The organism is Pedobacter suwonensis (assembly GCF_007833675.1).
Classification (GTDB): Bacteria; Bacteroidota; Bacteroidia; order Sphingobacteriales; family Sphingobacteriaceae; genus Pedobacter; species Pedobacter suwonensis.
Genome location: NZ_CP031708.1, coordinates 2,537,311 through 2,594,981 on the forward strand (window position 1 = coordinate 2,537,311; position 57,671 = coordinate 2,594,981).

The window sequence follows — 57,671 nt, forward strand, 5'->3', positions numbered from 1 at the left end:
GCGATCGGATTGCATTTTTGAGGATCTGCTCCGGTAAATTTGAACGCAATAAATTCTATTACCATACCCGTCAGGATAAAAAACTAAAATTCTCTAACCCGATGGATTTTATGGCCAACGAGAAGAGCATTGTAGAAGAAGCCTGGCCAGGTGATGTAGTGGGTTTGTATGATAGCGGAAACTTTAAAATTGGCGATACTTTAACTGAAGGTGAAAAACTACAGTTTAAAGGAATTCCAAGTTTCTCTCCTTCTATTTTTAAAGAGGTAGAGAATATGGATCCGATGCGCACCAAACAGCTGGAAAAAGGAATTGAACAATTAACTGACGAAGGGGTAGCACAATTATTTGTGATGCAGCCCGGAAACCGGAAAGTAATTGGCGCAGTAGGTGAACTTCAGTTTGAGGTAATCAACTTCCGTTTAGAGCATGAATACGGGGCTAAATGCCGTTTCCGTACGTTAAGTTATACCCGTTCGAGCTGGGTAACTTCTACCGATAGAAAGAAATTGGATGAGTTTGTAAAACGCAAGCAACAGCACATCGGCTTTGATAAAGAAGCCAATCCTGTTTATCTGGCAGATAGTGAATATATGATTAATTTAACCAAACAGGATTATCCGGATATCGAATTTCATAAAACAAGTGAATTTAAATCTTAAAGTCGGAAGTCTATAAAGGCAAAAAACCTTTTCTAAGTTTTTAGAAAAGGTTTTTATGTATAATATACTTCCGTCATTGCGAGAAGGCTTTTTCAGCCGACGAAGCAATCGTTATGGGAACAATCGTTAGCTTGAAAGATTGCTTCGTCGTTCCTCCTTATAATGACGATTTCAACTATTTCTTACTCAAATCCCATATTTTTAAACTACTCAGCGCACTTTTTCCATCTTTTGAAAATGCTGTAATTCCAGTAGCCTTTTCATCCGGGAAAATCATGGTAGAAATAACCTTTTCACCACCATTTCCAAAAACTTCGAGTGATGATTTATCAATCAGGATCTGAATTTTCACTTTACCATTAATAGGATTTATTTTAGCTGTTTGAATGATATTTTTATCGTTTTTAATACCTTTTTCTGAACGCGAACAATCTACATAAAGCTCATTTTTGTCAGCCCGATAACCTACTTCAATTTCTTTAATCACTTTCCCTTGTCCATCTTTTAACTGGGCCAGCTTAAAACCTGAATTTTTAGCATTACTCAAATCAAATTCTGCTTCAATCCAGTTTGCATTAATAATTTCACCCAGTTTCAATTCGCCGCTAACAACCAGATTTTGTTTGGAAATAACCCGGTTTTGAGCCAGTTTTCTAAGATTGTTTGCAATAACCGAACTCGGCTGCTGAAACAATCTTACGCCATCGGGCATAGTTTTTAAAGTTAAATCCCTCGGAATAGACATCTGCCCTTTCCATGGAAAGGTTTCCTTACCTCCCGGTTGCAACCAACCCAATAAGATGCGTTTATCATTTGGTGCATTGTTCCAGGGAATAGCTGCATAAAATGAATCGCCATCATCCACCAGTAGCGTTAACTGACCGTCATTATCATTTTTAAAGATTTTGCCATCAAAATCGCCCACAAAATATTGCATGGTAGGTCCTTTTGGACCAAACAACGAGATCATGAGTACCCACTTTGTATTGTTCTTATTTCCATCTACCGCCAGCGGAACAATAAAAGGACATTCCCATCCGCTGCCCTGATTACCTTGTTTACCAAAATCGCTCAGTATGGCCCAGTCTTTCAGGTTTTTTGAGCCATAAAACCTAACCTGGTGCTCATCAACCATCGCAACCGTCATGATCCATTGCTTAGAAGCGTCGTGCCACCATACATTCGGATCGCGAAAATCTTTTTTATTTAAATCGATAATTGGATTTTTTGTATAATCGGTAAACGTTAAACCGTCATCGTTGCTATAGGCCATATACTGCGATTCGTTATGCTGTTTAGGTAAATCAGCCGTATAAAAGGCCAGAATAGGTGCTTTATCCTTGCCTAAACCACTCACATTTTGTTTATCCAGAACCGCCGAACCAGAAAAAATCATGGTGGTGGTGTCTTTGGTTATTTTTTCTGGAATTGCAACGGGCAGGTGTTCCCAATTAACCAGGTCTTTGCTTTTTGCATGCCCCCAACTCATATGCCCCCATTTATTTTCGAAGGGATTATACTGGTAATACAAATGGTATTCGCCATTGAGATAAATTAATCCATTAGGATCATTAAGCCAATTAGTTGGTGCGGTAAAATGATAATTGGGTCGCCATTGAGGAGTAGCTTGCTGTGCGGATATGCTCAAAGAACAAGCCATCAAGATAGATAAGATATATTTGGTTCTGCTCATATTTGGTTATTCAGCCCTTAAAATACAGATAAAAACCCAATCACTAAAACGTTTAACTAAATTACAATACTCAAGTCTTCGATTCTTTTTTTTCTTCTGCTATTTCATATTGTTTGTAGGTCTGTTCTAAACGACGCTTAATTTTAGCAATCAGCAGCCTTGGTGAACGCACTTTAACGCATTCCCCAAAACCCAATATTTCGCGCTCCAGTTCATAATTCAGCACCACATCAATCCTGAAAACAGTAGTTTTATCATTTTTGTTCAATACCACCTGCGAGGTATGCAAAGGTTTGGTAATGACATAGGGTGCATGATCGTTCGTAAATTCCAGAATCACTTTTTGTGGCCGGTCTCTCTCACTTTTGGTTACCCCGATTAAATCGTCATAATAACGGTCAAAATCCACTCCTTCATAAGCAATAAACGGTTCGTTTGGTAATTCCTGAAATTCAACTATCCTATCGAGTGCTAAATTTAATATTCCGGGCCGCTTTTTCGCCTTGCAAATCAAAAACCAGCGGTTACGGTACTCTTTTAACAGGTAGGGGAAATAAATGCCTTGCTGTGCCTGTTGCGCTTTGAACGATTTATATTCAATCAGCAATGACCGTTTATTTAGAACCGCCTGATAAAGCGGCGGAATACATTCCAGACCTTTCACCAGCTTATTGCTTTCCAGCTGAATGTTGTTTCCGCTCTGTTTGGTCGATTTATAAAGGTTATTCTCCAAACGGGCAATCATATCGCTCATTTCATCGAAATAATTAAAAGCATTAAACTGCTTCAGCACCCCCACAATTTCTTTCATTTTATCAACATCAGCATGGTTGATCGGTGCTTTTGTAATACTAAAACCGGGGTCTTCGTAAGCATAAAACCGTCTGTCTTTTACCACAATAGGTGCGTTATAACCTAGTTTATCACTCCTCATCAACTGGATATCGGCCTGTATAGTGCGCTTACTTACCCCACTGGTTATGCCTTCCAGTTCGTAAAGGGTTTCGGCAACCTTTTCAATCAGATCATCTAGGGTCCACTTGCGAAAGCGGTTTCTCAGACAATCGTCGATAGTTTTGTAACGAATAAGGGCTAATTTATTGATGGCCATTTTGAGGTAATTAGCGTGTAGGTTAAAAAATCTGGTATTTATGCTTCGGTTAAATATAACTAAGTTACCGATAACTGCGCAATAGAATTACGCAATTGGACACTTAAAACATGAAACTTATTAAAAAGTAAATTTTAAAACACTGATAAACAAAACTTTGATTAAAGATCATTAAAATTTTATTTACTACGCAATTCCTCCGCGCAGGACTGGTGGCATCTTTGTCATGTCGCCAGTCGATAATGAAGTTCTTTGAAAAAAATCAAAAATAATAACTGATTTACAAGAAATTAAACTGCTTTAAAATACGCGCTCTCACGGCGCTGCTCGTTTTCTGAGTAGCGCTTTATTCCGAAGCCCCCTGTTCCGGATCTGCGGAACAGGGTTAAAGGCAGCAATAAATAGTTTAAGTAAATCATTACCTATAAAGAAATTCCGGTGAATAACCGGGATGGCAATACTACATAACACTGATCGCAGTTGAGGGTTTCTACATAGCCCCAAAGTATTCGTGCGATAGCATGGAATATACTGGTCAGGATTGTGCTGGTTTTTGTCTTAACACGTTGTGTGTCGTGGGTTCGAATCCCACTTCCGGAGCAATCCGGAATAACTCAGGGGTTAGAGTAACAACCAAATATGCAGGTTCGAATCCTGCTTCCAAGGTGTTGGAATAGCTAATTGGTAAGCGTTTAGGGCTCAAAATCCAAAACAAAAAAAGAAGGGTAACTTTTCAAATTACTCAAAAAACTACCTTGTAAAACCACATTCTGCTTAATGGTTCTTTTATGTTCCTGAAAGGCAAATTTGCTTTTGCTTTGAAAATAAAACGATAAACGAACTGATTTAAAAGTCAGGTTATTTTAAACGTTAGAATCAATCTCAGGATCTCAGCTAACTGAAAAAATAATTTCACTCTTAAACACATCAGGATTCAATTTATTTCCGCAAAAACCAGATGAATGTGCTTTTACAAGGCTTTGTAAGCAAAACAATTAAATAATTATAAATCTTAACATCAAAAAACATGAAAAGAGTAACCATTAACACCAATGATGTTGGATTGGTGTTTAAAAGAGGAAAATTAAAAAACGTATTAACTGCAGGAACCTACTGGTTAGGTTTTGGAGAAGATATCACTTTGTTTGATATGGGGAAAGAGTATTTTTTCACTCTTGCAGAACTAGAAGTGCTGTTAACAAACACTGATTTTACTAACCTGGTCCATGTAGTAGATGTAGCCGATAATGAGTTGGCACTGGTTTACAGAAATGGAAATTTCAAAAGTGTTTTAACTGCGGGCAAGCATGCCATCTGGAAAGGTTTGTCTGCCTATCACTTTGTCAAAATTGATATTAGTAACATCAACATTGATGAGACGGTTGATAAAAATATGTTAGAGAAAGCACCTTTATTAAATTATATCAGGGCTTTCAAAGTGGAGTCTTTCGAAAAAGCCCTGTTATTTGTTGATGGCAAATTTGAAAGGGTAATGGAAGCCGGAAACTATGTTTACTGGAAAAATGCCACTACGATTCAAGTTTTAAAAACCGATATGAGGCAATTGAATATGGAGATTATCGGACAAGAGATCTTAACTAAGGATAAAGCACAATTGAGGGTAAACTTCAGCATTCAATATCAAGTTGATGACATTATCAAAGCCTTATTAGCAAACAAAGATTTTGATAAGCAATTGTATATTACGATGCAATTGGCCTTACGGGAATCAGTTGGCTTAATGACCTTTGATGAGTTGATGGAAGGCAAAGAGAGAATTGCCGTACAAGTAATGGATTTAACTTTAGCTAAAGCAACCGATTTGGGTGTAAAATTAATTAACTGCGGTGTTAAAGATATTATTTTGCCAGGCGATGTGAAGGAGATTATGAACCAGGTTTTAATTGCCGAGAAAAGAGCGCAAGCCAATATCATTACCAGGAGAGAAGAAACGGCTTCAACCAGAAGTTTGCTAAATACAGCCAAATTAATGGAAGAAAATTCGATGTTGTATAAATTGAAAGAGATGGAATATGTGGAGAAAATCGCAGAAAAGATCAATAACATCAGCTTATCGGGTAGCGGCCAAATTGTGGATCAATTGAAGCAAATCTTCGTGAAATAAATTAAATTTAGAAACCCCTCGGTTAGGTGAATGTTACCTGCCGGGGATTAATAAAGAATAAAATGAAAAACAACATAACAGGAAAAGACCTGATTGAAATAGGTTATTCCGAAGGGAAAATACTAGGCCTGGCCTTGGAGATTTTGAAAGCAAATTTCACAGATACAGAAGAAAAAGAATTGCTGGCTTTATTTAAAAAAGTTAAAGATTACCCGGAAAGTTTTTTGGATGATCCGGTTTTAAAACCATTGGCCACAGCGATGATTAAGGAGGCCAATATACCAAAAGACGAAACCATTGAACTGGTAGACCATGTCAGACCCTACGCGGTATTTGGTTCTGATTATATTGAAGAAGGTGCCAGAAACCAAATGGATATTGCCATGAAATTACCGGTATCGGTAGCAGGTGCTTTAATGCCCGATGCACATCAAGGTTATGGTTTGCCTATAGGTGGTGTACTGGCTACAAAAAATACCATTATTCCTTATGGTGTGGGTGTTGATATTGGCTGCCGAATGGCCCTGAGCATTTTTGATATTCCGGAAAAACATTATTTCGGTAAAGATGCCATGTACAAACGGGAACTGATTGCTTTTACTAAATTCGGAGCAGGCAGAGAGTTTAGGGGTTTGGAAAGAGCCGAACACGAAGTATTGGATCACGACGCTTTCAACTCCACCACTTTTCTGAAAAATTTACATGGGAAAGCCTGGGCACAATTGGGTACATCGGGCGGGGGTAACCATTTTGTAGAATGGGGGATTATTGATTTTGCTGACCGCGACGAAGTTTTAAATATTGATAAAGGTCGTTATGTAGCTTTATTAACCCACTCAGGTTCACGTGGTTTAGGCGCTACCATTGCCGGTCATTACACCAAACTGGCAAAAGAGATCTGTAAATTGCCTAAAGAGGCTGCAAACCTGGCTTATTTAGACCTGAATACTGCTGAAGGCCAGGAGTATTGGATGGCCATGAACTTAGCTGGCGATTATGCTTCGGCTTGTCATGAGGTAATTCATAAAAGGTTAACCAAAGCCATTGGTGCAAAGGTTTTAGCCAAGGTAGAAAACCACCATAATTTTGCATGGAAAGAGTTGATTAACGGTGAAGAAGTGATTGTTCACCGTAAAGGTGCTACTCCGGCCGGTAAGGGCGTGATGGGGATTATACCGGGAAGTATGACCGCTCCAGGATTTCTGGTTAGAGGTAAAGGTGAAACCAGCGCAATCAATTCGGCATCACATGGTGCCGGCAGACAAATGAGCAGGACGAAAGCGATCCAATCGATTACCAAATCGGACATGAAAGCCATTTTGAAAGACCACAACGTGACCTTAATTGGAGCAGGACTTGACGAAGCCCCAATGGCTTATAAAGACATCCATAAAGTAATGGCGGCCCAAACCGAACTGGTTGATGTAGTGGCCAAATTCGAGCCTAAAATGGTAAGAATGGCGGATGATGGAAGCAGGGAGGATTAGTTTTGAGTTGGGAGTTCTTAGTCTAAAATCTAATTTAACCTCGCTGGTTCAAACCTGCGAGGTTTTTTAGGTCTTTTCCAACAAAAGAAATCTGATTTTAAATTTGAAATGGGATTTTCTAATAAACCAGAGCTCGATTAACACATACATGCTATGTTTAATCGTGGTACTATTCAGAACCTAAACGTCATGCTGAATTTATTTCAGCATCCTTTATCCGCGGCATATACCCTGAAATAAATTACCTTCGGTGAGTTCACTAAGGCTCGGTTCAGGGTAACGACAGCTTCTTGAATATATCTTCTGAATTCTTTTAAGTTCACTCTATTAATTGAGTGTGCATGATCAAAAAGTTCAGAATTTTTTAATTAAATGTTAGCGTTCTCGAGAGGATAAAATTTCAGTATGCTTTTTAGTTTTTTATCTTTCGCCTTTCCTGTAGGGTTTGATACATTTATCACGCTGATGTACTTGGTTGGATCGCCGGTGGATTCAAAAATCAGTACTTCGGAATAATCAGTTGCATTTATTAATGAAGGCTGATCCTGTAAAACCGTAAAATTTCGCCGCTTTAATGCTTCTACAATTGTTTCTTTATTTTCTACCAGTGGAATGCGATGGGTAATTTTTCGCCTTTTCATCCAGTTATCATTAATTTCAGAGTAGGGATGGATGACCTGACCATTCAAAACACCAAATATTGCACCCCCAAGAATAACGATAAATTCACCCGCCCAAATCACCCACAATAATAAGCCGCTAATGATACCTATGCTTTCGATGCGGAATGTACCTATTTCATTCATATTAGTAATTTCCTGAAATAAAATATGGGGATGCGTAAAAAGGAAAAAGAAGTCTTGAGCTAAAAACTTCAAATCATTGCCATTCAGGTTAAAAGTAAAACCTTTCCTACTATAGGCTAAAGTATCAAACAACACCCATTGAATATAAAAGGCAAATAACCCGCAAAAGATAGCAATAATGGTAACGATTTTTTTATTCCTGAGTTTTCCGATCTTAACCCCAAGATCAATAAAAAACCCTAAACCCAGACCTAAAAGAAAAGCAATAATGGCAATGAACCAAATATTGGGAATAAGCCTTCCGAGGATAATGTAGAAAACCGGAAGAATGAGTGATGCCAATATACCAATGGCAAGTGTAGTAAGAATAGCTGAGGTAGAAGCGTAACCCTGAGGCGTGTATTTTGGTTCCATATAAGCGCGAAATGAGATTTTTATCTGAACACTCCATCATTCAATTTGTTTGATGGAGTGTTCAGATTCTCTATTTCAATTTGCTTAATGCCAGTTTTATTCTAGGCAGCATGTCTTTTATATCCTGTAAAGTACAAGCCCCTACTGATGCCCGGAACCAAGGCATACTATGCTCATTTCCGAATGCAGAGAACGGCACCAAAGCAGCTCCGGCTTCTTTAATTAAATAAAAATTAACATCTGCACTATCTTTTAAAAGCTGACCATCTTCGGTTGTTTTACCAATATAATCTATTTTAATGGTCAGATAAATGGCCCCCATAGGTTCTACTGCATCTACATTAAAACCTTCAGCCTTTAAATCATTAAAACCATTGTAGAGTGCATTTAAACTATCCTGGATTTGTGCTTTGAAGCTGGTTAAAAAGGCATCAACCTGAGGCTTATTGTTAAAATAGTTAGACATTGCAACCTGCTCTGCTTTTGGCGCCCAGGCACCCATATGGCCTACAAGCGCTTTCATCCTATTTACAATATCTTCCGGGCCAAATCCCCAACCTACGCGTACACCTGTGGCAGCAAGGCATTTAGAACTACCATCAACAAAAATGGTAAACGGTTTCATTTCCGGGCGTAGCGAAACCGGATTTACATGTTCTTTATCAAAAGTTAAAAGAGAATAAATCTGATCGTACATCAGGTAAAGCGGCTTTTCGTCCGTTCCCCTTGTTGCATTTTCCTCTAAAACAGCATCACAAATCTCAGCCAGGGCATTAGCATCAAACATGGTACCCGTTGGGTTTAAAGGCGAACAAAGGGCCAATAATGTTGCGCCTTTTAAATGCGGTTTTAACTGTGCCGCAGTTGGCATAAAGTTATGCGCTGCGTCGGTTTCAACTGCAATGGCATTTGCCGATGTTAAATGGCAGTAGTGGTTATTGTTCCATGATGGTGCAGGAAACACTACAGTATCACCCGGATCAATCAATGCCAGAAAAGTAGCATAAATTAAAGGCCGCGAACCGCCTGAAACTAAAATGCTATTGGCATTATACGCTAATCCAAATCTGTCTTTTAATAATTCAGAAACGGTTTCTCGTAATTGCAAAACACCATCTGCAGGTGGATAATTAGTTTGGTTGGCATTATACGCTTCCACAATTCCCGCTTTTAACTCAGCTGGGATTGGATAAATATTTGAATCAAAATCGCCAATGGTCAGGTTAGCGATAGATGCACCTTTGCGCTTCATTTCGTTAACTTCGTTACCAATTTTTATAATTTCTGATCCAATTAATGAATTGGCTATTACTGAAACTTTCATATTATGCTATTAAATCTGCTATTGCTTTATTCACTTTTTCAAAACCAAATTGAGACAGAACCTCCTGCATTGCTGCCGAAATCTGCTCATTGCAAAGGTTACCGATGCTTCCTTCGTGTGTATGATGTATGTGGCTAGATGGGGCAAATGTACCACTTTCAATTTGCTCGCCAACTATTTTATAAGCTTCTCTAAATGGCACGCCTTTTAACGCAAGGTCATTAACCACTTCAACACTAAACAGGTAATCGTATTTTTTATCTTTTAAAATATCATCCTTTATGGTAATGTTCTGAAACATAAAGGTGGCGATTTCCAGACACTCATTAAGCGAAGTAATGGCAGGGAAAAGATTTTCTTTTAATAGTTGTAAATCGCGGTGATAGCCTGATGGCAGATTGGTAATCATCATCGCAATTTCATTTGGCAAAGCCTGAATTTTATTACAGCGCGAACGGATCAGCTCAAAAACATCAGGATTCTTTTTATGTGGCATAATGCTCGAACCTGTTGTCAATTCAGGAGGAAAACTAATAAAGCCGAAATTCTGATTAATGAAGAGGCAAACATCCATAGCCATTTTTGCAAGCGTTGCGGCAACAGCGCTCATGGCCTGCGCCAGGATTCTCTCGGTTTTACCACGCCCCATTTGTGCATAAACCACATTATAGTTCAGGCTTTCAAAACCCAACAATTGGGTAGTCAATGTTCTGTTTAACGGGAATGATGAGCCGTAACCTGCTGCAGAGCCTAATGGATTTTTATTGGTGATTTTCCAGGCAGCCAGCATCAGTTCCATATCATCGGCAAGGCTTTCGGCATAAGCACCAAACCATAAGCCAAATGAGGAAGGCATAGCAATCTGTAAATGCGTATAACCTGGCAATAATTTATCTTTATGGGTATTGCTCAGCTCGATTAACTGATTAAACAAAGTAGCCGTCTGGTTAACCATATCTTCAATACAGGCACGGAAAAACAGTTTTAAATCGACCAAAACCTGATCATTACGTGAACGGCCACTATGGATTTTTTTACCTGCTTCGCCTATGCGTTGTGTGAGCAACCATTCTACCTGCGAGTGTACATCTTCCACCGTATCTTCAATCGTAAAGTTACCCGCTTCAATCTCAGCGTAAATATTTTTCAATTCCTGCTGAACGGTTTTTAACTCTTCTGCGGTAAGCAAATTTATCGTTTCCAACATTTCAGTATGCGCCAGTGAACCCAGTACATCAAATTTTGCCATTTGCAGATCAAGCTCACGGTCTTTACCTACAGTGAAACGTTCTACAAACTGATTTACATCAATATTTTTTTGCCAAATTTTCATTTTAATTTATTTAACCGCAAAGAGCGCTAAGGCTTTTCGCAAAGCATGCTGAGTTTTATTGAATTTCTAAACAAGAAAATTCTGCTTGTTTTATAAATTCTATTATTAATTCTTTTTTTGTTAGAAGTATCTGTGATATCGATAGCGTTGTGTTGTTGCCCGTTCTGAGCCAAATTATTTTCGGAGGGTGCCCATACAAATTAGAAAACTCATAGAAATCGGCATCAAAAGTAACAATCGTAAAACCATTTTGGCCAGCAAATGCCCAGATCTCCTTATCCGATTTATTTTCCAGATTTAATTTCCTAATCTGTTCACTCTGCGGGAAAGCTAACTGAATAAGCTTAATAATTCGGAAAGAAATATTCTGATCAAATAGTAATTTCACTAGGCAACGCGTATTTTATGTTCCCGATCGGCAGCATAGGCCAAACAGGCTAAAACCTGCGCTTCGGTCAATTCATCAAAATCTTCCAAAATCTGTTCGAGGGTCATTCCGCTCGCAAACCAGTTTAAAACATCATAAACAGCAATTCTAGTCCCGATTATACATGGCCTACCAAACCGTTTATCTGCATTAATTTCGATAAAATTAGCATAGGTGTTCATATCCCAAATATAAACATTATTTAAAGCATTTTCATTCAACCACAAAGGGTGCTAAGTTGTTCGCAAAGCACACAAAGCAACAGTCATTTTACTACAGCGTACACCGAGTTTTCGCCAGAGAACATAAGGCATTCGATATTTAAGTTAAGTATCAAGCCTTACACCTTAAAACCCTCTACCCTCAACCTTGAACAACTGGTTTTAACATATTTATATATCCCTCTACCCCTTCTGCAACTTCTCTAACATACAAAAATTCATCGGCCATGTGCGAGCGGCCCGAAAAACCAGGGCCACATTTTACCGATGGAATATCCAATAAAGCCTGATCGGAAGTAGTAGGTGAGCCATAAGTGGTTCTGCCCAATGCTACCCCAGCCTGCACAACAGGATGGTTTTTATCAATTGATGAAGGCTTTAAACGGATAGACCGTGGAGTGACATCACAATCTACATTTGCACGGATAATTTCCAACACCTCTTCATTGGTATATGCATCGGTTACGCGTACGTCAACTGTAAAAGTACAATTGGCCGGCACCACATTATGCTGTGAACCCGCGTTAATAATTGTCACAGTCATTTTCAGCGGGCCAAAAACTTCCGACACTTTAGGAAACTGGTAATTTCTGAACCATTCGATATCTTTTAATGCCTTATAAATGGCATTCTCCCCTTCTTCCCGCGCTGCATGTCCGGCCTTTCCGTGCGACACACAATCCAACACCAGCAAACCGCGCTCAGCGATAGCTAAATTCATTTCTGTTGGTTCGCCTACAATACCAAATTCAAGTTCACCCAAATCAGGCAGTACCAGTTCCAGGCCGTTATTGCCTGAGATTTCTTCCTCGGCTGTGGCGGCCAAACAGATGTTATATTTTAAATTTTCCTGCTCGTAGTAGTACAAAAATGTTCCGATTAACGAAACCAAACAACCGCCAGCGTCATTACTTCCCAGGCCAAAAAGCTTATCCCCCTCTATTCCGGCGTCATATGGATCGCGGGTATAACCCGAATTTGGTTTAACCGTATCGTGGTGTGAGTTTAACAATAAAGTTGGCTTATTGGCATCAAAATGCTTGTTGTAGGCCCAAACATTATTCATTTTACGCTGGGTCTTAACCCCTCTCTCTTCTAAAAACTGGGCTATTAAATTAGCAGTCCGGTCTTCTTCTTTACTAAAAGACTGGATGCGAATCAATTGCCGCAATAATTCCAGGCTTTCCTTTTGTATATTTTCTAAAAACATAGTATCAAGTATTTAGTATCAAGTATCAAGCAATACTTTTACTTCGCTTTAAGCTTTGGTCTTTCAGCTTTTAGCTCTCTTTATTATATAAATTCCCGGCTTTTAAAGCCGAAAGTTTAATGCCTTTTATCAACGATGAACTAAAACCGTTATGTTCCATTTCATTTAGGCCAGCAATGGTACAACCTTTCGGCGAAGTTACTTTATCTATTTCTGATTCCGGGTGTGTTCCATGTAATAAAAGCAAATCGGCAGCACCTTTAGCGGTCTGAACAGCCATTTTTAAAGCTTCATCTGCATGAAAACCAATTTCAACACCACCTTGCGATGCAGCCCTGATGGCCCTTAAGAAAAAAGCAATCCCGCAAGCACAAAGTGCTGTTGCAGAAGTCATTAAATCTTCATTAATCTTCACAACAGCCCCAACAGTTTCGAACATTTTGGTTACTTCAGTCATATTTTCTGCTGATGCATTATCGCTGGCCATGCAAGTCATAGATTGACCGATCGCGATTGCTGTATTTGGCATTACGCGCACCACTTCAACACCATCTCCTAATTTTTCCCTCACAGCCGCACAGCTTACACCTGAAATTACCGAAATGACCAAATGCTTCGCCTGAACAATTGAAGTTTGAATTTCGTCTAAAACCGTGTTTAACTGTTGGGGCAGAACGGCAAGGATTACCACCTCTGCATCAACCACAGCTTGTTTATTATTATTACTAACTTTAAAGCCGGCTTCGGCAAAAGACTTTAAATGGTCGGTATTTCTACGGGTAAGTGTAATGTCGGCAGCCTGGGCAAAGCTGGCTTTAACCAAACCTTTCGCTAAGGATAAACCGATGTTTCCGCTACCAATGATGGCTATTTTTTTATTCATCTGATTACAAAGATTTTGGTGATTTCACCGATTTTAATCCATTAATGTTTATTTGAAAAGCAGTTTCAGTAATACTATTAATGTCAGTCCTGCTATCCACTTCAATCTTTTTAAGCACTTTGTCAGCTAATTAAAGCTACAGCTAAAAAAGTATTTCCGTTTCTATCAGGTTTAGTTTGCAAAAGCAGTAATCCTTAGGCAATGCAAAAACCCTCCACCTCCAAACCTTCCTACCTTCAACCTTTACTTCAGCATTTTGGTACCAAAAGTACCTGTAGCCAATTCGGCAAGTTCATCAGCTTTTCCAATATAGACGGCAGAAACACCCTTTTTAATGGCTTCAAAAGCATTGTGCAGTTTTGGAATCATCCCACCGGCTACCGTTCCGTCAGCCTTTAGCCCCTCAAACTCGTCTGCCTTAATTTCCCTTACCACAGTGGCGTCATCATTCACATCCTTTAATACTCCTTTTTTCTCAAAACAGTATACCAATTGTGTTTCGTATAAGGCTGACATCGCCACCGCTACAGACGAAGCAATAGTATCGGCATTGGTATTTAAAAGTTGCGTATCGCCATCGTGTGTAATGGCACATAAAACCGGCACCAAACCGGCATTCAGCAAACTATCTAAAGTTTTTGCAGACACAGAATTTTCATCCAGATCACCAACAAAACCGTAATCAATTACCGCTCCGGCCATCGGCCCACTTTCAGCGCCATAAGTTTTGGTACTCACCGGGCGCTTTTTTGCTTTGATCACATTGCCATCAGCACCGCTTAACCCGATGGCATTGCTACCCTTGGCCTGCAATTGGGCTACCATGTTTTTATTGATTAATCCGGCATAAACCATCGTTACAATGCGGAGGGTTTCGATATCGGTAATTCTTCTGCCTTCAACCATTTTGGCTTCAATGCCTAGCGATTCTCCTAGTTCAGTTGCAATTTTCCCCCCGCCATGCACTAAAATTTTATCTCCCGGCAATGCTGTAAAATCCAGTAGAAACCGATGCAGGTTTTCTGAATTATCGATTACGTTTCCACCTATTTTTATGATTGTAAGTTGCTTCATCATGTATGTTCGCCGTGGTTCATGTCTGCACGAACCACACTAATTTTTATCTTAATGATTTCGGTTCGTGTGAACACAAACCGGGGCTGTAATATATTTAGTAGTTTAACCACAGATTAACTGATTATAAATATAAAAGTATCTGTGTTCATCCTTTTTATCTGTGGTTAATCCAGTTCAAAATTATGATTATAATTCTTCCAGCACGGCTTTAATCACAGCTTGTGCTGCCCATAAGCGGTTTCCCGCCTCATGAATTACCAATGAGTTTGGACCATCCAAAATTTCTGACGATAATTCCAGATCACGACGCACAGGTAAGCAATGCATCACCTTTGCATCGTTGGTGATTTTTAACTTTTCGTTATTCATCATCCAGCCGTCCGGATAAGTTAACACCTTTCCGTATTCTTTGTAGCTGCTCCAGTTTTTTACATAAACATAATCGGCACCAATCAGGGCTTCTTCTATATTGTATTCAATCTTTGCACCTGGTGTGAAATCTTCGGCAAGTTCATAACCTTCTGGCTGCGCAATCGTAAAATCGATCATTCCTTCTGCCTGCGCTTTACACATCCACTCGGCAAAAGAATTAGGAACGGCTTGGGGTAAAGCCTTTACATGAGGTGCCCAGGCTAAAACTACCTTGGGTTTGCGGCCGTCAGGTTTCTTTGTCCAGGTTTCATGAATGGTAATGATATCAGCAAAACTCTGCAAAGGGTGGCGTGTTGCACTCTCCAGGCTCACTACCGGCACGGCACAGTATTTTACAAACTTGTTAAAAAAATCTTCACTATAATCTTCCTCGCGGTTATTCAGTTTCGGAAAAGAACGCAAGCCCAAAATATCACAATATTGTCCCATAACCGCAGCAGCCTCACGAATATGTTCTACTGTAGAACCATTCATCACTACACCATCCTGTGTCTCCAATGCCCAGCCCTCTTTATCCAGGTTCATCACCATCACATTCATCCCTAAATTTAAGGCTGCCTTTTGCGTGCTTAAACGCGTACGTAAGCTGGGGTTCATAAAAACCAAACCCAGGGTTTTGTTCTTACCTAAATGCTGATGTCCATAAGGGTTGGCTTTTAACGCCAATGCATCATTTACAAATTGTTTGATGCTCGGAACATCATGTACGGAAGTGAAAAGTTTCATTTTTTAAAGCTTAAAGTTTAAAGCTTAAAGACTAAAGCTCCTGCAAAGTTTTAAACAGGATACAAAATCTAAACCTTAAACAGTTATCGTCTTAAACGTTTCAGCAAGCCTATAAGCATTGCCTTAACTTCATTTATTTTATTATTTATCTCCAGATACTTCTCTTCGTTCAAGTACCTAAAATCAGCAGCAAGTAAACAAGCATATTCAACTTCATGACAAGATCCTAATGCCATATCTAAAAACCGTGCAAAATCTTGATCCGAATTTCGACCAGCACCCTCAACGATATTGAGTGGCACTGAGTAAGCATCCCGTTTAACCTGACTATGTAAATCATTTCTTTCAGATACGGGAAACATGGGTAATATATCTGAATAAACAAATAATACCATTACATGTGCCTTTTTCCAAACATCTAGTTTTCGGTAGTCTCTCATTTTCATTTTAGTTTAAAAGTTAAACTAGAAAGGCCCGGGCCCTTCTATTCGAAAATAGGGATGATACTAATCTAGCTTTTATTTGTTTAAATTAAACTCACAAATACAAAAGTCATGCTTTCAGCTTTAATCTTTAAGCTTTCAGTACAAGATTAAACGCAGCTAAAAACTCATCAGCATGTGCTTTGGTTAAATTTAATGCCGGCAGTAAACGGATTACATTAGGTTTGGCCTCGCCGGTAAAAATGAAGTGCTTAAACAAAAGCTCTTTTTTAACATGCGCCAGTTCTTCCGGTAATTCAATACCAATCATTAAACCACGGCCACGAACTTCCTTTACTTGCTCAAATTTCTTTAATTCGGCAATTAGGTAATTCCCAACTTCTTCGGCATTATTCATCAGGCTGTCTTTTTCCATCACTTCTAAAACCGCTAACGCCGCAGCACAGGCTAAATGGTTACCCCCGAAAGTTGTACCTAGTTCTCCGTGCCATGGCTTAAATTTAGGAGCAATAGCAATTCCGGCTACCGGAAAACCATTGCCCATACCTTTTGCCATGGTATATACATCGGCCTCTACGCCTGCCCAATCGTGCGAATAAAACAAACCTGTTCTGCCATAACCACATTGCACTGAATCAGCAATATAAACAGCATTATACTCATCGCATAGTGAACGGATTTTTTGAAGAAAACTTTTTGATGCTTCTTTAATTCCGCCAACACCCTGTATACCTTCAATAATTACCGAAGAAATCTCATTGCCCTGCGCTTTAAAAGTTTCTTCTAAAGCCACCTCATTATTATGCGGCAAGAAGATCACGTTTTCGGTCTGATTAACCGGCGCTACAATTTTTGGGTTATCGGTTACCGCAACGGCTAAAGAGGTACGTCCGTGGAAAGCACCGGTAAAAGCAATTACCTTTTTTCTGCCGTTGTAAAACGAAGCGAGTTTAAGTGCATTTTCGTTGGCCTCTGCTCCAGAATTACATAAAAACAATTGGAAATCTTTTTTCCCCGATACTTCGCCCAGCTTTTCAGCTAGTTGTACCTGCAAAGGAATTTTAACCGAGTTGGAATAAAAGCCAACCTTATTTAACTGATCGGTTAAACGGCTTACATAATGGGGGTTGGTATGCCCAATAGAAATTACAGCATGTCCGCCATATAAATCTAAATATTGTTGTCCGTTAACATCCCAAACATTGCTGCCGGCTGCTTTGGTAATTTCTATATCATTAAGTGGATAAACGTCGAATAGTTGCATATTTTAATAAGGTTTGAAGGTCGAGGGCGGGAAGGTAGAAGGTTGATATTCCCTAACCTTTTCCACCGTTTCTTAAAAATTTAATAAATGCGATTAACATCGCTTTAATTTCATTAACGCTTTTATTTACGGCTTCGTAAACTTCCAAACTGACGTAAGCTAAGTCGCGAAGGAGAATAAAAGCATATTCTATTTCTTTGGTAGAGCCAAGTGCATTATCAAGATAATGGACAAAATCCTTATCTGTGTTTTTACCACTTCCTTCTACAATATTTAGAGGTATTGAATAGGCGGCCCGCCGAATTTGTTGGGTTAAAGCAAATTTTTCTTCAACAGGCATGATAGGTAGGATTTCCTTATAAACCTGCAAAGTAAATAAGTGAGCCTTTTTCCAAACATCTAATTTTTGATAATCTCTCATAACTCATAAATATTTTTTGTCTGCACCCAGGCCTTCCAGCCTTCCAGCCTTCCAACCTCCAGCCTTCCGCCTAGAAATTAGCAGCTTTAAGCTTCAAGCCGGCATCTTCCTTCAATCCAAACATCAAGTTCATATTCTGAACCGCTTGTCCGCTGGCACCTTTCAAAAGGTTATCGATAATACTGATGATAAATAATTTACCCCCGTGTTTTTCGATATGTACCAGTGCTTTATTGGTATTTACAACCTGTTTTAAATCGATATTTTTCCGGCTCACATGCGTAAAAGGATGCGCGCTGTAATAATCTTCGTAAATGGTTTGGGCTTCCTCTAAAGTAAGTTCGCTTTCAAGATACATAGCGGCCAAAATACCTCTGGTAAAAGCGCCACGCTGTGGGATAAAACTTAAAGCTTCAGTAAGTGATGGTTGCAATTGCAATAAACTTTCGCCGATCTCGTTCAGGTGCTGGTGTTCGAAAGCCTTGTAAACAGAAAGGTTATTGTTTCTCCAGCTAAAATGAGAAGTTGTGGCCAAACTCTGTCCGGCGCCGGTTGATCCGGTAGTGGCATTAATGTGAACCTCATTTTGGATTAACCCTTTTGCCGCCAACGGTAGTAAGCCCAATTGGATACAGGTTGCAAAACAGCCAGGATTCGCAATATTACCTGCTGATTTGATCTTATCACGGTTTAATTCAGGGAGACCGTAAACGAATTCACGCTTTTCGAATGTTGACTTTTTATGCAACCTGAAATCCTGCGATAAATCGATAATCCTAACATTATCGTTAATCGGATTAGCGGCTAAAAACTTATTCGCATCACCATGGCCGACACAAAGGAAAAGCACATCAATATCTTGCGGAATATCGTTTACAAAGCATAAATCAGTATCCCCGATTAAATCGGTATGTACATCAGAAATTAAATTTCCGGCATTACTGGTACTATTTACGAAAGCAATTTCAACATTTGGATGGTTAACCAGAATACGCAGCATTTCTCCGCCAGTGTAACCTGCACCACCGATTATTCCTGCTTTAATCATTTTTTTAAAGATTTAAGGGTGTAGGGTATAAGGTTTAGGGGTCGGGCGGATAACCTTACGACTTTTCGCCCTAAACCTTAAACCTCGAGGCTATGCCTCATTATTTACTTTATGCCAGATCATTACCTGGTTGCCGAAGATTTTAGAAAAACCTTTTACATCTTCACCGCTCCAGGCATTGTTCATTTCACCATAGCTGCCAAATTTGTTGCTCATTAAATCGTGGTCAGATTCAATGCCGATAATCTGGAAACGGTATGGCAATAGCTCAACAAAAACTTTACCGCTCACAAATTTCTGCGTATCGGCTAAAAATGCCTCGATATTCCGCATAATCGGATCATGGAACTGACCTTCATGCAACCAGTTACCATAGAAAGAAGATAGCTGTTCTTTCCAGCTTAACTGCCACTTCGTAAGCGTGTGTTTTTCTAAAGTATGATGTGCTTTAATAATTAAAACCGGTGCTGCCGCCTCGAAACCCACACGGCCTTTAATACCGATAATGGTATCGCCCACATGGATATCGCGACCAATGCCGAAAGGTTGCGCAATGGCCTGCAATTTCTGGATGGCTTTTACCGGCGCCAATTTTTCGCCGTCAAGCGCTACCAGTTCACCTTTTTCAAAAGTAAGTTCAATTTTACGCGACCCGGTTTCTGAAACCTGTGTTGGCCATGCACTTTCTGGTAAGGTTTCGTTGGAAGTTAATGTTTCTTTACCGCCTACTGAAGTACCCCATAAACCTTTATTGATTGAATATCTTGCTTTCTCGGCACTATATTCAACACCATGACCGGCTAAATATTCAATTTCAGCTTCGCGTGATAATTTCAAATCCCTGATTGGCGTAATAATTTCAACACCAGGAATCAGGATATTGAAGATCATATCGAAACGAACCTGGTCGTTACCAGCGCCTGTACTGCCATGCGCTACATAATCAGCACCGATCTTCTTTACATAATTAGCAATTGCGGTAGCCTGACTCACACGTTCTGCGCTAACAGAAAGTGGATAAGTTGCATTTTTTAATACATTTCCGAAAATCAGGTACTTAATACAATCATCATAGTAGCCCTCTGTTTCGTCTACTACCGCATGCGACTTTACCCCTAAAGCATAAGCTCTTTTCTCAATTTCCTGTAACTCCTCATCAGAAAAACCACCGGTATTTACAATCACCGAGTGTACTTCCAATCCACGGTCTTTCGCCAGGTATATACAACAAAATGAGGTGTCTAATCCTCCGCTAAATGCTAAAACAACTTTTTTCATGCTATTTGAATAAAAGGGTAAATAAAAATAAAAGGGCTTTTAAGCCGGTTTTCGGCTTTTGTTTAACAACCAAACGTTGTTTAATGCGCATAAAGCGCTCATATAATTTGGGTTTTTTCTGCAGTTCTTCAGCAAATTGTTTGGCTACTTCGTGCTTTTTCTCTGCCGGATCATAAAGCATAGCCGTGCACATGCAGTTTTTACGTTCCTTCATTTTCAAAATTTCGAAGTTTACGCAGCTCTGGCAACCTTTCCAAAATTCTTCATCCTGTGTAAGTTCGCTGTAGGTTACCGGCTCATAGCCCAAATCTGAGTTTATCTTCATTACGGCCAAACCTGTTGTTAACCCAAATATTTTTGCTTTGGGGTACAACCTTCTCGATAAGCCGAAAATCTCATTTTTAATGGCCTTAGCCAACCCGGCTTTACGGTATTTAGGGCTTACCACCAAACCACTGTTGGCTACAAATTGTCCGTGACTCCAGGTTTCGATATAGCAAAACCCTGCCCATGAACCATCTTTGTGGAAAGCAATAACCGATTTGCCCTCTTGCATCTTATTAGAGATGTATTCAGGAGAACGTTTTGCGATGCCTGTACCACGCGCTTTCGCAGATTCGGCCATCTCGGTTACAATTTCTTCTGCAAATACACGATGTTCAGGAAGTGCAACCTGCACTATAAATTCGTTAATATCCATTCGTTTTCTAACGAAAAATTATAAGTATTCTTGTTAATTGGGTTTTTAGAGAGGATCAATTCCTCGTTACGTTTAGTTGAGTACTAAATACGTGGAGTGAAATTTTGCCGGCTTGTGGGATAATAAAACACGGATTGAAAATGATTAATAAACAAACCTTTTCCAGACACGGTTTGTGCATTGGAAACTGAAAGTTTATGTAAAATTGGTTTAATCATTTCTTGCGTATTAAAACGGCTTTAACTCTATTGAGGTGCAAAGGTTTAAATAAAAATCGAGTTACGCAATAATATTGTATTTTTTTTATTTTAAGTTTTCTGTTTTATTGGATTATTCTGACTGAAGCAAGCGCTTATGTAATTTAAAAATAAGCGATCACTTAACATTGAGGTTTATCATTCTAATTGTCAATTCAAATTTTGTTAAAAAAGGCACTAATTTTTAACATCTGCTTAACATCATTTAACATCTTCAGATAGTGTTTAAATGCAATATTTACATGCCTGTAGCGAATACGATTGAATGATCGTTTTATGGGTACTCCTTAATTATTAAATCAAATTTTAACCGTATGAAGAATTTTACGTCATTTCATTTCAAACCGATCACTTTATTTTTCCTAATTGCTTTAACAGCGTTAACTTCATGTAAAAAAACCGACACTGTCGATCCTACCATATCGTATTTAAGGGTAATTAATGCGTCACCATCTTTGGCAACTTATAATGCATACTTCAATGGCAATATGGTTAATTCAGCAGCTTTGCCATTCGGAGGCGCCATTAGTTATCTTTCATCTCCCGCTGGCACTTACAGTTTAAAATTTACCACCGCCAGCAGTGCAGAAAGTTTGTTGACTAAAAATATCACTTTAAACGCAAGCACCTATTACTCATCTTATTTAATCAATAAACCCGGTGCACTAGATATTTATACTATCGGCGACGATCTTTCTATTCCATCAACCGATAAAGCCTATATCCGCTTTATCAACCTATCGCCCGATGCCCCTGCTTTAGACCTGGCCAAAACCAATGCAACCACCTCATTGGTTACCAATAAAGCCTTCAAAACAGCAAGCAGTTTCATTGCTGTAGATGCGGGGACTTATACATTGGATGCTAAAGAAACATCATCCGGAGCAGTTAAAGCTACTTCCGAGAGCACCAGCTTTACAGCAGGTTATCATTATGATATTATTTGCGGTGGTTTGGTAACACCGGCAAATGATACCGAAAGACCATTGAGTTTACAGGTTATAATGATCAAATAAGAAAGATTTTAGTTTTCAACTTTCACCAAAAAGGCAATTTTCGATTCGAAAATTGCCTTTTCAGTTGTAGTAAAAATTATCACTGCATCATGATTAAGAAAGTATATGCTAGATCCTTCAAAAGGCTCAGGATGAATTCTAGATTTATTCTACAGCTGCTATTTTTTTATTTTCTAGTTACATCAGTAAATTTTACCTGAATGACATAAGTACCTTCTAATTTAAGTCTCCAAGACCACCTTGGGTTTACAGAGAAACCTGGTGATGTTGGAAATCCATCTATTGATTTTATAAAGGTACTCGGTATTCTGTAATACATTAAGAAACCCCAGTCGGTAGTTGGTGTAATATATTTTGTTAAAGGAAACGGTGCTACCTCGAAATCGCAGATCATAGCGGTATCAGTTTGAATAACTGGATTAAATTTCGCATAGTTTTCAAAAATTGGTCTATCTCCCCTTGCTATAATTTCTTTTGCTTTAGGATTAAAGACATTTCCATTTTTATCTACCATTTTCAGTATAGCTCTTGCACCTACAGATGAAATTTTTGTACAGGTAATGATTGGGTTTTTCATTGGCGTTACCGCACCGGTAACATCATTAAAGCCGTTAGCAACATTATCAGTAATCTCAAACAGGTCATCTATAGTGGGATCCACTACATTAATTGTTGCCAATTTAGGAAATAACTTGGTACCAGTACCATTAGTCATTTCTACATCATATACATATCTTCCTAAGGGTAAGAAACCGGATGCTTTGTTAAAGGTAAGCTGTCCGCTTAATTCATTAAACTCCATTGGTTTCTTTTTAACCACCTCTCTTTTCTTATTTAAAAGATCGAGGGTTACATCTGTTTCAGGATCAAAATTAGCACCGGTTTTAAAAACAGTAATTTCATATTCTTTTGAGAATTCTGCAGGTGCAGGAGAACCATCTTCTTTTCTTAGATTAAGTAATTTGTAGGTAAAAGGTGGTGTAGAACCATCTGCATTGATTCTATCTGACTGAAAAAGAGTCAAGCCTCTTTTTGCATAAATATTATTGTCTTTATATCGAATGGCATCACTTAGAAAACCATTCTGTATTTTTTTACAGGCCACTACACTTAACAAGAGTAATAATCCTAAAATGTATTTAATTTTCATAATTAATTGCGATTAAATTAATTGCCCAAAGACTGTGCATTAAAAAATAACCTGTGGTATCCACTTAACACATGAACTATACCATTGGTTGTGACGATTCCAGATGTTTGACAATCCACAGCCTTATCTTTTTGTGAATCGGGAATAGTACTTTGATCCGTCTCCTGATCATCACGGGTTCCGATTACTTTGGTATACGTTACATAATCCACATAATTAAGATACTGTGTATATTCATAAGAACGCCTCAATTTGATCAGGTACTGAACATTTGGAATAGCCCCTAATAAACTGTTATAAAGCTTACCGCTAACGGTCATCTGGTCTCTGTTGATCTTACCCGCAAATAAATAAGTCTTTAATGAATCGTTCAGCTCCTGTGATGGAATATCTTTGATCCCAAAATCAAAATTTTCCTTCCCAAGTTGGAGAGATTTCTGATACTTCTTGGCCTTTACATACTCCGCTATGCCATAATTTGTAGTTGCAAAAAGGGTTACATTACCATTTACTACATCCTTTAAACCAGCCCGGTCTATCACTTTCACTAAGGAATCGAAATTGCGGTTAGACTTTAAGTAATCGTAAGTACTTAAATTCACATTGGGATCACTTGGGCCGCCATCCCTTTTATAATCATTTTTTTTACAAGCCGTTAGCGCCAGTAATAATAATGAAAGATATACTAATATATTATTTTTCATATTTTTTAACCTCTTAATAAAAACAATTTATACTTTACCCAACCAATATGGTGTTTGTTTCAATAACGGATTATTTCTAAACAATGCAGGGTCTACAGGCCAATAAAACCCTTCTCTTCTAAACCTGCTTTCCGTAAGCCAATCTACGATAAGACCGTATCTTCTGGTTCTGAGCAAATCATAAAACAAATGTCCTTCCAGGTACATTTCTTTGCCACGCTCATACGCATATTCATCCATTACCTGATCTACGGAACTTCCCGTTGGAATTAAAACCGGATCTGGGTCATTTCTTTTTCTGAAATCATTGATAATACCAATAGCTGTAGCAGCATCCTTTTTGTAAAGTGCAATCTCCGCCTTAAGAAGTTTCATATCACCCAGTCTGAAAATGATAATGTTATTGCTCAGATAAGGGTCTAATTTTTGCCCAGGATTTCTGTACGTAACATTACTGTACTTTATACTCATTGGTTTATTCGGATTGGTGAGGTCAAAGCCCTTTTTATAACGGATATCGGTGGTGGTTTCGAAATGATTATTAAGATACAAAGGCGTGGTATAAAAACGTGGATTGTTTCCATAACCTTTAATATAACTCTCATTTAAAAAATAAGAACCTATCGAACTATTGGAACCTTCCAATGTATTTTCGCTGATGTTAATTTCAAATATGCCTTCAGAAGAACGACCAATAAAAGTATTTTTATAATTAGCGGTATCGGTTAATGCATAACCTCCTTTGTTAATTAATGTATTTATGGTCGTATCGGCATTGTTCACATCAGTCAAATTAGGCGCATCTACTGAAACGTCAGACATGGTCGCTCTCCAAAGATACAAATGTGCTAAAAGGGCGTATACTGAGCCTTTATTTGCCGTAACTTTGGCGTCGCCAGTATTGGTATAATTCCAGCTTAATAGATTAATGGCTTTTTTACAATCATTTTCAATCAATTTCATCACCTCCGATTTTGAACTTCTTGGCAATTGAGGTGCATTGATTGGATCGTCGTAAGCTTCTGTAACCAACGGTACATCGCCCCATACCCTTACCATCATAAAGTAACTTAATGCGCGAAGAAAATAGGCCTGGCCAATTACTGAATTCCGGAATTGTGTAGGATCGTCTTCGCCAGACAATTGTGTATCGCTCATCGCATTAACTTTCTTCAAAATCAGATTAGACATGGCAATGCTTTTATAATATAAAGTATAATTTGCCAGCGTATTGATATTGTATTGAAAGGTAAAATCCCCACCCTGAATCCCTTCTAAACCGTCTCCGGAATATTGGATGGTAAAATAGTTTTTGGCAATCGCATCACCATACATAAAATAACGATTGTTTTTGTTGGTAATCGCACTACGCATCATGGCATAATTACCGGCGATGGCACTTCTTACATCCCTGGACGATTGCCAGAAGGTTTGCTCATAAGGTGCGTCTTTAGGTTCTTCATATAACAATTTTTTACAGGAACTTACGGTAACTGCTATGCCCAAAGCGATAAGAACACCGATTTTTGTGATTATATTTTTCATTTATTGACGATATTAAAATTGAACTTGTACACCTAAAGTATATTTTCTTGGAATAGGATATCCAGTTCCATTATATTCTCCATATCCGTTAACAGCTTCTGCATCTGGTAATTTTTTTGATTGCTGGAACATATATACGTTATCAACAACGGCGTATAATTTCAGCTGACTTAAGCCTAATTTTCTTACGGCTTTAGGACTAAAATCATAACTAAAATTGATACTTCTGATCCTTGCATAACCACCTTTTTCTAGGAAAAAAGATTGTGCAGCTGTATAATAATATCGATAGGATCCCAAATCGAGTTTTGCATATTCGGCTTGATCTCCAGGGTTTCTCCAGATGTTCAGGCGACTTAGATCCGGTGAAGAAACACTAGCAAAATTATATACGGCATTAGCATCAGTTGCGTTCGTAAAACGATCTGAATCAAACAGGTTGAGTACATCACGTTTAAGTGTAAAGTTTACAAAAACACTTAAGCTAAAGTTTTTGTAAGAAAAGTTATTGGTCCAGCCACCGGTAAAACGTGGGTTAGGATCACCAATTGGAGCCTTATCCGGATTGATACCATCATTAAAAATATCTATAAAATAATCTCCATCCAAATCTGCCAGATAAAAATCACCTGCACTAAATGTTCCATTACTGTTTCGATATCTTTCTCCAGTGTAAGGATTCTGGGGAATATCTGCTGAAGTAGAAAATACGCCTTTTGTACGATATAAATAAAAAGCATTTAGTGGACTACCTACAGAAAGCACGTGGTTTTTATCAAAACGATCTCCGCTCAAAATAATATCACGGCCACCGTTCGGCAAACTCATGATCTGATTTTTATTATAGGAGATATTAAAAGAGCTATTCCACTTAAATTCCTTACGGATTGGATTAGCCGTTAAAGTCAACTCCAAACCTGCATTACGAACCGCAAATGCATTGGTGAAGGCATTGTCATAGCCTGATGTAACCGGCAAATCAACATTAAAAAGTTTTTGTTTTACTTCTTTGTTATACACATCGAATGAAATGGCATATCTACCGTTATCAATTTCCATATCGGTACCAATATTCCATTGTATAGATTTCTCCCAGCTTAAATCTTTTTGTGCCACACCGTTTCTAAAATTTGGTGTAATTGCGGTTACACCATTATATGAAGTTGCTCCGCCATTACCACTAAAATAGCCATTGTTAACCTGGTAGGTATTATATTGCACATAAGCATTTCTTTTATCTTCGTTACCTGTCACGCCATAACTTCCCCTTATTTTAATGAGTGTAAAAGGGTTATTGGTTAAGTTTTTCATAAAGTTTTCTTCGGAAAGAAGCCATCCTGCAGAAATGGAAGGGAATACTCCATATTTATTATTTTCACCAAAACCTGATGAGCCGTCCGTTCTGATCGTTCCCGATAAAAGATACTTGCCATCATAATCATAATTAAAACGACCATAATAAGCTATCAGCCCATGTGCGATGTAATTTGAATAGGCATAAATATTCTGTTGTTTAAAACCAGTAACTGTCTGAACATAATCTGATGCACCACCGTAGCCGGATGCCTGAGTAGATTGAAATAAACTATATTCGATATCCTGCCCCGCTACTGCACTAAAAGAGTGTTTTTCAATAGCACCATTGTAAGACAGATAATTTGATGTTCTTAAACCTATAGCACTTGAAGAGAAACTGGAAGAGCTGTTGCCAAAACCATTGTTTAACAAATTGCTCATGCTTACATCCCTACGGGTATTGTCATTAGTATAAGAAGATTGTGAATTTAAGGTAAAGTGTTTATTAAATTCATAAGCCAGGTTGAGGTTAGCTCCGAATTGGTTCGACACATTTCTGTTTAGGTTTTCACCATCTTTACTCACAAAATAATCCAATTTTTCGGGAGAGATATTGAATAACGAGGAAGGTAAATTTCCCGAGCCGACTTTAGTAGGCTTCGAAGGATCATTTGGATCTTCATTACCTCTACCTCTACTGGCACTTGAATAATAAAATATAGGGTTGATCATTAATTTTTTATTCATCGCTCTCGAAGTAAGGTTTAAACGGGTAGTGTAACGTTTAAAGCCTGTTCCTTTTACAATACCATCTTCATCATAATAGCCTCCACTAAAACGATAGGTTGTTCCATTGTCAGTACCACCGCTTATGCTCAGGTTATTATCATTTATTTTACCTGTCTGATAAAATAAATCCTGCCAATCGGTATGGCCATTAAAAGCTGGATTTAAACTATCGGTAAGTATATAAGGTAGTTGTACACGCTGATCGTAACTCAGCTGCCTTTGAAGCACTTCCATTTTTTGCCTGCGCTCAGTGGTACCCATGGTAGCCTGTCTTAAATTAGGGCGTTGCACCATCCCATAATAAGAGTTAAACGTCACTCGAGTATCGCCACCTACACCTTTTTTGGTTGTAATTAAAATCACACCATTAGCAGCTCTTGAACCATAAATGGCCGCTGCTGAAGCATCTTTTAATACATCAATAGATTCGATATCACTCGGATTAAGACCGGCCATATAGTTGGTTCCTGTACCTGTTCCTGGTGGCACATATTCATCAGATGATTGAGGAACACCATCTACCACATAAAGTGGCGATCTGATAACATTAAACTGATCATAACCTGTGCTACCTGTTGAGTTACCCCTTACCGATACCGTTGGTGCCACACCTGGCTGGCCAGTAAAGTTTTGAACGTTTACACCAGATAAACGACCCTGTAACAACTGATCAAAACTTGCAGCAGGTAAGTTGGCCAGTTCTTTACCAGAAATACTGGAAATCGCCGCCGTCGTTTTCTTTCTGGTGATTTTTTGATAACCGATGGTAACCACTTCATTTAGTGTATTATTATCCTCCTGCAAAGAAAAGTTCACTGTACCACTTGCCGAAACCGTTTTCTCTACCGAACGATAGCCTACAATTCTGGCGGTAACAATTGCACCCTCTTTTTGAACTGTCAAAGAGAACTTTCCTTCGGCATTGGTGGCCGTACCATTCTTGGTCCCTTTCTCAATAATTGAAACCCCAGGTATGGGTTTGTTCGATTCATCTACAACTGTCCCTTTAATTGTTTTCTGCGCGAAGGCCAGCCAAGGGATCAGTAGATAAAATAAGGTTGCCGTTAAAAATTTTACATAGCAATGTCTTGTAGAAATTTTTTCCATTGATGTTTAGTTAGTTAGTTTGATAATATTTAAAAGTATCAACATTTTTACCCTAGGGTTAACTAATTTTTAGCTAACTAAAACCATATTTTAACTTAAAAATTTAACATTAATTAACATTTACACACTAAAGTATATCCGCTATTTATTCGAAATATGCCTTTGCGTTATTTATATGGCCTATATCAATTAAATTAAGTCTTATTTTCTTTATTTTTCAGAATACATATTGCTAATTAATTAGCAATCAGATTTTGAGGGGTAATGCCAGAAAAAATCTTCCTGTAGCGCCATCTAAAACGATAAACTAATGTCTTAGTATATCAGCGTTTTATAGGTAAATGAAAGAGGCTAAATTTTTGAAAATCCTCTAATTTAGAATAGTTCAAAATAATTTGGATTATAAAAATTTCTGACGTTATTTTGCGTCTGTTTAGAATTAATCCAAATAAATACTGTAATGTTTAAAATCAAACTTTTTAGTTTTACTTTCCTGTTCACTTTTGCCAGTTTATTATGCTTTGCCCAACAGTTTTCAACCATTACTGGTACAGTTACCACATCTGATGGAAAACCAGCAGCTTATCTTTCAGTAGGTTTGAAGGGTAAAGGCTTAGGAAACGTCACCAATGATAAAGGTACCTTTGAGATACCAAGGGTTAAACCAGGTTCTTATATCGTACGCGTATCAGGTGTTGGCATCCAAAGCGTAGAAAAATCAGTTATAATCAATGCAGGTGAAAATAAAACGGTTGATTTCGTAATCAACCAGAATTCAAACCAGCTCAATGAGGTTAATATCAATAAAGTTAAAGCCAATAAATATGGCGCCCAAAAAAGCGATTATGTAGCTAAAATGCCTATTAGTAACCTGGAGAACCCTCAGGTTTATACCACGATTACCAAAGAGACATTTAATGACCAACTGATATTTTCTGTAGATGATGCTACACGTAATGCCGTTGGTATTCAGAAAATGTGGGAATCAACCGGACGTGGTGGAGATGGTGGCGCGTATTATGCGTCGCGGGGCTTTATTGTACAGTCGAAATTGAGAAATGGAATTGCAGGTAATATAACCAGTCGTAATGATGCAGCCAACATCGAAAGCGTGGAAGTAATTAAAGGGCCGTCGGCTACTTTATTTGGCAGCACTTTAACTTCTTATGGAGGTTTAATCAACCGCATTACCAAAAAACCATTCGCGGGCTTAGGCGGTGAGGTAACCTATTCGGCAGGTAGCTATGATTTAAACCGGGTGAGTACCGATTTTAATTTCCCTGTTGATAAAGCCAACCACATTTACGCCCGTATCAATGCATCTTATAATTATAAAGGCTCTTTCCAGCAAAACGTATTCGACAGGGGTTTCTTTGTGGCACCAAGCTTAGCCTATAAAGTAAACGACAAGCTGGATTTTACTTTTGATGCCGAAATCGCCAATGGTAAGAATACCTTAAAACCATTTGTTTTCTTTTATTTTCCGGTGGAAGACCTTGGTTTTGATCGGGCAGATCAATCAGGCATACCTTACAACAAATCGTTTACAGGTGATGTGATGAAGCAAAAATACAACAGCACTACTTTCTTTGGCCAGGCCAATTATAAATTTAATGAAAACTGGTCATCACATACCAGCTTTTCATCTAGCTATAGTTTTTCTAATGGCCGGGGAACCTACCTGTTCTTAGTTCCCAATAACTATCCTCCACTAGGTAACCCAAATGCTGCTCCGGGCGCCGATCTCATTTCAAGGGCAGATCAATCAACAGACAACAGCAAACTTTATAACTACGAAATCCAACAAAATTTCAACGGGACTTTTAACCTGGGTTCAATAAAAAACAGGATGGTTTTGGGTCTTGACTATTTACGTCAAAACTCCGATCAATTGTTTTATGGAACAGACAGTTTCGATCTAACAAATAAAAACGGAACAGGTGCTAACTATTACAACTTCACAGAAACTAATTTAGCAGCCTTTTATGCAGCAATGCCTAACGTCCCTAAATATCCTTATCATTTTAAGACCAATACTTACAGTGCCTATGCCTCTGATGTGATTAACCTAACCGACAGGTTAATTGCTTTAGCGGCCATTAGAGTAGACCGTTTTGACAACAAAGGTAATTCTGACCGAGCAGGTTCGGCACCAAAAGGTGCTTATAAACAAACCGTTTTCTCGCCAAAATTCGGCTTGGTATTTCAGCCCATAAAAGATCAGCTATCGCTATTTGCGAACTACCAAAATGGTTTCAATAATAAAAATGGTATAGATTATAAAGGCGATGCATTTAAGCCAGAGCAAGCCAACCAGATAGAAGGCGGTGTAAAAAGTAACCTGTTTGGTGGCAAATTAACCGGATCGGTATCTTATTACTACATCAAAGTGAAAGATATTGTAAGGGGTTATAATGGCGATCTGTCTAATCCGAATGCACAGATCCAGGATGGCAACAAAATCAGCAAAGGTATAGAAGCAGAAATTGTAGCCAACCCTTTAAATGGTTTAAACATTATTGCAGGTTTTGCCTATAACGATAACCGTTTGCAAAATACTTCTCCGGATGTTGAAGGAAGACGTGATGCTTATTCAGCTGCTCCTTATTCGGCAAACTTATGGATTAGTTATAAGTTGGCGGCAGGTGCTTTAAAAGGCTTTGGTTTAGGCGCGGGCGGCAACTATGCCAGTGATAACAAAATTGTAAACAGTGTAAGCCAGGGCGTATTTATTCTGCCTGCTTACGAAGTTTTTAATGCTTCGGTATTTTATGATCATCCAAGGTTCAGAATCGGTGCCAAAGTAGACAATTTTACCAATCAAAAATACTGGACTGGTTATAGCACGATGAATCCTCAGGATTTAAGAACTTTTACCGGTAGTGTAACTTATAAATTTTAATAAAACAAACAGGAGCACCTGGATCAGATCAGCTGTCCCTTTTGTCAAAACCCAGAAAACATGAAAACTAAAATCTCATTACTATTTTTCTTTCTAGCCTTTGGCATTTCGAGTGCATTTGCACATGCTTTATGGATAGAAACAGCTTCAACAGGCAAAAAAGGACAAGCACAGGAAGTGAAAGTTTTCTTCGGAGAATATGAGAGTAACGAGCCTGACTCAGCCGCAAAATGGTTTAGCAATTTAAAAGAATTCAGCTTGGTGTTAACCGCTCCAAACGGGACAACCAGGGTTTTAACCACCGCTCCGGCTGTACGTTTCTTTAAAGCAAGCTTCACTCCAGATCAGGATGGCACTTATAAACTTTCTGTAGTTCATGAAGTTGCTGACATTTATGAAAAAGCTAAAATTGAATATTACGCCTTTGCAGATGTAGCCATAGGAAATGCAAAAATAAACACGGTTTTCCCTGCAACTGCAGCATTAATCATCAGACCGGATAAACATGCCTTAAAAGTGGGTGAAACTTCACTTCATCAGGTCATCTACAACAAAGCTCCTTTCGCAAAACAAAAGTTAACGGTTGTAAATGCTGAAAGAAAAACACAATCTACTGAAACCGATGCAGAAGGAAAATTCACTTTCAAACCAGCACAAAAAGGAAACTACTTTTTTGAAGCTTTTACCGAAGATAAAACACCAGGCAAACTGAACGGAAAAGATTACGAAAAAACCTGGCATTTGGTAACCTATACCACCCAAGTTCAATAAACAGATTAATTCAAAGTTGTTAACCAATTGGCGTGTAAAATCGTCAATTGGTTCTTATTTTTAATAAAGCCCAATGTCGCCAACCAAAGCCATACATAAAAAAACAAAGAAATCGCGGATAAGAAAAATCAATGACTGGCTGCACTTGTGGCTGGGTATAACATCTGGTCTTGTGGTCTTTCATTTGGGCATTACCGGCTGCATTTTTGCCTTTCAGAAAGAAATTACTGAATTTATCCATAGAAAAGAGTTTTTTGTTGAGGTACCGGCAAATAAAAAAACTATTCCTTTAAGCATATTAAAAGCAACAGCCGAAAAAACCTTGGGCGGCAAGAAAAAGGTTACCTTCATCTCAAGTTATAGGCAAGCTGATCGCGCATGGGAGTTTGGTGCTTACAAGCCTGGTAATCCTAAAGCATTCTGGTATTTTGATTCGATAGATTATTACGACATTGTGCTGATTAACCCCTATACAGGTAAGGTCACATTGGTTTCTGATTATAAATACGAATTCTTCAGTATCATTAAAATGCTGCACTGGAGTTTTCTCATCAACCATCCCATCGGACAGCAGATTATAGGCTGGAGTACCTTCATATTTGTTTTTCTTTTGATCTCTGGCATTATCATGTGGTGGCCTAAAAATCTTAAAAAATCGAACTTCGATAAAAGTTTCAAAATTAAATGGAAAGCCAAATTTAAACGTATCAATTATGATCTTCATAACGTACTTGGTTTTTATGTGATGATTATTTGCATGATGCTGGCACTAACCGGCCTGGTGTGGGCTTTCCAATGGTTCCAGAACACGGTATATGTAGTGGCATCGGGTAGTATTTCGCCTCCGGAACAAATTATGGCCCAATCAGATTCAACTAAATCTGTTAAGGCGATTCCGTTTGATGTAGCTTTCGAAACCGCACAAAAGTTATTTAAAAATGTCGAACGCATTGGAATGTCGCCTGCCGAGGGTGGTACGGCAACCATTTACGCAACTGGTTACAGCGGGAAAGAAACCTATTGGAATTTCGATGTTTTGCTGTTCGACCAGTACACAGGTAAATTGCTGGCCCGTAAAAATCAAAGTGATAAAAATGCAGGTGAAGCACTTATCGGCATGAACTACGATATCCATGTTGGCGCTATCTTAGGACTTCCAGGGAAAATAATGGCATTTTTCGCAAGTTTAATTGCTGCCAGTTTACCTATAACCGGATTTATCATTTGGTGGGGCAAAAAGAAAAAGAACAAAAATCACTCAGCCACGAAAAATTTGCCACAACATCATTAATCACCGTGATATTGAATTCCTTCCATCTGGTAAGATACTGAAAGAAATCCGATCACTAACTATCGGATCAGGGTGCCAATTGCTCCCATCTTTACTCAAGATTTGCCATCTCGTATCAATGAATTGTAGATTTGTAATCCAGCTAAAGAATTACTCTACATCCTGATTACATATCCGGACTAACAATTATTTTATTTTACTAAATTCCGGCATGAAAAAATTCGGATTCTCCCTTTTGCTGTTTTGTGCAATCAACAGTTTTGCACAGGACTCTACTTATACCAGAGGGATCATCAATACCCTTGCGTCAAAAGCTTTCTGGGGCAGAGGTTATACCAAAGACGGGATGAAAAAAGCGGGCGATTATATTGCAGATGTGTATCAAAAAATTGGCTTACTGCCAATGGGTACAGCCTATAAACAGACCTTTAGTTTCCCTGTAAATACTTTCCCGGGAAAAATGATGGTAACCATTAATGGCGAAAAACTCATACCAGGAAAAGACTTCATCGTAAATAATGAAAGTCCGGGGATTAAACAAATAGCCGAACTAACTCCGGTTGACAGCCTTCACTTCCAGGCTAAACCTTCGATACAAGTTTTACTAAAAGATAAACTAACTTGGTCTGTAGCTACCGAAGTTGGGGATATTACGACCATACAACTCAATAAAAAGAGCCTTAACGCCCTACCGAAAAAAATAAGCGTTGACATTGAAAACAAATTTATCGCCGATTTTCAGGCAGCCAATATTTGTGGTTTGGTTAAAGGCACTCAGTATCCTGATTCCTTATTGATCATCACTGCGCATTATGACCACCTGGGCGGAATGGGTGCAACTACCTATTTCCCTGGTGCAAATGATAATGCAGCTGGTGTAGCCACTTTATTGAGTCTGGCCAAATATTACGCCGCTAATCCTCAGCCCTACTCTATTGGTTTTATCTGTTTTGCAGCCGAAGAAGCCGGATTAGTAGGATCAGGATATTTTGTAGAAAACCCTCTGGTTCCATTAGGTAATATAAAATTCCTCATCAACCTCGATTTGGTAGGCACAGGCGATTCAGGCATGACAGTGGTTAATGCTTCAGTTTACCCCAAAGCCTTTGCACAGCTAAATGCCATCAATAATGAACACCATTACATCCCGAAAATCAATCAGAGAGGTAAAGCAGCCAATAGTGATCATTATTTCTTCACGGAAAAAGGTGTTCCCGCATTTTTTATTTATACCCAGGGAGGTCCCTCTGCCTATCATGATATATTCGATAAACCTGAAACCTTACCCCTTACCAAATACAAAGATCTGTTTAAACTAATTGTCGGTTTTAATCAGAAATTAATGAAATAGTTGCATTTTTCTAGGACCAAAACGATAAACCGCTATTCAAACACCCCATTATCCATAATCAACCCCTAAATCCCCGTTTTTCCGATTGGGATAATATTATCAGCCTTTGGGATAATTAAATTGAGTGGTAAGGCTTGTATACTCATCTTTGAATCAACAAAAACGAAACGAATTATGAGAACTATACAAAAACTTAATCTGGTATTACTACTGGTGGCATTTACACTTAAACTGAGTGCACAAAATCAAATCGAAATTGTTATCGTAGGTTCCGCACATGATAACGCTAAATCAACCATAAATTTTCAGGCCATAATTGATAAACTTAAAAATTTCAAACCTGATATGGTGTTTGGTGAATACCTGCCACAGGACAATTATGCTAAACTGGAAGAAAGTAACTGGGCAAAAGAGTTGTTTAAAAAGGAGCGTGACTATCTGCAAAAATTAAATCCTGAGTCTCCTAAAAACATAGATGCACAGATTAAAAAAGACCTAAAAGCACTTGCAAAATTTGCTTACTATCATCAAACGAGGATGAATTTAGCGGTTAATTATGCTAAAAACTGGGATAGAGGAAATACTGAGTATCAAATCTTTGTGCTGGAGAACTATATGAAACAGAGTTTTGGCAAAGAAGAACTTGCCACCTATAAAAAGATGTTTGGTAGTATAGATTCGTTAAAAAAGATGGGGCTTTACAGACCGGGAAGTGAATACAGCAAAATCTATTTCCCCCTTATTTACCAATTGAAACAAGATCGGATTTATAATATGGATTGCCAAACCTATGATAAACCCTGGGGCGAAGCCTGGAATAAAACAGACTCGTTATACAAGATTTTAATCGGCAAAGCAAAGGCCGACAGCAGCTCGCAGGAAGCTGCTACTGTGAAAGCTATAGAAAAATACTGGTCTTACAGTAAAGATGAAGCAAGTGTATTTAATGCTGACCCTTATGCAGGTATGAATACAGTAAAATATGGTGTTTTAGATGAAGCCTGGAACTTTTATGGCGGATCGCACTTTTATGGATATGCGGGATTTCCGACTGAAACGGTAAAGGAAATGATAGCACAGTGGACCCTGAGAAATGAAGGAATGTGTAAAAATATTATCGAACAGGCGAAAGCTAAAAAAGCAAAAAGGGTTGTAGTAGGAGTTGGTGCATCGCACCGGAAGTGGATGGAAGAAATTTTAGCAAAAAACCCAGATGTAAAAATGATTAACTATAACGATATACACTAAAATTTAACATACGTTCCAGAGCCTCCTTGCGGTGCATGGGGGCTTTTTTTTTAAAGTTCGCAAATTTTTTCCACTGCTGTTTGCAAATTCAACATAAACGGACTACTTTTAAACTAACAAATTAGTTATTTGGCTTTTATGCAACATCTTAAAGAATTGTGTGTCTGCCTTTTAAACAAACCCCTGGTCCATCACATTTTTAGTCCCGTTCATCACATTTATTGAATTTATAAAAAAATAGCCGATAATTTTAGGTTCCTTATTTAAACCAAACATGAAAAAACTCTTACTTTCTCTCACTTTCAGCCTAATTATCTTTAGCCTGTTTGCACAAAAAAACGGAAGCATCACCGGAATATTAGCTGATAGTGCAAACCATAAAACCACATTAAATTATGCTACTATTTCGGTTTATAAAGTTGGTGATAGTGCATTAGCTACTTATAAACTGTCTGATGATAAAGGCGTTTTTAAAATCAATGGTCTGGCCACGGATGTAAAATACCGGTTAGTAGTAACCGCCTGGCAATATGGAACTTTTAGAAAAGAAGTAGAACTCAGCACAGCCAATCCGAGTTTAAACCTTGGCACACTTTACCTTTCCACCAAAGCAAATGACTTAAATGAAGTGGTCATATCTGCAGAGCGCCCGCCCGTAATTGTGCGTAAAGATACCATTGAGTTTAATGCCGAATCTTTTAAAACCCTGCCATCCGCAGTGGTAGAAGATCTGCTAAAAAAGCTTCCCGGTGTTGCCATTGCAGCCGATGGTTCTATACAGGTTAACGGCAAATCAGTTAGTAAAATTTTGGTAGATGGAAAAGAGTTTTTTGGTGCCGACCAGCAAATTGCAACCAAAAATCTACCGGCAAATATCATAGATAAAGTGCAGGTAGTGGATGATAAGCAGGCTAAACGACGGGCTCCTGATTTAACAGAAGCAGAAATTCCACAAATTATTAATTTAAAGCTCAAGAGAGCCATAAAAAAAGGTGCTTTCGGTAAACTATATGCGGGAGGGGGTTTAAAGGATCTGTATCAGTCTGGTGGATTAATGAACTTCTTCAGGGATACTACGCAGGTAAGTGTTTTGGCTTACGGCAACAACATCAATCAGCCTGGTTTTAACCCCAGTGATGTTCAGCGGATAGGTGGATTTAACAGAAGTGGGATTAACTCGATGATGATGAGTTCGGGCGGTTATTTCGAGTTTAACGGAATCAATTTTGGCGGAAGTAATGACGGTATCCAAACTTCATCAGGCGGGGGTTTTAATTTTAACACCATCAATAAAAAAGGGATCAAATTTAATACGCAGTATTTCTTTGGAAAATCGAATAATCTTTTAGAAAAGCTTTCCAACACCAACCAGACCCTTGGCACAGATCGCTTAATTACCAATGCTAATGAAAATACTACTTCTATTATTCTAAAGCATAATATTGGTGGAAAATTGGACTGGCAGATCGATTCTTTAACACAGCTTACCATCGAACCCTCAATTGTATTAAATTCCAATAATTCGATAAGCAAAGTGTCATCTAACAATAGCAACGTCAATAACCAGTTAATCAATTCACTCGAAAATTTGAATGATAGAAACAGCTCCAGCAATAAATATCAGCTAAGGGCCGAATTTAATAAAGATTTTAAAAAGCCCGGAAGATCTTTAAACCTTGGTGCCGATATTTCTGCGAGCCCAAACCCCATTAATAATTATAACAAAAGCACCGGCATTTTTTACCTCACACCTTCAACTTCAGAAATTGACCAGTTAAGACAAAATAGTATAGATAACTTCAGGTCTTACCTCTATGGCAACTATGCTGAGCCGATCAGCAAAAAACTAAAATTTAAAGCCGATATCAATGGAAATATCATCAATAGCGAAAATGCATTAAGTACATTTTACCGTAATCCGGCTAACCAGCTGTATGATATTGTAGTACCAAACTTATCGCAAACAGTTAAACAGAATGGATTCAAAACCAACACAAACATCAGCCTCGGATATAAAGTAACTAAAGATTTCTACCTTCAACCCGGATTGGTACATAATTATATTTCATTGAACAACCGTTTCACAAATGGAGCAGCTGTTGATCAACGTTATCATTTTATGTGGCCGACATTTCAGTTGACTTATAAAATATTCCGCTTTAATTATACTGCCAGTTTTACAGAGCCTAACGTGAGTTATCTCCAGCCAGTGGCCGACAATACAAATGCGCTTTATATCAGAAATGGAAACCCTAATTTATTGCCAGCCCGTAGGCAGAGTTTAAGCATGTATATGTACAAATATGACCCTAAAAACCTTATTAATTATAATTTATATGGCTATGGAAATTTCACCAAAAACGGCATAATTAACACCGTTACGATCAATAATGGCGTTCAAACGGTTAATCCCATTAACATGAGCGGTATTTATAATTTTCAGGGCGGGGCGAATGTTTCAAAAGATTTCAGGAAAGATAAAACAAGCTTGAAGGTTGGGATGGGTTTTTGGGCTAATTTCGATCATACGCCTGTTATTGTTAACAATATTCAAAGCAATGCCAATGTTTTTTATGTTGGACCAAATGGTAGCATCAGATTGAACCTGAACGATAAAGTGGAAATCAATCAATCATACTACATCAATTTAAACCGTAGCAAATACGATGATAGTTTTTATACCAACATTAGCTACAATACCCATCAGAGTACATCTGAGCTGATTATCCGTTATCCTAAAAAAGTGGTTTTCGAAACGAGTTATGCTTTAACCATTAACGAACAAAAAATTGCAGGCTTTAATAATAACATTAAAATCTGGAATGCCGGCCTTACTTACCTGTTTATGAAAAATGATCGGGCCCAATTAAAATTTTCGGTAAACGATATTCTGCAGAGTAACGTAAGAAGGAATATACAGATTATAGGTAACAGTGTTATTGATGCACAAAGCAATAACCTGGGCAGATACGGCATGCTTACACTTACTTATAACATCCAAAACTTCGGTCAAAAAGTTGGCGGAAGACAAACGTTCTTCAGTTTTTAACTACCTTATTCCGAATGTAGTGAAGAGTCTTTGCGCAGATTTAGTTTGCTGTCGTAAGAAGATTCTTCACTGCGTTCAGCATGAGAGATTAGCTTATTGCGTTAACGTTAGTCTAACCAGATACTGATCTTCACCATCATCAAAAATCAATTCAGCATTCCATCCCGTTTCTGCAGCAATCTGTTTAATGGTTTCTTCATCTATATAAATCCAGTTGAACCAATTGCCTTTTTCGCCTTTATATTCATACTGGTAAGATACCTCACCGTAGTACTGGTTTTGTGGTTTAGGCAGATCTTCATATAAATAAGCAATATCAGATGAGTCAAAAATGACCTGTCCGCCGGGATTGATCAGGTCTTTTAATTTGATTAAAAAAGCTTTAAAACCTGGCAAAGTTCCTGTTAAACCGATACCGTTCATGAGCATGATGATGGTGTCGAATTTCTCTTGATAAGTAAAAATATCCTGTACAAATGCTTTTTTTACTCCACGGTCTTTCATAATGTTTACCGCAGCTTCCGAAATATCTATAGCGGTAACATCGATATTAAACGCCTGTAGCAGTAAAGCATGACTCCCCACACCGGCGCCGATATCCAGCACCTTTCCATTACACATATGCAAAGCCTGAAGCTCCAAAACGGGCATATCTTCATCATCACGGAAGAAGAATTCCAGTGGCATTTCTTCCGGTTCTCCGTAAGAATTGTGTAACCAAAGGGTATCCGCCTCGCCCATTCTGTAAATATCTGTTAGCGCTTTACCAAAAACATCCATAGCACAAAGATAGGGAAAAGGGAAGATGTATAAATGGATGATGGGAGATGGAAATTTTATACTGAGGTAACAGGCATAAAGTTGGTCGGGATTTACAATCCCGTCCTAAAGCCCAAGATTATTAATCCTTATTGTAATAGAGCAAAAAGGTCTGGATTACAAATCCAGACCTACGATTTTTATAACAGTTTTGCACAACAATTTTACTCCAAATCAAATACCTGATGGTATTCTGGTATAGCTACATGTTTAAACCCTTTATCTTTTAATTTAGTAGCGAAACTTTGCTGTACTTCGTACTCTCCATGTACCAGAAACAACTGTTTTACCTGAGCAGGATCCTGACCAGATAAAAAATGCAATAAATCTTCGTAATCGCCGTGCGCACTCATCGATTTTATGGATTGTACTTCAGCTTTAACTTCATATTCATCGCGAAAAATTTCAACCACCTTATCTCCGGCAATCAGTTTTCCACCAAGCGAATTCGGTTCGCAATAACCTACCATTAAAATGGTGTTTTTCTGGTTGCTGATATTGTTCCTGATGTGATGTTTTACCCTGCCGGCCTCAGCCATACCTGATGCAGAAATGATTACACAAGGTCTTGGATCAGCATTTAAGGCTTTTGATTCTTCTACACTTTCGACGAAACGCAAGCCTTTAAACCCAAAAATATCATGATCTACCTTTAAAATTTCTTTAACCCCATTATTGTATACCTCGGGATGGTTTTTAAGAATTTGAGTGGCTTTTGATGATAAAGGACTGTCTACGTAAAAGGGAACATCAGGCAGTTTACCTTTCAGCTCCAAGCCATTTAAAGCATAAAGGAGTTCCTGCGTACGGCCAACTGCGAAAGCAGGGATAATTACCTTTCCTTTTTTAATTTTACAGGTATTATTGATGACTTCCAAAAGCATATCTTCGATCGGATCGAGATTTTTATGTAGTGAATCGCCATAAGTTGATTCCATCAGGATATAATCAGCCTGGTCAAATTTTTGCGGACTTTTTAATAACAAGTCGCCATAACGGCCAACGTCGCCAGAAAAGGTAATGCGCGTGGTTTTTCCATCTTCTGTAATACTAAGATGAACAGCAGCGCTGCCCAAGATGTGGCCTGCGTCAGTAAATTTTAACAGAATCCCCTCTTCGATTTTAAAATCCTCTTCGTATTCCACAATTTTCATCTGGCCAACTGTTTTGGTCACGTCTTCCTCTGTATAAAGCGCTTCCTCCATTTCTTCACCTTCTCTTAGATTACGGTTGGCATATTCAGCATCCTGCATCTGGATCTTGGCAGAATCCATCATTAAAATGCGGGCCAGGTCCATCGTAGCTGAAGTACAGAAAATCTGCCCTTCAAATCCTTCAGCAACCAATTTGGGCAAAAGGCCACAATGATCTATATGTGCATGAGATAAAATGAGGTAAGTGATTTTTTTTGGATCAAAACCAAAATAATCATTTAGTTTATCGGTAACACGGCCCATCCCCTGGAATAAGCCGCAATCTAATAAAATCTGAGTGCCGTTTTTTAAGGTAATAAGGTGCTTACTTCCCGTAACCGTACGGGCAGCACCATGAAAAGCAATATTCATCAAGCTATTGGTTAGAAAATACTAAAAGTGCCAGATATCTCCGGCACTTTCAACTCGTTACGCGTTTATTTCTGCTACTTTATCTTTAACCTTATCGGCAACGCTTGTGGCTTTATCTGCCAATCCTGCCAGTTTATCTTTTGAAGCATCTAAAAGATCAGCAAAAAAATCTGATACTTTATTTTTCAGATCGCTGCTCGAATCTGATGATAAGGCTAATGCGATAGTTGCACCTAATGCTGCTCCGGCTAATACGCCTACTATGATTTTTGTTTCTTTTTTCATGGTCTTAGTGATTTACTTATTAAACATAATTAACCCACAGGTGTTTTTATTTTTTTCATCTTACAAAAACCAATCCATAATGAAACGAATATTCTTTATAGACTTAGACAATACCATTTATTTTACCGGGCAGAACGAAGAACAACTGATGGGGGAGTTATACCGTTTCCTGGAAAATTTAGATTTAGGAATCAGCCAGGCTGATTTTCAGTTAGCCAAACAGGAAATGTTGAGGACGCCTTTTTTAAAAGTAGCTAAAAAGTATCGTTTTAACGAAAAGGTGATGCCTGAAGTGATTTCCTATCTTGAAAACAGGTCTGTAACCCAGCCGCTGAAACCCAGCGATGATTACCATTATATCAAAAGCTTAACCGGCCGAAAATTTATTGTAACAGCAGGTTTTCCAAAACAACAACTTTCAAAGGTAAAAATGCTGGGCATTGCCAATGATTTTGAAGAAGTACATGTGGTGGATGTTTCAAGCACCAATAAGAAAGAAAGATTTGAAATGCTGATCGATCACCATCAACTTAACAAAGACGATATTCTGATTATTGGCGATGATGCAGAATCGGAAATTAAATTTGGCCTGGAACTGGGGATAACTACTTTTTTGCTAGATCCTGAAAACCTGCACCCTAATGCTGAAAGTACTTTCAAAGGAACTGATTTGAGTAGTCTTCACGCAGTAGCGGGCCAGTCTGACTATTTATAAATAAAAAGTCCCGATTTTCATCGGGACTCTTCATTTTATCCTCTGCCACCTCTTGACGGTCTTCCACCTTCGCCGCCTCTTTCACCTCCGCCACCGCGCTGTTGCGGGGCTTCCATCCTTCTTTGTTCCTGTCTTTGTTGCATTTGCTGATTACGCTGTTGCTGCATCTGCGCATCACGCTGAGCCCTTTCCTGTTGCTGTTGCTGGGCTTGTTGCGCACGTTGCTGCCGCATCTGCTCATTACGCTGTTGTTGCATCTGCGCATCGCGTTGTGCCCTTTCTTGCTGCTGTTGCTGAGCTTGTTGCGCACGTTGCTGTTGCATCTGCTCATTACGCTGTTGTTGCATCTGTATATCGCGCTGTGCCCTTTCTTGCTGCTGTTGCTGAGCTTGTTGCGCACGTTGCTGTTGCATCTGCTCATTACGCTGTTGTTGCATCTGTACATCGCGTTGTGCCCTTTCTTGCTGCTGTTGCTGAGCTTGTTGTGCACGTTGCTGTTGCATTTGCTCATTACGTTGCGCCCTTTGTTGATCCATCTGAGCACGTTGATCATCCTGACCCCGCTGTGGCTGCATATCACGTTGACCACGTTGTTGATCTATGCTCATACGGTCTTGATTACGTTGTTGTCTGATCTGATCCCCACGTTGCTGATCCTGAACACGATTTGCATTATCCTGTCTGTTGCCATTATCAATCCCATTGGCACCACCGCGACTAATACGTCCGTTTACATCCCGGTTATAAACTTCTCCCCTGTTATTTGGCTGATTATTGTTATCCCGGCCTACATTTCGGCTATCTCTCGATCCAAAGCGGTTATCACCAACGCCTGGAGTATTACCTCTTTGATCGCGGTTAGTGTATCCTTCATTTCTTCCGCCTCGGCTAATGCCAGCATTGCCTTGCTCAAATCTACGTGGCGCGGCATTACGGTTGTCTACCACTGCATTACGTTCAGGTCTTGGCCGGTAAATTGCCACCTCTCTACCGCCAATGCGGCTTGCACCTGGTCTCGAACTTTCAGCATAACGATATACCGTTACATCCCTGTTGGTTGCGCGCCTGATATCTTCAACCCTTGGACCTCCATAATAAGTTCTTCTGTTATACACATAAGTATTATTGATAATGGTAGTATTACGGATATATACGTTATTACGTCCATAATCATATCTTGGAAAAGAATTGATATAAATATTACGTTGAGGAATGAAGTTCCAGCAGAAAGAAGGCACTACATAACGGCGGCCAAAACTTAAATTAATACTGATGCTTGGCGCCATGGGTGCCCATCCGTAATAGCCATCTCCGCTTCTCCAATCTACCCAGGCTGGTCCCCAATTAGTGTCAGGCAACCAAATCCATTGCCGGTAACTGTTAATTACCCAACGACCGTAGTGGAAAGGTGCCCAGCCCCAATCGTAATTGGAAACCCAGGTATTACCATATTCAGTCATGGCCCAACGTCCATTGGTATAATATGGGCGGAATTCACTTTGATCTACATCTGGTCGCCAAACATAACCGTATTGTGGATCCTGAATCCATGTGCCATAAGGTGAAAGCTCGTCGTAAAATGTCTGTAAAGAAATGTTGCCGGTACTGTAACCATCAGACTGGTAATCATTTTGGTAGTCTTGTGCCCTGACAAGGGTTGTGGTTCCGGCAAGGAGCGAAAATAGCCCCAGCACAAGTGCCGTAGATTTCAGTGTTTTCATTTGTGTGTTTATTTTAATAACCTAATGTGTGTGTATCAATTAGAGAACCAAAAATGCTGAAGGTTTAATATGCAAGCATAGTTTTTACATTTTCCTTTTAATATTGCATTACAAGGCATATTTAACTAATATTTAACGTTTTACACCGAGTTTAATTGTGTAGAAAAGAAGTCAGTTAAAAATAAAATTTGCTACACCTCTGTACATGAAAGAGATTATACTGCCATTTCCATAAGTTTTAGAACTTAAATTCTATTTATTGTATGTATTTTTGTAACATGCAAAAAGGCACTTTATACCTTATTCCCGTACCACTGGCCGAGGAGGTAGCACATAAAACTTTTACTCCTTATTTGGTCGATACGATTAATCAGATTGATACCTATATCGTAGAGAATAGTAAAACAGCACGCCGTTTTTTAAAAGAGGCAGGTTTAAAAATACCACAGAAAGATTTAATCGTACACGATTATGGCAAACATAACCGGACAGATCTGGGACAGTTTTTTGGGGAGCTTACCGCAGGCAAAGACGTTGGTTTAATGAGCGAAGCGGGTTGCCCGGGTATTGCCGATCCTGGAGCTGATATTGTTGCCGAAGCACACAAACGCGGTATTAAAGTAGTGCCATTGGTAGGGCCAAGCTCCATTTTACTGGCTTTAATGGCCTCTGGCTTTAACGGACAAAGTTTCGTCTTCTGGGGTTATCTGCCTATTGATAAAGAACAACGTACGAAGCGCATTAAAGATCTGGATTTATCGGCCAGCCGTTATAAACAAACCCAGATATTTATTGAAACACCTTTCCGCAATAACCAGCTTTTTGAAGAAGTATTGAAAAGCTGCAAACCCAATACTCAGATTTGTGTCGCCAGCAACCTTACCGCGGCCGATGAATTTATTAAAACACAAAGTGTTTACAACTGGCGCAAAGAGGAAATAGATTTACATAAAAAGCCGACTATATTTTTGTTATACTAAGATAAAATCGTCATCTCGACTGTAGCGCAGCGAAACGGAGAGATCTTTTTAGAGTAGATTTAGCTCCCCTAAGCCTTTGGGCTATTTGCTACTTGAACTTTGCTCGAAATGCCGGGCGATTTCAAAAAATCAAAACATATCCAGCCTAACATTGGTTGTTAAGGTAACGCTTTGCAATATTATTCACTAAATCTTCGAGTTATGAAAAATACGAGCACACCGAAAAACAATCCAACAGTTCAAGGCAATTCAATAGCCGACCGCGCTAACCACGATGTTAAAACGGATAAAAAGATACAAGGCATTACCAACGGAGGTGGCCAACGTTCCGATCAGACATCGAACAAAGATAACCAGCGGAAGTACGATAACAAAAAATAATGAAAAAGGTGATGATCCGGAAGAATCATCACCTTTTTCATTACCACAAATCCCTAATCCGGGGGATGTACAGAATAATAGCCATTTGTATCAATAACATATTGCTCTTTTACTGACGGAAGTTCAGGCAAGGCAAAATGATCAGTGACTGTAGTATGTGATCGGCTAAGTTTTCCAGCCATTTCAACAGGGCTTCAAAACATCTTCAAGCTTCTGCATTTCCGAAATTCGGATCTGCCTTAAACCCCATCCAACATCCATTTTTTTGCTGTGTCATGCGGTCAAATGTTAACCAGACAACCTGAACCCAATTATTACCTAATGAATTACTTGCTTATACCCCCAAGATCGGTTCCGCATGGCAACTGGAGCAAAGCAGAAAGCTGAGCATTTATTGATTAGCCATTCTGTTATACAGGTGTATAGCGGCTGTATTAAAAGATTGATACCAGCCCAATAATCAAATTATATTTTGATACGTCTGTCACATTCCCAATTTATCTGGAAATCCTCTTAATACATGAACTATAGAAGCCAGAACAATCTATCCTTAACGAAAAAATTACTAATAAATATGGCTATTTATGTAATTTTTTATACATAAAAACGAGTTATAAATATTACAAACAATACTAATTAAGTTTTCGTGTAAAATTCCGCCCAACGCCAAAATTAATGTAACATGTTCTGTTACATTTGTTTCATCAGCTATTAAGGACCAACTAACCTCTTATCCAATGAAAAAAAACCTAAAAAAAATCGCTTTCTTAGCGATAGTTGCAGTAACCATTGCTGCATGTAAAAAAAACCAGGAAACAGCAAGCCCAGAACCACAGGAAACGGTAAAAAATGCCGATAAGGTTTTACAGCACATTAAAAATCTTGGCTTTCCCGAGTCGAGCATTGTTTACAATGGCAATGAATATATCGTTGAGGAAGATATTATATTTCCTAAAAATATGGAGATCCCGGTTAATAATTCGGCACCAAAAACAGAACAGTACTACACCGGAAGTATTGTAAACGCAACGAAAAAACTAAACATCCGGATTTTTGTAGATGCATCCATGACATCAATGAGCAGTGAGATCAACAGCGCTATTGCCCAATGGAATGCTGTTCCAAATTCTACTTTACGCTTCAGTATAGTAACCACCGCCCCTTACGACATCCTGATCAAGGATGAAAATTTGGGAAATGGCGTTTGCGGCCAGGGCCAGTTCCCTTCAGGCGGAAGTGCAGGTGCTTTGGTTAAAATCAATAAAAGTTATATTGCAGGTAATTCTTTTGCACAACGTGCCAGAACAATTTGCCATGAGTTTGGCCACTGCATCTCATTCAGACACACCAACTGGGCTGCGATCGGTGAATCAAGTGCAACGAATGTACCTGGCGTAACCGGAACAGACGCCTTATCGCTAATGAATGGTGGCCAATGTGGTTCGGGTGCAACCGTATTATCTCAAAAAGATAAAGACGCAACTGCAGTATTATATTAAAACCCAAAATAATCAATTAACCTAAACTAAATCCTTAACCAGTTGAAGATGAGCTCGGGTACCTAAGCAGTACCTGAGCTTATTCTTTAGCTAAAGCAATAATATCCTTACCTTCTAAAATCCGTCTCTGGTCATGATGGCTCAAGGTATTAATCATCGCCTGGCCAAGCCCAGCCATCGTGCAAAAACCACTTGGATAAATAGTTCTGCCAATTGGAAACAACCAGTTGATGTATTTATAGAATTGATGTGCATACTTTTGCCCTGCTAAAGGCTTGATAAAACCCGGACGAAAATTAAAAACCTGTTCGAAAGGTAATTTTGTTAAATCACTTTCTGTTTTGCCTTTTACCTGAGCCCATCTTAAACGGCCATTCTCATTGGTACCTCCACCAGAAACGTAACAAAAAGTCATACCACTGTTAAGCCTACTCAATGTTTGTGCTACATGCATGGTAAGCGTGTAGGTCATTTTATAATAGGTTTCCCCGTCAACACCTACCGATGAAATGCCTAAACAGAAGAAACAGGCATTATAGCCAGACAACTGATGTTCGATCGCTGAGAAGTCAAAAAAATCAACATGAATAATCTCCTTCAATTTTGGATGTGCGTAACCACAAGGCTTACGGTTAATTACCAGGATATGATCAATTTCAGCACTGCTTAAGCATTGCATCAATACACCTTCCCCAACCATTCCGGTGGCGCCAGTAATGATAACATTATGCTCATTTCTTGTTTTTCCCATTGAAAATTATTTAATAATCAAAACGAAGATCAGCGAATCTTTGTTTGCCAAATGAAGCTGTTAGCTTTGTTTTTGCTATATTAATATAGAAAAATAATAATTAATTACCCTAATATGAGGAGTCAAAATTTGCCAATCATTAAAATGCTGTTGTCAGCCTGCCTATTATTTATTTCCAGCTGGTTATTTGCACAAAACGAATTAAGTCCAAGGCAAACCTAGGGTTTAAAAAAAAGAGCCTGATACCGCTTCCACTTACCAGACGTCACTCCTGCCATTATCAAAACCATATATCGTTCCTGAGGGTAGGTTCAGGGAAATTTATTATTGGGATTCCTACTTTTTGTATGCGAAGTATTTAAAACGAAATTTAAAATAAACAACTAATTTTGGCAGCCAATTCGGGCGAAAATAATCATTGCTAATGAAAAGAATAATAATTTTAATGGCTGTAATAGCCCTATTTACCTCTTGTGGTAAAGATGAAAATCCCGTTAGTGAGACAAAGCAAGGTGTCAGTTTGGAGTTTGTTAAAAACAATACGCTAACAACTGGCCAGGTAACTGAAAACTCTTTTAATATTAATGTCGTGATGATTTGGAAATCCGATGGAAAAGATTTTAAATACAATGGAATTTCTGACGGGCTTTATGCTTATGATAATGTTTCTAAGACATCATTAAAGGCTGATTATTCGTATACTAATATAAAAAGCAAAACAATTGATTTACCAGTTGGAAAATACTTTATAACAATTGTGACAGATAATACCGAAGTGCCAAAACTAGCCTATTCCTATACTACATTTATCGTTTCTAAATCAGATTATGTAAAAGTTAAGAAAAATGTTTCTGGAATGGCTAGTTTAACTTATACAACCTGGTAATATTATCTAAAATGATTTTTAATTTAAGCCCCAGATTGGGGCTTTTTTTATGTTCAAACCCAATTTGTAAACACTTGAAACCGTTGTTATTTTTTTTCAACCAAGCAATATAAATGATACGCGGCTCGCACACACTAACCTCTATTTTCCCGCAAGCATTCGAAGCCAAAAAAAGGCAAAAGGAATGCTTACGTCTTAGATCGTGATGCCTGCATGAGTTACCGATTTTACTACTATTATCATTTGGAGCGCGCCAGGTTTGATGATGCAATTATGTTGATGGAAAGGGAGTTGTTTATAAGCGGCCGTAAGATTGCTGATAGATTGACCGAAAATAACGAACTGCTAAAAGACATAACCCTAAACGCACCAAGCCATAAGCAATTAAAGCAACGCTACCCACACTTTAACTGGAATTAGATAAAAATAAAAGCCCCGGACATTAGGGCCTTTTAATTTTACTTAACCCAATTCGAAAAAATGTATGCAAAGCACTTGAACGCAATTTAGTATCTTCACAGCATGAAAAAGCTTATTGTGATTTTGGTATTTATTCCTTTTATTGGATTATCACAGACGTTTAAGCCTGATTATGATACAGAAAGCACCTTTACTGATCAGCCAGCTTACTTATTGGATACGGTTAGCGTATCATTAAATACTAAGCAGCAGCTATATAGCAATGTGTTAAGTTATCTAACAAAGTCTTTTAAAGACAGTAGAAATGTTCTAGAAATGAAGAATTTTGAGTTAGGTGAAGTTTCTTTTAACGGTATAGTTCCTTTTGTATATATAGATACTGTAGCGGTTAAGACAACAAAAAGAGAAACCATTAAAAGTGCAATTGAACGTAATTCTTTTCTTTCGTTTAAGTGTAAGATATATGTTAAGGAAGGTAAGTTTAAGATTGTTCTATCAAGGTTGAAAACCCCTTCTTTCTATTTCTCACAGGATGAATTACAATCTACATTAAGAAAGGAATTCTATAAACCAAACAATCAAGTAGCTAAAGGAACTGCTTTAGGTTTGATAAGGGATATTGCCTATAGGATCAACAAAAAACCCGAAAATGATTTTTAGTTTAAGCCCCAGATTGGGGCTTTTTTTTATGTTCAAACCCAATTTGTAAACACTTGAAACCGTTGTTATTTTTGTTCAACCAAGCAATATAGATGATACGCGGCTCGCACACACTAACCTCTATTTTCCCGCAAGCATTCGAAGCCAAAAAAAAGGCAAAAGGAATGCTTACGTCTTAGATCGTGATGCCTGCATGAGTTACCGATTTTACTACTATTATCATTTGGAGCGCGCCAGGTTTGATGATGCAATTATGTTGATGGAAAGGGAATTTTTTATAAGCGGCAGAACCATTGCCGATAGATTGACAGAAAATAATGATCTGTTGAAAGATATAGCCAGGAATGCCCCCAGTTGATAATTTCGATTATCTCATTTAGAAATATGGCTTTATCCCTAACGGAAACCGTACTTATTACCTCACACGTTCGCAGCCACCATTTTTGCAGCTATGGTTCAATTGCTTGCAGCGCATAGTAAGGATGTTAAACTGGCAGATTATGAAGATGCGCTGGAAAAAGAATATCTGTTTTGGATGAAAGGAGCCAGTCAGCTAAGTAATGGCAAAGCCGCAAACCATGTGGTAAAGCTTCCTGACGGTTCAGTTTTAAACCGATATTATGATGCAGGCGATCAGCCACGGGAAGAATCATACAGAGAAGATTTTGAAGCTGCTAAATTAACTAAACAGGCTCCTTCCACTTTTCTCAGAAATGTACGTGCTGCCGCAGAATCGGGTTGGGATTTTAGCAGCAGGTGGTTTGCCGATGGTAAAAGTTATAACCAGATTATCACTACCGATTTACTTGCCGTGGATTTAAATACTTTATTATATAATCTCGAAATGGCCATTGCTACCGCCAACAACGAAGCAGGCAACAAAATAAAATGGTACATCCGAACAGCCAAAGGTGGCGGTGGGGAATATCCACTTCAGGATGGGTTTGGCTGAACAAATGGTGTACTCTTAAAGCTGATGAAAAAATAATTTATACTATATATTTTCCTTGTAGTCCTAAAACAAAAAACAGAGGCCGAACCCGAAACATATGAGGTAAATATGTTTTGGTTGCAGCCTCTGTTCGTGAATATCAAATTTTAATACCCTGGATTTTGTATCAGATTAGGATTACCCAATTGGTTATCTGGAATAGGGAAAAGCAGGTATTTAGCTTCGCTTGCAGGTTTTTCCTGCCACGCTGTGAGAAATTTCCCGAAACGGATTAAATCTTGTCTTCTAAAACTTTCCCAATATAGCTCACGACCGCGTTCATCCAGCAGGATATCCAATGTGAGGCTTGGTAAAATGGAAGCACCCCTTACCGTCCTGATCGAATTTACAATGGTTAAAGCAGCGGCTGGTTGCGACGTTCTTAACTGGGCTTCGGCTTTCATCAACAGTACATCAGCGTAACGGAAATAAACCCAGTCGTTATCAGGTTTTCTGGATCCAGCGTTGGCATAGTCAATCGGGTATTTAATTACGCGAATCCCCGCAACTTCCAAATGATTGGGATCTCTTTCAATAATGCTTACTTCTGGTGTAAAAGCCAGTGGGTTACCTTTACGGTCTTTTAAGGCTACTCCGTTTTGGTTTACCTGTTGACCAACCAAAAAGCCAATTCTGATGCCGGCAACATTGGTTTGCCCGGCATAAGATCCGCCTCTTCTTTTATCGGTATCTTCAAATTTGTTGTAGAAGTTCGATAAGGTCGAAAAACCGTTGTAACCACTTGGATCTTGGTTATAGTGTGTAGTACATTTCCATTGGCCATCTAAATCGCTCCCACTTACAGCGCCTAAATTTTGCGCCGTAAAAATGTTTTCGGTAGAAAGCTTATCATTTGTTGGTGCAAAATTGTCGAAATAATTTGGCGTGAGGACATAGCCACCTGCGCCTATCTCATCGGCAAGCGAAATTACCTTTGCCATATCGGCAGCGTCAAAAGTTGGCGTACTACGGTTTAAGAAAGCACCTTTATTAAGGTAAATTTTCATTAAAAGTGTTCTCGCTGCATTTTTATTCGCCACATTCGCAGGTCCAACCGGCAAATCGGGGATAATAGCATTTAATTCAGTGATTAAATAAGCAATTTCGTCTGCAGCATTCCGAACACGCGATGGTTTAGTAACGCCTTCTCCCGGATCCCGGTACGGAACCTGCCCCCAGCCATCCAGAACCGAAAATTGTGCAAATGCACGTAAGAAACGTGCCTGGGCAGCCTGAACGGCATTTGGATTGGCATTTAAAACGCTGGTGGCTACATAAGAAATACTGTTTAAATCCCTGAACACATCCGAAATACGGGTATGATCTGGTGCCCATTTGTGCAAATGCAATGCCCTCCAGGCACCATTATCGTCCCAGTCACCTGCACGGGTAGGCACTATAATTTCATCTGATGTTACTTCCTGCAGCGCAGACCAATTCCAGGGTGCCTGATAAGGGCCGATCATTGCGGCATAAGTGGCACCCAATACTCCCGCAACATTATTTGATGATACTGCGCCACTACCCACCTGGCCATTCAGGTCTTCATTCAGCTTGGTACAGCCAGCAAAACTTAAGGCAACTATAGCGAAAGTGAAAATATATTTATTTTTCATGTGATTATAGTTTAAAGATTAAAGGGAAAAATTAACACCGAAATTGAAGGTTCTTGCCGTTGGATAAGCGGTATAATCTATTCCCGCTGATGGAACCCCACTTACACTTTTATTTACATTTACCTCTGGATCAAAACCGGTATATTTTGTAATGACGAACAGGTTTTGGCCATTAACATAAACATTAAGCGACTTTATCGATTTACCAATATTGCCAATGTTATAGTTCAGGGTAGCATTGGCCAATTTCAGGTAATCACCTTTTTCGATATACCTTGATGAGGCAGCAATGGGATTGGCCAGCGATTCTTGTATAGGCGAATTGATTAAAGCAGCCGAAATATTGCGCTGGGCACCCAGATTGGATATAGCCAGTACCGAGTTTGCGGTATTGTTATAAATATCCTGACCAAATGCACCGTTAAAATTTGCTGTTAGAGAGAACTTCTTATACCTTAAATTGGTACTTAAGCCTAAAATTACTTTTGGATTGGGGTTACCTACATAATAAGCAGTAAAACCATCATCAGTATATTTCGAAAATCCACTGGCATCCAAACCATTATACTGGCGGGTAACCATGGCAAAAAGCGGTAGCCCGTTTTGGATTACCTCGGTGGTTACACCACTCAAACCCTGCCCGTTTAACGAGCCTGTTTTGATAATGCCATTAATATCCTGTACTTTATTGTTGATAAATGTAGCATTACCTCCTAAAGACCATGTAAGGTTATCCTGGTCAATAATGATACCGTTTAAGGTTAGCTCAAGCCCTTTATTGATGATTTGGCCTGGTAAATTTACCCATGTAGGAACATTGCCTCCAACCGCCGGAGAAAACGCAATCTGTGGAAACAATAGATCTTTTGTTGTTTTGTTAAAATAATCAATTGACCCGGTTAACCTGTTTTTAAACAAGCCAAAATCGATCCCCACATTGGCCTGTTTGTCTGACTGCCATTTTAAATCCACATTTTCATTGTTGATGGGTGTTAAGATTGGCGAACCGTTTGCATTTCCAAAATCGTAACGGAGCTGTGCAGAACCCGAAGGAAAATCCTGATTACCGGTTTTACCATAACCAACACGCAATTTCAATAGGTCCAGCCATTGAATTTCAGACATGAAACTCTCTTTTCTGATATCCCAGGCGGCTGCAAAAGAAGGAAAATAACCGTAACGATTTGATTTACCGAATTTGGTAGAACCATCTGCCCTAAATGTAGCGGTTAAGATATACCGGTTATCGTAATTAAAAATTGCCCTTGCAAAATACGATTGCAATTGTGTTGTAGGGTTGTTGAAGGTAGAAAATGTCCGGTTGGCCGGTGCAGTAGTTTGAAAGGCATCCGTATAATCAGCAGCGATATCGCCAAAACCAGTCGCTGTATTGGTTGTCCCTTTATTGATGAAGTTAGAATACTCATAACCTAAAATCGCGTTTACGTTCAGCTTGCTGGCAATTTCCTTATTAAAATTTAGGGTATTGGTGAATTGCTGTGTAATCAACTCATTGTTGGAGTAGCTTGCATAACCGCCAAGGAAAGTTCCTGACGGCTGTATACCCTGCAGGTTTAAAGTGCTCCTGGTAGACGCTCTTCTGATACCCGTGCTGTAATTTACACTGGCCAGCATCCGGTATTCTAACCAGGGTGTGATTTTATAGTATGGGGATACACTTCCCAAAATGGTAGAAACTTTCGACTTATCGCTATTCGCAGCTAACGCAGCCAGAGGATTAATGGTGGTAGAACCATAATCTATAAATAAACTTCCATCTAGGTTGTAAAAAGATTGGGTAGGGTTCCAGGATAATGCCTGCGAAATTAAACTTCCTGTAAAACCTGCATCAGTAGTAATAGGCGCTACACTTTCAAGGTATTGATTGCTGATCATGTTCACATCCAGCCCCAGCTTTTTGCTCTCCAGGAACTTAAAATTACCATTAAATCCGGCACTGTATTTTTTAAAATCGGTTGTTTTGATGATCCCCTGTTGATCCTGATAACCCAGAGACGCACGGAAGGTGTTGCCATTGGTTCCACCGCTGATGCCAACTGAATAATTTTGGTTATAGGCAGTGCGGGTAATGGCGTCCAATGCATCAACACTGGTGCCAAAATTACCAGTACTGAGGTTGTATTTCGATAATGCTGCACGATACTCATCACCCGTTAATACATCAACTTTTCTGGCAATATTACTAATACCTGCCGAGGCACTGACATCAATTTTAGTTTCTCCGGATTTCCCTCTTTTTGTGGTAATTAAAACCACACCATAAGCAGCACGCGAGCCATAAATTGCGGTGGCCGATGCATCTTTCAAGATCTCCATCGATTCGATATCAGCCGGGTTGATAAAATTTAAAGGGTTACCATCGGGAGCTGTTCCGATACCGGCACTGGTTGATGGTCGTGCCGAACGTCCATCAAGTGCTACCCCATCTACCACATAAAGGGGCTGTCCGGTTCCGGTAATGGCAGAGTTACCCCTGATGCGCACGGTAGATGCACCACCAGGCTGTCCGCTATTGTTGATCATCTGCACGCCAGCAACCTTACCCTGTATCAGCTGATCGGGTGCATTTAACGGGCCTTTGTTAAAATCTTTTGCAGATACTGTTGTTGCGGCTCCTGTTAAATCGTTTTTTCTTACTGATGCATAGCCAACAACCACAACTGCCTCTAAATTATTCAGCGAACTTAAGGTGATGTTGAGCAGGGTTTGATTATTGATATTTACCGTTTGTGATTCATAGCCCACAAAACTTACGGTTAACCGGGATGTTCCGGTGGGAGCGGTAATCTGATATTTTCCCTCCACATCGCTTTGAGTTCTGGTATTGGTCCCGGTTACCTGTACAGTTGCGCCCGCTAACGGCGTTTTATCACTATCATATATTATACCTTTTACTGTAATCTGGGCAAAAGCTGCTGTGCTTAACATGAGCATCAGGAGATTTAAGCCTATAAATTTCTTTAATGAATACAATTTCTGTTTTAAGGATAAAACAGACCAATTGCCTGGTAAAGTCATGTTCATAATGGATTTAATAATTGGTTAGAAAATAGGTGCTTTTAATGGGTAAACTTTTAAGATCAGGGTGGTATATATTTTATCATTTCTGTTTTAAATTTGGTTTAGTTGATTATTTATAAAGTGGATGGGTTTTTTCTATTTTTTGCCTGGCAATCAATAATGCATTGTCCATACTTTCCTCTATGGATTTACCCTGTATAAAATAAGTAAGGAAACCAGCCCAAAAGGCATCTCCGGCACCGGTTACGCCAATTACCGATTCAACCCGGAGTGCCGGTTTATATTGCCATTGATGGTTTTGTACCTTAAACCAAACACCATCTTTACCGCAGGTAAGACATATCACTTTTGCATTGAAATGATTTAACCATTGCATGGCCTGTTCCATATCCAGTTGCCGACCGGTAAAACGTTCCAGATCATCGGTACTTATTTTTAGCAATATATTCAGCCTGCTTAGCGTGCTGAATATATCTTGTCCATCATCCCCATTCCATATGGATGGTGCATAATTCCAGTCAACCGATAAATATTTACCTAGTTGATAGGCCTTTTCGAAAGCATACAGAATATTGCTCCGTGCCGGCTCTTTGCTCAATGCGAAAGCAGTAGTATGCAGGATACCGCAGTCCGCAATGATGTTTTCATCCATCTTTTTAATGATCATATCGGCGCTTCGGTAAGCGATAAAATCAGGCGTTCCAGGGTTTTTACCCACCAATACAATACTGGTTTTTTCATCAGAGGTGCGGCTTATATAGGTATCGGCTATCCCAACAGATTTTAATTCACGAATGAGATAAGTACCCAGATTATCGTTACCTACCGTAGCAATAAGTTCAGCATCAACACCCAGCCATTTTAAATTGGCACATAAGTTGGCTGAGCTTCCGCCCTGGCTGACTAGAAAACGTGATGGCGATGCAAGAGATTCGATATTGCCCTCTGATATGATATCAGCAAGGAGCTCTCCTACTACTAAAACTTTTGCTATATTTTTCACAGGCCTGAGAATTTAAATGTAAAGAGTTTGGTAAATGCATCATTTTTAATCGCTTGCTCGGCAATTACAGCTCCCGCAGCACTCCATGTACAATTGGGGATGCCACAGGGCGATTGATTGGTACCGTTAAGGCACTCGTTAAATAAGTCACCGCTGCTGTTGGCACGATGGATATCAGCAGTAATTTTAAACGCCATTTCATACTCTTGGTGATGATTTAATGAAGCAGCAAGCCAGCCGTTCCATACTGGCCATAGGCCGCCGTTATGAAAATAACCGGGTTTGTTGCGGAACGAGTAGGCATAGTTATGTTTCAGCTCCTGCATATCTGCGTCACTATATTCAATTGTTGGATGAAAAGAAGGAATTAAATCCTGGTTATGGTTGTACAGCGTTTTTACGTAGGCTATGGTATTGCTGATTTGTTCTTTGTTGCCTACACCGAGCAGTAGACAAAAAGTATTGGCCTGCAGATCAAAATAATGATAAACCCTGGCCGGATTAAAGCCCATTAACCAAAAATGCGGAGAAACTGCCGCTAACTGATGGATAAGATGAGGCGAATAAAGCTGATTTTGCGATTCACTTTTCCAATAATTTAATTGTATCGCATGGCTGATGTTCAGCGCTTTTTCGCTCCAACCCTTATTCTCTGATAAGGTTGATGCCAGTCTTAATGCCCAAAGCCGCAAAAGCTGATCGAAAAGAACATATCCATGCTGGATATACTCATCTGCCCAATCTCCGCTCTGCGGAACATAAATTAAATGTTTACC

The 57,671-nt window shown here is 39.0% G+C and carries 49 protein-coding genes (2 of these 49 only partly in view); 19 read left to right on the forward strand and 30 right to left on the reverse strand.

From position 1 onward, the window contains the following. On the forward strand, positions 1-662 hold the 3' end of the coding sequence (locus DV942_RS10230) for a peptide chain release factor 3 (RefSeq protein ID WP_090986418.1). Its footprint begins 922 nt before the window's first position; only the last 662 of its 1,584 coding nucleotides appear in the window; the start codon falls outside the window, past its left edge; it ends in the stop codon at positions 660-662. 175 nt (positions 663-837) lie between these two features. Here DV942_RS10230 and DV942_RS10235 read toward each other — a convergent pair whose 3' ends face one another. After that, entirely contained in the window at positions 838-2,355 is a 1,518-nt protein-coding gene (locus tag DV942_RS10235) for a glycoside hydrolase family 32 protein (protein WP_145857276.1), read from the reverse strand. Between the two features lie 70 nt (positions 2,356-2,425). Next, positions 2,426-3,466, reverse strand: coding sequence for a helix-turn-helix transcriptional regulator (locus DV942_RS10240; protein ID WP_145857278.1), 1,041 nt, complete (start codon positions 3,464-3,466; stop codon positions 2,426-2,428). 1,027 nt (positions 3,467-4,493) lie between these two features. On the opposite strand from DV942_RS10240, the gene DV942_RS10245 reads away from it, so the two are divergent. After that, positions 4,494-5,591 carry a slipin family protein gene (locus DV942_RS10245; RefSeq protein WP_145857280.1) on the forward strand — a complete coding sequence of 366 codons (1,098 nt, stop codon included), beginning with the start codon at positions 4,494-4,496 and terminating at the stop codon, positions 5,589-5,591. A gap of 62 nt (positions 5,592-5,653) precedes the next feature. Continuing rightward, positions 5,654-7,078, forward strand: coding sequence for an RtcB family protein (locus tag DV942_RS10250; RefSeq protein ID WP_145857282.1), 1,425 nt, complete (start codon positions 5,654-5,656; stop codon positions 7,076-7,078). Between the two features lie 368 nt (positions 7,079-7,446). On the opposite strand, the gene DV942_RS10255 is transcribed toward DV942_RS10250, so the two are convergent. The 15 genes from DV942_RS10255 to DV942_RS10325 form a co-directional block, all read right to left on the reverse strand. After that, positions 7,447-8,298, reverse strand: coding sequence for a hypothetical protein (locus tag DV942_RS10255; RefSeq protein WP_145857284.1), 852 nt, complete (start codon positions 8,296-8,298; stop codon positions 7,447-7,449). Between the two features lie 70 nt (positions 8,299-8,368). Then, complete coding sequence (locus tag DV942_RS10260; RefSeq protein ID WP_145857286.1) at positions 8,369-9,622, reverse strand: pyridoxal phosphate-dependent aminotransferase; 1,254 nt, start codon at positions 9,620-9,622, stop codon at positions 8,369-8,371. 1 nt (position 9,623) lies between these two features. Beyond that, positions 9,624-10,955 (reverse strand): argininosuccinate lyase, encoded by a 1,332-nt coding sequence (gene argH, locus DV942_RS10265; protein ID WP_145857288.1) that lies wholly within the window; start codon positions 10,953-10,955, stop codon positions 9,624-9,626. Between the two features lie 55 nt (positions 10,956-11,010). Beyond that, positions 11,011-11,343 (reverse strand): DUF5615 family PIN-like protein, encoded by a 333-nt coding sequence (locus DV942_RS10270; RefSeq protein ID WP_145857290.1) that lies wholly within the window; start codon positions 11,341-11,343, stop codon positions 11,011-11,013. Next, entirely contained in the window at positions 11,343-11,564 is a 222-nt protein-coding gene (locus DV942_RS10275) for a DUF433 domain-containing protein (protein WP_145857292.1), read from the reverse strand. Before DV942_RS10275 ends, DV942_RS10270 begins: the two co-directional genes overlap by 1 nt. Positions 11,565-11,745: 181 nt before the next feature. Next, positions 11,746-12,813 (reverse strand): M20 family metallo-hydrolase, encoded by a 1,068-nt coding sequence (locus DV942_RS10280; RefSeq protein WP_145857294.1) that lies wholly within the window; start codon positions 12,811-12,813, stop codon positions 11,746-11,748. Between the two features lie 70 nt (positions 12,814-12,883). Continuing rightward, positions 12,884-13,696 carry a pyrroline-5-carboxylate reductase gene (gene proC / locus DV942_RS10285; protein ID WP_145857296.1) on the reverse strand — a complete coding sequence of 271 codons (813 nt, stop codon included), beginning with the start codon at positions 13,694-13,696 and terminating at the stop codon, positions 12,884-12,886. 243 nt (positions 13,697-13,939) lie between these two features. Next, on the reverse strand, positions 13,940-14,770 hold the full coding sequence (gene argB / locus DV942_RS10290) for an acetylglutamate kinase (protein WP_208864425.1): 831 nt from the start codon (positions 14,768-14,770) through the stop codon (positions 13,940-13,942). A 189-nt stretch (positions 14,771-14,959) separates the two neighbouring features. Further along, the gene (locus tag DV942_RS10295) at positions 14,960-15,931 is read right to left on the reverse strand and encodes a Rossmann-fold NAD(P)-binding domain-containing protein (RefSeq protein ID WP_145857298.1); all 972 of its coding nucleotides are present in this window, start codon (positions 15,929-15,931) and stop codon (positions 14,960-14,962) included. Positions 15,932-16,014: 83 nt separating this feature from the next. Beyond that, entirely contained in the window at positions 16,015-16,371 is a 357-nt protein-coding gene (locus DV942_RS10300) for a four helix bundle protein (protein WP_145861703.1), read from the reverse strand. 133 nt (positions 16,372-16,504) lie between these two features. Continuing rightward, the gene (locus DV942_RS10305; RefSeq protein WP_145857300.1) at positions 16,505-17,638 is read right to left on the reverse strand and encodes an aspartate aminotransferase family protein; all 1,134 of its coding nucleotides are present in this window, start codon (positions 17,636-17,638) and stop codon (positions 16,505-16,507) included. Between the two features lie 52 nt (positions 17,639-17,690). After that, entirely contained in the window at positions 17,691-18,059 is a 369-nt protein-coding gene (locus tag DV942_RS10310) for a four helix bundle protein (RefSeq protein ID WP_145857302.1), read from the reverse strand. A 70-nt stretch (positions 18,060-18,129) separates the two neighbouring features. Then, on the reverse strand, positions 18,130-19,107 hold the full coding sequence (gene argC, locus DV942_RS10315) for an N-acetyl-gamma-glutamyl-phosphate reductase (RefSeq protein WP_145857304.1): 978 nt from the start codon (positions 19,105-19,107) through the stop codon (positions 18,130-18,132). Positions 19,108-19,197: 90 nt separating this feature from the next. Further along, positions 19,198-20,385, reverse strand: coding sequence for an argininosuccinate synthase (gene argG, locus DV942_RS10320; RefSeq protein WP_145857306.1), 1,188 nt, complete (start codon positions 20,383-20,385; stop codon positions 19,198-19,200). A 1-nt stretch (position 20,386) separates the two neighbouring features. Next, positions 20,387-21,085 carry a GNAT family N-acetyltransferase gene (locus tag DV942_RS10325; RefSeq protein WP_134204214.1) on the reverse strand — a complete coding sequence of 233 codons (699 nt, stop codon included), beginning with the start codon at positions 21,083-21,085 and terminating at the stop codon, positions 20,387-20,389. A gap of 571 nt (positions 21,086-21,656) precedes the next feature. On the opposite strand from DV942_RS10325, the gene DV942_RS10330 reads away from it, so the two are divergent. Next, positions 21,657-22,358, forward strand: coding sequence for a DUF4397 domain-containing protein (locus DV942_RS10330; RefSeq protein WP_145857308.1), 702 nt, complete (start codon positions 21,657-21,659; stop codon positions 22,356-22,358). Positions 22,359-22,524: 166 nt separating this feature from the next. Here the strand turns inward: DV942_RS10330 and DV942_RS10335 are convergent, their stop codons facing one another. Genes DV942_RS10335 through DV942_RS10350 form a run of 4 tightly spaced genes read right to left on the reverse strand, consistent with a single transcriptional unit; the run spans position 22,525 to position 28,949 of the window. Further along, a complete protein-coding gene (locus DV942_RS10335) occupies positions 22,525-23,508 on the reverse strand; it encodes a DUF5007 domain-containing protein (RefSeq protein ID WP_145857310.1) in 984 nt (327 codons plus the stop codon). A 17-nt stretch (positions 23,509-23,525) separates the two neighbouring features. Next, positions 23,526-24,212, reverse strand: a complete 687-nt coding sequence (locus tag DV942_RS10340; protein WP_090986369.1) for a hypothetical protein — start codon at positions 24,210-24,212, stop codon at positions 23,526-23,528. Positions 24,213-24,239: 27 nt separating this feature from the next. Further along, a complete protein-coding gene (locus tag DV942_RS10345; RefSeq protein WP_145857312.1) occupies positions 24,240-25,757 on the reverse strand; it encodes a RagB/SusD family nutrient uptake outer membrane protein in 1,518 nt (505 codons plus the stop codon). Positions 25,758-25,769: 12 nt separating this feature from the next. Continuing rightward, positions 25,770-28,949 carry a SusC/RagA family TonB-linked outer membrane protein gene (locus DV942_RS10350; protein ID WP_145857314.1) on the reverse strand — a complete coding sequence of 1,060 codons (3,180 nt, stop codon included), beginning with the start codon at positions 28,947-28,949 and terminating at the stop codon, positions 25,770-25,772. Positions 28,950-29,409: 460 nt separating this feature from the next. On the opposite strand from DV942_RS10350, the gene DV942_RS10355 reads away from it, so the two are divergent. The 6 genes from DV942_RS10355 (at position 29,410) to DV942_RS10380 (ending at position 39,561) form a co-directional block, all read left to right on the forward strand. Beyond that, entirely contained in the window at positions 29,410-31,851 is a 2,442-nt protein-coding gene (locus DV942_RS10355) for a TonB-dependent receptor (protein ID WP_145857316.1), read from the forward strand. A gap of 60 nt (positions 31,852-31,911) precedes the next feature. Continuing rightward, complete coding sequence (locus DV942_RS10360) at positions 31,912-32,622, forward strand: DUF4198 domain-containing protein (protein ID WP_145857317.1); 711 nt, start codon at positions 31,912-31,914, stop codon at positions 32,620-32,622. 73 nt (positions 32,623-32,695) lie between these two features. Beyond that, positions 32,696-33,913, forward strand: coding sequence for a PepSY-associated TM helix domain-containing protein (locus tag DV942_RS10365; RefSeq protein ID WP_145857319.1), 1,218 nt, complete (start codon positions 32,696-32,698; stop codon positions 33,911-33,913). A gap of 211 nt (positions 33,914-34,124) precedes the next feature. Beyond that, positions 34,125-35,264: a M28 family metallopeptidase gene (locus tag DV942_RS10370; RefSeq protein ID WP_145857321.1), complete on the forward strand. Its 1,140-nt coding sequence runs from the start codon at positions 34,125-34,127 to the stop codon at positions 35,262-35,264. Between the two features lie 174 nt (positions 35,265-35,438). After that, complete coding sequence (locus DV942_RS10375; protein WP_145857323.1) at positions 35,439-36,512, forward strand: DUF5694 domain-containing protein; 1,074 nt, start codon at positions 35,439-35,441, stop codon at positions 36,510-36,512. 274 nt (positions 36,513-36,786) lie between these two features. Beyond that, the gene (locus tag DV942_RS10380; RefSeq protein WP_145857325.1) at positions 36,787-39,561 is read left to right on the forward strand and encodes an outer membrane beta-barrel protein; all 2,775 of its coding nucleotides are present in this window, start codon (positions 36,787-36,789) and stop codon (positions 39,559-39,561) included. Positions 39,562-39,654: 93 nt separating this feature from the next. On the opposite strand, the gene DV942_RS10385 is transcribed toward DV942_RS10380, so the two are convergent. The 3 genes from DV942_RS10385 to DV942_RS10395 form a co-directional block, all read right to left on the reverse strand. Continuing rightward, positions 39,655-40,341 (reverse strand): class I SAM-dependent methyltransferase, encoded by a 687-nt coding sequence (locus DV942_RS10385; RefSeq protein ID WP_145857326.1) that lies wholly within the window; start codon positions 40,339-40,341, stop codon positions 39,655-39,657. A 203-nt stretch (positions 40,342-40,544) separates the two neighbouring features. After that, a complete protein-coding gene (locus DV942_RS10390; protein WP_145857329.1) occupies positions 40,545-41,945 on the reverse strand; it encodes an MBL fold metallo-hydrolase RNA specificity domain-containing protein in 1,401 nt (466 codons plus the stop codon). Positions 41,946-42,002: 57 nt separating this feature from the next. Beyond that, complete coding sequence (locus DV942_RS10395; RefSeq protein WP_134204220.1) at positions 42,003-42,230, reverse strand: YtxH domain-containing protein; 228 nt, start codon at positions 42,228-42,230, stop codon at positions 42,003-42,005. A gap of 79 nt (positions 42,231-42,309) precedes the next feature. On the opposite strand from DV942_RS10395, the gene DV942_RS10400 reads away from it, so the two are divergent. Then, positions 42,310-42,945 carry an HAD family hydrolase gene (locus DV942_RS10400; RefSeq protein WP_186462465.1) on the forward strand — a complete coding sequence of 212 codons (636 nt, stop codon included), beginning with the start codon at positions 42,310-42,312 and terminating at the stop codon, positions 42,943-42,945. A gap of 35 nt (positions 42,946-42,980) precedes the next feature. Here the strand turns inward: DV942_RS10400 and DV942_RS10405 are convergent, their stop codons facing one another. Further along, positions 42,981-44,666 carry a DUF6600 domain-containing protein gene (locus DV942_RS10405; RefSeq protein ID WP_186462466.1) on the reverse strand — a complete coding sequence of 562 codons (1,686 nt, stop codon included), beginning with the start codon at positions 44,664-44,666 and terminating at the stop codon, positions 42,981-42,983. A gap of 278 nt (positions 44,667-44,944) precedes the next feature. Here DV942_RS10405 and DV942_RS10410 point away from each other — a divergent pair, with 278 nt between their 5' ends. The 3 genes from DV942_RS10410 (at position 44,945) to DV942_RS10420 (ending at position 47,526) form a co-directional block, all read left to right on the forward strand. Further along, entirely contained in the window at positions 44,945-45,646 is a 702-nt protein-coding gene (locus DV942_RS10410; RefSeq protein WP_090986329.1) for an SAM-dependent methyltransferase, read from the forward strand. A gap of 201 nt (positions 45,647-45,847) precedes the next feature. After that, on the forward strand, positions 45,848-46,027 hold the full coding sequence (locus DV942_RS10415; RefSeq protein ID WP_090498180.1) for a hypothetical protein: 180 nt from the start codon (positions 45,848-45,850) through the stop codon (positions 46,025-46,027). 737 nt (positions 46,028-46,764) lie between these two features. Continuing rightward, positions 46,765-47,526, forward strand: a complete 762-nt coding sequence (locus DV942_RS10420) for a M57 family metalloprotease (protein WP_145857332.1) — start codon at positions 46,765-46,767, stop codon at positions 47,524-47,526. A 79-nt stretch (positions 47,527-47,605) separates the two neighbouring features. On the opposite strand, the gene DV942_RS10425 is transcribed toward DV942_RS10420, so the two are convergent. Next, a complete protein-coding gene (locus DV942_RS10425; protein WP_145857334.1) occupies positions 47,606-48,277 on the reverse strand; it encodes an NAD-dependent epimerase/dehydratase family protein in 672 nt (223 codons plus the stop codon). 292 nt (positions 48,278-48,569) lie between these two features. Here DV942_RS10425 and DV942_RS23815 point away from each other — a divergent pair, with 292 nt between their 5' ends. The 5 genes from DV942_RS23815 to DV942_RS10450 all read left to right on the forward strand — a co-directional run bounded on the left by DV942_RS23815 (position 48,570) and on the right by DV942_RS10450 (position 51,195). Further along, complete coding sequence (locus tag DV942_RS23815; RefSeq protein WP_244950887.1) at positions 48,570-48,656, forward strand: trehalase family glycosidase; 87 nt, start codon at positions 48,570-48,572, stop codon at positions 48,654-48,656. 45 nt (positions 48,657-48,701) lie between these two features. Then, the gene (locus DV942_RS10435; protein WP_145857336.1) at positions 48,702-49,163 is read left to right on the forward strand and encodes a hypothetical protein; all 462 of its coding nucleotides are present in this window, start codon (positions 48,702-48,704) and stop codon (positions 49,161-49,163) included. A 213-nt stretch (positions 49,164-49,376) separates the two neighbouring features. Then, positions 49,377-49,583 (forward strand): hypothetical protein, encoded by a 207-nt coding sequence (locus DV942_RS10440; RefSeq protein ID WP_145857338.1) that lies wholly within the window; start codon positions 49,377-49,379, stop codon positions 49,581-49,583. A 102-nt stretch (positions 49,584-49,685) separates the two neighbouring features. Next, a complete protein-coding gene (locus tag DV942_RS10445) occupies positions 49,686-50,243 on the forward strand; it encodes a DUF4468 domain-containing protein (protein ID WP_145857340.1) in 558 nt (185 codons plus the stop codon). A gap of 439 nt (positions 50,244-50,682) precedes the next feature. Further along, positions 50,683-51,195, forward strand: a complete 513-nt coding sequence (locus DV942_RS10450) for a trehalase family glycosidase (protein ID WP_244950888.1) — start codon at positions 50,683-50,685, stop codon at positions 51,193-51,195. A gap of 146 nt (positions 51,196-51,341) precedes the next feature. Here DV942_RS10450 and DV942_RS10455 read toward each other — a convergent pair whose 3' ends face one another. From DV942_RS10455 to DV942_RS10470, 4 genes are all read right to left on the reverse strand, one after another. Further along, positions 51,342-52,850, reverse strand: a complete 1,509-nt coding sequence (locus DV942_RS10455) for a RagB/SusD family nutrient uptake outer membrane protein (RefSeq protein ID WP_145857342.1) — start codon at positions 52,848-52,850, stop codon at positions 51,342-51,344. Positions 52,851-52,868: 18 nt separating this feature from the next. Further along, positions 52,869-55,895, reverse strand: coding sequence for a SusC/RagA family TonB-linked outer membrane protein (locus tag DV942_RS10460; RefSeq protein WP_145857344.1), 3,027 nt, complete (start codon positions 55,893-55,895; stop codon positions 52,869-52,871). A gap of 106 nt (positions 55,896-56,001) precedes the next feature. After that, a complete protein-coding gene (locus tag DV942_RS10465) occupies positions 56,002-56,895 on the reverse strand; it encodes a carbohydrate kinase family protein (RefSeq protein ID WP_186462467.1) in 894 nt (297 codons plus the stop codon). Then, positions 56,892-57,671, reverse strand: partial view of a glycoside hydrolase 100 family protein gene (locus DV942_RS10470; protein WP_145857348.1) — the 3' portion only. The gene runs 420 nt beyond the window's last position; only the last 780 of its 1,200 coding nucleotides appear in the window; the start codon falls outside the window, past its right edge; the stop codon is at positions 56,892-56,894. The genes DV942_RS10465 and DV942_RS10470 overlap by 4 nt, the downstream gene beginning before the upstream one ends.

Bases quoted from the DNA above. Each gene is read 5' to 3' on its own strand.
- DV942_RS10280 (WP_145857294.1), bottom strand. From the start codon at position 12,813: ATGTTTTTAGAAAATATACAAAAGGAAAGCCTGGAATTATTGCGGCAA.
- argB (WP_208864425.1), bottom strand. From the start codon at position 14,770: ATGAAGCAACTTACAATCATAAAAATAGGTGGAAACGTAATCGATAAT.
- DV942_RS10335 (WP_145857310.1), bottom strand. From the start codon at position 23,508: ATGAAAATTAAATACATTTTAGGATTATTACTCTTGTTAAGTGTAGTG.
- DV942_RS10300 (WP_145861703.1), bottom strand. From the start codon at position 16,371: ATGAGAGACTACCGAAAACTAGATGTTTGGAAAAAGGCACATGTAATG.
- DV942_RS10345 (WP_145857312.1), bottom strand. From the start codon at position 25,757: ATGAAAAATATAATCACAAAAATCGGTGTTCTTATCGCTTTGGGCATA.
- DV942_RS10260 (WP_145857286.1), bottom strand. From the start codon at position 9,622: ATGAAAGTTTCAGTAATAGCCAATTCATTAATTGGATCAGAAATTATA.
- DV942_RS10445 (WP_145857340.1), top strand. From the start codon at position 49,686: ATGAAAAAGCTTATTGTGATTTTGGTATTTATTCCTTTTATTGGATTA.
- DV942_RS10390 (WP_145857329.1), bottom strand. From the start codon at position 41,945: ATGAATATTGCTTTTCATGGTGCTGCCCGTACGGTTACGGGAAGTAAG.
- DV942_RS10250 (WP_145857282.1), top strand. From the start codon at position 5,654: ATGAAAAACAACATAACAGGAAAAGACCTGATTGAAATAGGTTATTCC.
- argH (WP_145857288.1), bottom strand. From the start codon at position 10,955: ATGAAAATTTGGCAAAAAAATATTGATGTAAATCAGTTTGTAGAACGT.
- DV942_RS10310 (WP_145857302.1), bottom strand. From the start codon at position 18,059: ATGAGAGATTATCAAAAATTAGATGTTTGGAAAAAGGCTCACTTATTT.
- DV942_RS10410 (WP_090986329.1), top strand. From the start codon at position 44,945: ATGCAAAAAGGCACTTTATACCTTATTCCCGTACCACTGGCCGAGGAG.
- DV942_RS10330 (WP_145857308.1), top strand. From the start codon at position 21,657: ATGAAGAATTTTACGTCATTTCATTTCAAACCGATCACTTTATTTTTC.
- DV942_RS10380 (WP_145857325.1), top strand. From the start codon at position 36,787: ATGAAAAAACTCTTACTTTCTCTCACTTTCAGCCTAATTATCTTTAGC.
- DV942_RS10440 (WP_145857338.1), top strand. From the start codon at position 49,377: ATGAGTTACCGATTTTACTACTATTATCATTTGGAGCGCGCCAGGTTT.
- DV942_RS10405 (WP_186462466.1), bottom strand. From the start codon at position 44,666: ATGAAAACACTGAAATCTACGGCACTTGTGCTGGGGCTATTTTCGCTC.
- DV942_RS10455 (WP_145857342.1), bottom strand. From the start codon at position 52,850: ATGAAAAATAAATATATTTTCACTTTCGCTATAGTTGCCTTAAGTTTT.
- DV942_RS10255 (WP_145857284.1), bottom strand. From the start codon at position 8,298: ATGGAACCAAAATACACGCCTCAGGGTTACGCTTCTACCTCAGCTATT.
- DV942_RS10245 (WP_145857280.1), top strand. From the start codon at position 4,494: ATGAAAAGAGTAACCATTAACACCAATGATGTTGGATTGGTGTTTAAA.
- DV942_RS10400 (WP_186462465.1), top strand. From the start codon at position 42,310: ATGAAACGAATATTCTTTATAGACTTAGACAATACCATTTATTTTACC.
- DV942_RS10360 (WP_145857317.1), top strand. From the start codon at position 31,912: ATGAAAACTAAAATCTCATTACTATTTTTCTTTCTAGCCTTTGGCATT.
- DV942_RS10435 (WP_145857336.1), top strand. From the start codon at position 48,702: ATGAAAAGAATAATAATTTTAATGGCTGTAATAGCCCTATTTACCTCT.
- DV942_RS10370 (WP_145857321.1), top strand. From the start codon at position 34,125: ATGAAAAAATTCGGATTCTCCCTTTTGCTGTTTTGTGCAATCAACAGT.
- DV942_RS10375 (WP_145857323.1), top strand. From the start codon at position 35,439: ATGAGAACTATACAAAAACTTAATCTGGTATTACTACTGGTGGCATTT.
- DV942_RS10355 (WP_145857316.1), top strand. From the start codon at position 29,410: ATGTTTAAAATCAAACTTTTTAGTTTTACTTTCCTGTTCACTTTTGCC.
- DV942_RS10240 (WP_145857278.1), bottom strand. From the start codon at position 3,466: ATGGCCATCAATAAATTAGCCCTTATTCGTTACAAAACTATCGACGAT.
- DV942_RS10350 (WP_145857314.1), bottom strand. From the start codon at position 28,949: ATGGAAAAAATTTCTACAAGACATTGCTATGTAAAATTTTTAACGGCA.
- DV942_RS10305 (WP_145857300.1), bottom strand. From the start codon at position 17,638: ATGCAACTATTCGACGTTTATCCACTTAATGATATAGAAATTACCAAA.
- DV942_RS10365 (WP_145857319.1), top strand. From the start codon at position 32,696: ATGTCGCCAACCAAAGCCATACATAAAAAAACAAAGAAATCGCGGATA.
- argG (WP_145857306.1), bottom strand. From the start codon at position 20,385: ATGAAAAAAGTTGTTTTAGCATTTAGCGGAGGATTAGACACCTCATTT.
- DV942_RS10385 (WP_145857326.1), bottom strand. From the start codon at position 40,341: ATGGATGTTTTTGGTAAAGCGCTAACAGATATTTACAGAATGGGCGAG.
- DV942_RS10275 (WP_145857292.1), bottom strand. From the start codon at position 11,564: ATGAACACCTATGCTAATTTTATCGAAATTAATGCAGATAAACGGTTT.
- argC (WP_145857304.1), bottom strand. From the start codon at position 19,107: ATGATTAAAGCAGGAATAATCGGTGGTGCAGGTTACACTGGCGGAGAA.
- DV942_RS10340 (WP_090986369.1), bottom strand. From the start codon at position 24,212: ATGAAAAATAATATATTAGTATATCTTTCATTATTATTACTGGCGCTA.
- DV942_RS10425 (WP_145857334.1), bottom strand. From the start codon at position 48,277: ATGGGAAAAACAAGAAATGAGCATAATGTTATCATTACTGGCGCCACC.
- DV942_RS10395 (WP_134204220.1), bottom strand. From the start codon at position 42,230: ATGAAAAAAGAAACAAAAATCATAGTAGGCGTATTAGCCGGAGCAGCA.
- DV942_RS10295 (WP_145857298.1), bottom strand. From the start codon at position 15,931: ATGAAACTTTTCACTTCCGTACATGATGTTCCGAGCATCAAACAATTT.
- DV942_RS10460 (WP_145857344.1), bottom strand. From the start codon at position 55,895: ATGAACATGACTTTACCAGGCAATTGGTCTGTTTTATCCTTAAAACAG.
- DV942_RS10415 (WP_090498180.1), top strand. From the start codon at position 45,848: ATGAAAAATACGAGCACACCGAAAAACAATCCAACAGTTCAAGGCAAT.
- proC (WP_145857296.1), bottom strand. From the start codon at position 13,696: ATGAATAAAAAAATAGCCATCATTGGTAGCGGAAACATCGGTTTATCC.
- DV942_RS10420 (WP_145857332.1), top strand. From the start codon at position 46,765: ATGAAAAAAAACCTAAAAAAAATCGCTTTCTTAGCGATAGTTGCAGTA.
- DV942_RS10325 (WP_134204214.1), bottom strand. From the start codon at position 21,085: ATGGATATTAACGAATTTATAGTGCAGGTTGCACTTCCTGAACATCGT.
- DV942_RS10235 (WP_145857276.1), bottom strand. From the start codon at position 2,355: ATGAGCAGAACCAAATATATCTTATCTATCTTGATGGCTTGTTCTTTG.